The sequence below is a fragment of the Metapseudomonas otitidis genome (genome assembly GCF_900111835.1).
In the GTDB taxonomy this organism is placed as follows: Bacteria; Pseudomonadota; Gammaproteobacteria; order Pseudomonadales; family Pseudomonadaceae; genus Metapseudomonas; species Metapseudomonas otitidis.
Map to the genome: position 1 here is coordinate 1 of NZ_FOJP01000027.1, position 55,076 is coordinate 55,076.

The following is a 55,076-nucleotide window of genomic DNA, read 5'->3' on the forward strand; positions in this document are numbered from 1 at the left end:
CTGATCGCTCCGATCGCCATGGAAGATGGCCTGCGCTTCGCAATCCGCGAAGGCGGTCGTACCGTTGGCGCCGGCGTCGTCGCCAAGATCATCGAGTAATCGACGATCCTGTGTCAGAGAAAAGGGCCCTTCGGGGCCCTTTTCTTTTGGATTGGTTAAAAGTTGACACCCCCTGGGGCCGTCCGTACAATTGCGCCTCCTTTTAACAGGCGTAGTCCGTCTGTTGGGGGCAAGCAGAGATAGAGTCTGAGGTCAAAATGCAAAACCAACAAATCCGTATTCGGTTGAAGGCTTTTGACCATCGCCTGATCGATCAATCCACCCAGGAAATCGTGGAAACCGCGAAACGTACTGGTGCTCAGGTGCGTGGTCCGATTCCTCTGCCTACTCGCAAGGAGCGGTATACCGTTCTGATTTCTCCGCACGTCAACAAAGACGCGCGCGATCAGTACGAAATCCGCACTCATAAGCGTGTTCTGGACATCGTCCAGCCGACGGATAAAACCGTTGACGCGCTGATGAAGCTCGACCTTGCTGCAGGCGTGGAAGTGCAGATCAGCCTCGGCTAATGACCTTCGGGTTCTTAGTCGTGTAACGCTCTGAAATGGGCGGCCATAGCGGGTGAAAGCCCCGTACACTCATGAGGTTTACAACATGACTATTGGTGTAGTCGGTCGTAAGTGCGGCATGACCCGCATTTTCACCGAAGAAGGTGTCTCCATTCCGGTTACGGTCATCGAGATCGAGCCGAATCGTGTGACCCAATTCAAAAGCGAAGAGTCCGATGGCTATCGCGCCGTGCAGGTAACTGTCGGTGAGCGTCGTGCCTCTCGCGTAACCAAGGCCCAGGCCGGTCACTTCGCCAAGGCGAGCGTGGCTGCTGGTCGTGGTGTCTGGGAGTTCCGTCTTGAAGAAGGCGAGTACCAGGCAGGCGATCAGATCACCGCCGAGATCTTCCAGGCTGGTCAGCTGGTTGATGTCACGGGTCAGTCCAAAGGTAAAGGCTTCGCCGGTACCATCAAGCGCTGGAATTTCCGTGGTCAAGACAATACCCACGGCAACTCCGTTTCTCACCGCGTCCCGGGCTCCATTGGCCAGTGCCAGACTCCTGGTCGTGTCTTCAAGGGCAAGAAAATGTCCGGTCACCTCGGTGCCGAGCGCGTAACCGTCCAGTCCCTGGAAGTGGTTCGTGTCGATGCTGAGCGCAACCTGCTGCTGGTCAAGGGTGCTGTTCCTGGCGCCACCGGTGGCGACGTGCTCGTGCGTCCGGCTGCCAAGGCTCGCGGTTAAGAGAGGAAGCTGAGATGCAATTGAATGTAAGTGGCGCTCAGGCTATCGAAGTCAGCGAGCGTACCTTTGGTGGTGAGTTCAACGAGACCCTGGTTCACCAAGCTGTCGTAGCCTACATGGCTGGCGGTCGTCAGGGCACCCGTGCGCAGAAGACCCGCTCCGAAGTTTCCGGTGGTGGCAAGAAGCCGTGGCGTCAGAAGGGCACTGGTCGTGCTCGTGCTGGCACCATTCGCAGCCCCATCTGGCGCTCCGGTGGTACCACCTTTGCTGCCAAGCCCCAGGATCACTCCCAGAAGCTCAACAAGAAGATGTACCGCGCAGCTCTGCGCTCCATCCTCTCCGAGCTGGTTCGTCAGGATCGTCTGGTTGTAGTGCCTGAGTTCGCTGTTGAAGCGCCGAAGACCAAAGCCCTGCTGGGCAAGCTGAATGGTCTGGGTCTGAGCGACGTGCTGATCATCTCCGATGACGTCGACCAGAACCTGTACCTTGCCGCTCGCAACCTGCCTCACGTCGATGTGCGTGATGTCCAGGGTTCCGATCCGGTAAGCCTGATCGCCTATGACAAGGTGCTGGTCACCGTGTCGGCCATCAAGAAATTCGAGGAGCTGCTGGCATGAACCAGGAACGCGTATTCAAAGTGCTGGTTGGCCCGCACATCTCCGAGAAGGCTACCGTTCTGGCAGATGGCAAGAGCCAATTCGTCTTCAAGGTTGCTTCCGATGCAACCAAGCTGGAAATCAAGAAGGCCGTAGAGAGCCTGTTCAGCGTGAAGGTCGCCGCAGTCAACACCCTGAACGTAAAGGGCAAGACCAAGCGCACCGTTCGTGGTCTGGGCAAGCGCAATGACTGGAAGAAAGCGTATATCGCTCTCCAGCCTGGCCAAGATCTCGATTTCGCCAGCAGCGCTGAGTAAAGGGGTGCATCATGGCAATCGTTAAATGCAAACCGACTTCCGCTGGCCGCCGTTTCGTGGTCAAGGTCGTCAACCAGGATCTGCACAAGGGTGCTCCCTATGCTCCGCTGGTTGAGAAGAAGTCCAAGTCCGGTGGTCGTAACAACAACGGCCGCATCACCACTCGCCACATTGGTGGTGGTCACAAGCAGCATTACCGCCTGGTCGACTTCCGTCGCAACAAGGACGGTATCCCTGCCGTTGTAGAGCGTATCGAATACGATCCGAACCGTACTGCGCACATCGCTCTGCTGAAGTACGCCGACGGCGAGCGTCGCTACATCATCGCTCCCAAGGGCGTTGTGGCGGGTGATCAGCTGATCTCCGGTACCCATGCACCGATCAAGGTTGGCAACACCCTGCAGCTGCGCAATATCCCGGTTGGTAGCACCGTTCACGGTGTCGAGCTGAAGCCGGGTAAAGGTGCTCAACTGGTGCGTTCCGCTGGTGCTTCCGCTCAGCTGGTCGCCCGTGAAGGTGCCTATGTAACCCTGCGTCTCCGCTCCGGCGAAATGCGCAAGATTCTGGCCGAGTGCCGTGCGACCCTGGGCGAAGTCTCGAACTCCGAGCACAGCCTGCGTTCGCTGGGCAAGGCTGGTGCCAAGCGCTGGCGTGGCGTTCGTCCGACCGTTCGTGGTGTTGCCATGAACCCGGTCGACCACCCGCATGGTGGTGGTGAAGGTCGTACTTCTGGTGGTCGTCATCCGGTTTCGCCGTGGGGCTTCCCGACCAAGGGTGCGAAGACTCGCGCGAACAAACGCACTGACAACATGATTGTCCGTCGCCGTAAATAATCGAGGATACGACTGTGCCGCGTTCTCTGAAAAAAGGTCCCTTTATCGATCTTCACCTGTTGAAGAAGGTCGAAGTGGCGGTGGAAAAGAACGATCGCAAACCGGTCAAGACCTGGTCGCGTCGTTCCATCGTTCTGCCGCAGATGGTCGGTCTGACCATCGCTGTACACAACGGTCGCCAGCATGTCCCCGTTCTCGTGAACGAAGACATGGTCGGCCACAAACTGGGCGAGTTCGCCGCTACCCGCACCTATCGCGGGCATGCTGCGGACAAAAAGGCCAAGCGTTAAGGGGTAAGGAAAGATGGAAGTAGCCGCTAAGCTGTCGGGCGCTCGAATCTCCGCCCAGAAAGCCCGCTTGGTCGCCGACCAGATCCGCGGGAAGAAGGTGGGCGAGGCGCTCAACCTGCTGTCCTTCAGCAGCAAGAAAGCCGCTGAAATCATGAAGAAAGTGCTGGAGTCGGCCGTTGCCAACGCCGAGCACAACGAAGGCGCTGATGTGGATGACCTCAAGGTCTCCACCGTTTTCGTTAACGAAGGGCGTTCGCTGAAGCGCATCATGCCGCGTGCCAAGGGCCGCGCTGATCGCATCGTCAAGCGGTCTTGCCATATCACTGTCAAGGTTGCGGACAAGTAACGGAGTCGATCAGATGGGTCAGAAAGTACATCCCACTGGCATTCGCCTGGGAATCGTCAAGGAGCACACCTCCGTCTGGTACGCAGATAAGCGCACTTATGCCGACTATCTGTTTGCCGATCTGAAGGTCCGTGAGTACCTCCAAGACAAACTAAAAAGCGCGTCCGTAAGCCGTATCGATATCCATCGTCCGGCTCAAACCGCACGCATCACCATCCACACCGCTCGTCCCGGTATCGTGATCGGCAAGAAGGGTGAGGATGTCGAGAAGCTGCGCCAGGACCTGACCAAGCAAATGGGTGTGCCTGTGCACATCAACATCGAAGAGATCCGCAAGCCGGAACTCGACGGTATGCTGGTTGCTCAGAGCGTTGCTCAGCAGCTCGAGCGTCGCGTTATGTTCCGTCGCGCCATGAAGCGTGCGGTACAGAACGCCATGCGTCTTGGTGCCAAAGGCATCAAGATCCAGGTCAGTGGTCGTCTCGGCGGTGCCGAGATCGCGCGTACCGAGTGGTACCGCGAAGGCCGTGTGCCCCTGCACACCCTGCGCGCCGACATTGATTACGCAACCTACGAGGCTCACACCACTTACGGTGTGATCGGTGTGAAGGTTTGGATCTTCAAGGGCGAGGTCATTGGTGGCCGCCAGGAAGAGCTGAAGCCCGTAGCGCCCGCTCCTCGTAAAAAAGCTGCTAAGTAAGGAGTACGCAAAATGCTGCAACCCAAGCGTACAAAATTCCGCAAGCAGATGACCGGCCACAACCGTGGTCTGGCTCACCGCGGTAGCAAGGTCAGCTTCGGCGAGTTCGCCCTGAAGGCGGTTTCTCGCGGTCGTCTCACCGCTCGCCAGATCGAAGCGGCACGTCGTGCCCTGACCCGTCACGTGAAGCGTGGTGGCAAGATCTGGATCCGTGTATTCCCCGACAAACCTGTCACCAAGAAGCCCCTCGAAGTTCGTATGGGTAAAGGTAAGGGTGGCGTCGAGTACTGGGTAGCCCAGATCCAGCCGGGCAAAGTGCTCTACGAAATCGAGGGTGTTTCCGAAGAGCTGGCGCGTGAGGCCTTCGCCCTGGCTGCTGCAAAGCTGCCGCTCGCCACCTCCTTTGTTAAGCGGACGGTGATGTGATGAAAGCGAATGAACTTCGTGAAAAAACCGCAGAGCAGCTGAACGAGCAACTGCTCGGTCTGCTGCGCGACCAGTTCAACCTGCGTATGCAGAAGGCAACTGGCCAGTTGGGGCAGTCTCACCTGCTCTCGCAAGTGAAGCGCGACATCGCTCGCGTCAAGACTGTGCTGAACCAGCAGGCAGGTAAGTGATCATGGCTGAAGCTCAGAAAACCGTCCGCACGCTGACCGGCCGCGTCGTCAGCGACAAGATGGACAAAACCATCACCGTCCTGATCGAGCGCCGTGTAAAGCACCCGATCTACGGTAAATACGTGAAGCGCTCGACCAAGCTGCACGCTCACGACGAAACCAACCAGTGCCGCATCGGCGACAAGGTCACCATCCGTGAGACCCGTCCGCTGGCCAAGACCAAGTCCTGGGCGCTGGTGGAAATCGTCGAACGTGCCGTGGAAGTCTAAGGACTAAGGGTCGGAGAAAGATATGATTCAGACTCAATCCATGCTCGACGTCGCTGACAACAGCGGTGCTCGTCGCGTTATGTGCATCAAGGTCCTGGGTGGTTCGCACCGTCGTTATGCCGGTATCGGCGATATCATCAAGGTCACCGTCAAGGAAGCGATTCCCCGTGGCAAGGTCAAGAAAGGCCAGGTGATGACTGCTGTCGTGGTCCGCACCAAGCACGGTGTTCGCCGTCCTGATGGCTCCATCATCCGCTTCGACGGCAACGCTGCTGTTCTGCTGAACAACAAGCAAGAGCCGATCGGTACCCGCATCTTCGGGCCTGTGACCCGTGAGCTTCGTTCCGAGAAGTTCATGAAGATCGTCTCGCTCGCCCCTGAAGTGCTGTAAGGAGAAGCCGTCATGCAAAAGATTCGTCGTGACGACGAGATCATCGTCATCGCCGGCAAAGACAAGGGCAAGCGTGGCAAGGTGCTCAAGGTTCTCGCTGACGACCGTCTGGTCGTCGGTGGGATCAACCTGGTGAAGCGCCACACCAAGCCGAACCCGATGTCCGGCATCCAGGGCGGTATCGTCGAGAAGGAGGCGCCCCTGCACGTCTCCAACGTCGCCATCTTCAATAGCGAAACCAACAAGGCTGACCGCGTTGGCTTCAAGATCGAAGACGGCAAAAAAATTCGTGTCTTCAAGTCCACCCAGAAGCCGGTTGGCGCTTGAGAATCATAGGTAGAACACCATGGCACGACTGAAAGAGATTTACCGGAAGCAAATCGCGCCCAAGCTGAAAGAAGAGCTGAAGCTGGCTAACGTGATGGAAGTTCCGCGTGTTACCAAGATCACCCTGAACATGGGTCTCGGCGAAGCTATCGGTGACAAGAAAGTCATCGAGAACGCAGTGGCCGACCTGGAAAAGATCACCGGTCAGAAGGCCGTCGTGACCTACGCCCGCAAGTCCATTGCCGGCTTCAAGGTTCGCGAGGGTTGGCCGATCGGTGTCAAGGTGACGCTGCGCCGCGATCGTATGTACGAGTTCCTGGATCGCCTGCTCTCCATCTCCCTGCCGCGCGTTCGTGACTTCCGCGGCCTGAATGCCAAGTCCTTCGATGGTCGCGGCAACTACAGCATGGGTGTGAAAGAGCAGATCATCTTCCCGGAAATCGATTACGACAAAATCGATGCGCTGCGTGGTCTGGACATCACCCTGACCACCACCGCCCGCAATGATGATGAAGGTCGCGCTCTGCTGCGCGCTTTCAACTTCCCCTTCCGCAACTGATTGGAGCAGGAATATGGCCAAACAGAGCATGAAGAACCGCGAGCTGAAGCGTCAGCTGACGGTCGCCAAGTACGCCAAGAAGCGTGCTGAGCTCAAAGCTATCATTGCCAACCCGAACTCCACTCCGGAAGCGCGTTGGGAAGCCCAGGTAGCCCTGCAGAAGCAGCCGCGTGACGCCAGCGCATCGCGCCTGCGTAACCGCTGCCGCATCACTGGCCGTCCGCACGGCGTCTACCGCAAGTTCGGGCTGTCCCGTAACAAGCTGCGTGAAGCCGCCATGCGTGGTGACGTTCCCGGTCTGGTCAAAGCCAGCTGGTGATGTCGAAGGTCGACGCCAGTCGTCGGCCTTTCATGGATGTGCCGAATCAAGCCCCGCAAGGGGCTTGATTCGTTTCTAGGGTCTCTCTAGAATATTCGGCTCGCCCGATTCAGGCCTTCTTGTGCCTGGAGCTCGCAGGTGACTCTAGCCGCAAGGCTATTCTTTTGTATTTAGGAGCAACTAGCCCATGAGTATGCAGGACCCGTTAGCGGACATGCTAACTCGTATCCGTAATGCCCAGATGGCTGAAAAGTCTGTCGTAAGCATGCCGTCCTCCAAGCTGAAGGTGGCGGTAGCCAACGTTCTGAAGAACGAAGGTTACATCACGGGATACCAGGTCAGCAGCGATGTTAAGCCTCTGCTGTCCATCGAGCTGAAGTACTTCGAAGGCCGTCCGGTCATTGAAGAGCTGAAGCGCGTAAGTCGTCCTGGCCTGCGCCAGTACAAGTCCGTCGATCAGCTGCCGAAGGTTCGTGGCGGTCTGGGCGTTTCGATCGTGTCCACCAACAAAGGTGTGATGACTGATCGTGCTGCTCGCGCCGCTGGCGTTGGTGGCGAAGTGCTTTGCACTGTGTTCTAAGGGGGTTGAAGCATGTCTCGCGTTGCTAAGAACCCCGTCAAGCTGCCCGCTGGCGTTGAAATCAAGCTGGCTGGTCAGCAACTTTCCGTTAAGGGCGCCAAGGGCACTCTTGAGCTGAAAGTACATCCGTCCGTGGAAATCCTGCAGGAAAACGGCGAGCTTCGCTTTGCCGCTCGCAACGGCGACCAGCAGAACAAGGCCATGGCCGGTACCACCCGTGCGCTGGTGAACAACATGGTCGTAGGCGTCAGCCAAGGCTTCGAGCGCAAGCTCCAGCTGGTCGGCGTCGGCTACAAGGCTCAGGCCAAAGGCCAAGTGCTGTCCCTGGCTCTCGGCTTCTCCCATCCGGTTGACTACGAGCTTCCGCAAGGCGTAACCGCTGAAACCCCCAGCCAAACCGACATCCTGATCAAGGGTATCGACAAGCAGCTGGTTGGTCAGGTGGCCGCCGAGATCCGCGACTTCCGTCCGCCGGAGCCTTACAAAGGCAAGGGTGTACGTTACGCCGATGAAGTCGTGCGTCGTAAAGAAGCTAAGAAGAAGTAGGGCATAGCAAATGAGCGTAAAGAAAGAAACTCGTCTGCGTCGCGCTCGCAAGGCACGCCTGAAAATGCGCGAGCTGGAAGCCGTACGCCTCTGCGTATACCGCTCTTCCCAGCACATCTACGCCCAGGTCATTTCGGCCGACGGCGCCAAGGTCCTGGCCAGCGCCTCGACTCTGGACAAAGAACTGCGTAGCGATGCCACCGGCAACGTTGACGCGGCCAAGAAAGTCGGCCAGCTGGTTGCCGAGCGCGCGAAAGCCGCTGGTGTTACCCAGGTAGCGTTCGATCGTTCTGGCTTCAAGTACCACGGTCGCGTCAAGGCGCTGGCCGATGCTGCTCGTGAAGGCGGGCTGGAGTTCTAAGTTATGGCGAACAACGAGCAAAAGCGCGACGAAGGCTACATCGAGAAGCTGGTTCAGGTTAACCGCGTTGCCAAGACCGTAAAGGGTGGTCGTATCTTCACCTTCACCGCGCTGACCGTGGTGGGTGATGGTAAAGGTCGCGTCGGTTTCGGTCGCGGCAAGTCCCGCGAAGTGCCTGCTGCAATCCAGAAGGCCATGGAAGCTGCCCGTCGCAACATGATCCAGGTCGAACTGGATGGCACCACCCTGCAGTACCCCATCAAGTCCGCTCACGGCGCCTCCAAGGTGTTCATGCAGCCGGCTTCCGAAGGTACCGGGATCATCGCCGGCGGCGCCATGCGCGCTGTCCTGGAAGTGGCAGGTGTCCAGAACGTCCTGGCCAAGTGCTACGGCTCTACCAATCCGGTGAACGTGGTTTATGCCACCTTCAAGGGCCTGAAGAACATGCAGTCCCCTGAAGCTGTTGCAGCCAAGCGTGGCAAGAGCGTCGAGGAGATTCTCTGATCATGGCTACTGTAAAAGTTACGCTGGTCAAGAGCGTGAATGGCCGCCTGGCCAACCACAAAGCCTGCGTCAAGGGCCTTGGCCTGCGTCGTATCGGTCACACCGTAGAGGTTCAGGACACTCCTGAGAACCGCGGTATGATCAACAAGGCTTACTACCTTCTGCGTGTCGAGGGTTAATCCATGAAACTGAACGATCTGCGTTCCGCGCCGGGTGCCCGTCGCGAGAAGCACCGTCCGGGCCGTGGCATCGGTAGCGGTCTGGGCAAGACCGGTGGCCGTGGTCACAAAGGTCAGACCTCTCGCTCCGGTGGTACCATCGCTCCCGGCTTCGAGGGTGGTCAACAGCCCCTGCATCGCCGCCTGCCGAAGTTCGGCTTCGTTTCCCTGAAGGCCATGGACCGCGCAGAAGTGCGCACCTCCGAGCTGGCCAAGGTGGAAGGCGATGTCGTCACTCTGCAAGCGCTGAAGGATGCCAACGTGATCAACCAGAACGTGCAGCGTGTAAAAGTCATGCTGTCCGGCGAAGTTGCTCGCGCGGTTACCCTGAAGGGCATCGCCGCCACCAAAGGTGCGCGTGCGGCCATCGAAGCAGCTGGCGGTAAGTTCGAGGACTAAATGGCTAAGCAAGGTGCTCTCTCCGCGCTCAGCAATGGCGGATTGTCCGAGCTCTGGGCTCGACTGCGTTTCCTGTTCCTGGCGATCATCGTCTATCGGATCGGCGCGCACATCCCAGTGCCCGGTATCAACCCGGACCGGCTGGCCGAACTGTTCCGGCAGAACGAGGGGACCATTCTTAGCCTGTTCAACATGTTTTCCGGCGGCGCGCTGGAGCGCATGAGCATTTTTGCACTGGGGATCATGCCGTATATCTCGGCCTCGATCATCATGCAGCTCATGACCGCTATCAGCCCGCAGCTGGAGCAGTTGAAGAAGGAAGGTGAAGCTGGCCGTCGCAAGATCAGCCAGTACACCCGCTATGGCACCGTAGCCCTAGCACTGGTTCAGGCCATCGGCATGGCTGTTGGCCTGGCAAGTCAGGGCGTCGCTTTCTCGACTGATTTCGGCTTCCACTTCGTGGCAGTCACCACCTTCGTGGCGGGTGCGCTGTTCATGATGTGGCTGGGCGAGCAGATCACCGAGCGCGGTGTCGGCAACGGTATCTCGATGCTTATCTTCGCGGGCATCGTTGCCGGTCTGCCGAGAGCGATCGGGCAGTCTTTCGAGTCTGCTCGTCAGGGCGATATCAACATCTTCGCCCTGATCGCCATCGGCCTCCTGGCTGTTGCGATCATCGGTTTTGTGGTGTTCATCGAGCGTGGTCAGCGCCGTATCGCGGTGCACTATGCCAAGCGTCAGCAGGGCCGCAAGGTTTTTGCTGCGCAGAACAGCCACCTGCCGCTGAAGGTGAACATGGCGGGCGTGATCCCGGCCATTTTCGCCAGCAGTATCCTGCTGTTCCCGGCCTCGCTGGGCGCATGGTTCGGTCAGTCCGAGAAAATGGGCTGGCTGCAGGACCTCTCGCAGGCGATCGCTCCTGGTCAGCCGTTGAACATTCTGCTGTTTAGCGCAGGGATCGTTTTCTTCTGCTTCTTCTACACAGCGCTGATGTTCAACCCGAAAGACGTGGCGGAGAACCTGAAGAAGTCCGGTGCCTTTATCCCGGGTATTCGTCCTGGTGAGCAGTCTGCGCGCTACATCGATGGCGTTCTGACTCGTCTGACCATGTTCGGTGCCCTGTACATGACGGCTGTCTGCCTGCTTCCCCAGTTCCTTGTGGTTGCGGCAAACGTTCCGTTCTACCTTGGCGGGACCTCGTTGCTGATCGTGGTCGTGGTTGTGATGGACTTTATGGCCCAAGTACAGTCGCACCTCGTTTCGCACCAGTATGAATCCCTCATGAAGAAAGCCAACCTGAAGGGCTACGGCGGCGGAATGCTCCGCTGACGCAGTGCCGTAAGGTTCTAGGAGTTACTGATGAAAGTTCGTGCATCGGTGAAGAAGCTGTGCCGTAACTGCAAGATCATTCGCCGCGACGGTATCGTTCGCGTGATCTGCAGCGCGGAGCCGCGTCACAAACAGCGCCAAGGCTGAGTGTGATTCACGCGTCGTGAGCCCGGCAGCTAGTGTGCTGCCGGGTTGATTATTCGTTATTACAGCGCTAATATCGCGCGCCCTATTTCTTGGCTTCCGGGGCACCGATAGCTGTCAACTGGAGTTTTCATTGAATGGCCCGTATTGCAGGCGTCAACATTCCAGATAACAAGCACACTGTTATCTCGCTGACCTACATCTACGGTGTTGGTCGCACCACCGCGCAGAACATCTGTGCGGCCACCGGCGTCAACCCGTCGGTGAAAATCAAGGATCTGACCGACGAGCAGCTCGAACAGCTGCGTGGCGAAGTGGCCAAGCTCACCACCGAGGGTGACCTGCGCCGCGAGATCAACATGAACATCAAGCGTCTGATGGACCTGGGTTGCTACCGCGGCCTGCGTCACCGTCGTGGTCTGCCTGTTCATGGCCAACGCACCAAGACCAACGCGCGCACCCGCAAGGGCCCGCGTAAGCCGATCCGCAAGTAATTTTGCGCCCGCGAATCGACAGGAATTAAGTCATGGCTAAGCCTGCTGCTCGTCCCCGTAAGAAAGTCAAGAAGACAGTGGTTGATGGGATCGCCCATATCCACGCTTCTTTCAACAACACCATCGTGACCATCACCGACCGTCAGGGCAACGCTCTGTCTTGGGCGACCTCCGGTGGTTCCGGTTTCCGTGGCTCCCGTAAGAGCACCCCGTTCGCTGCCCAGGTGGCTGCCGAGCGTGCCGGTCAGGCTGCTCTGGAATACGGTCTGAAGAACCTCGACGTCAACGTCAAGGGTCCCGGTCCGGGTCGCGAGTCCGCTGTGCGTGCTCTGAACGCCTGCGGCTACAAGATTGCCAGCATCACCGACGTGACGCCGATCCCGCACAACGGGTGCCGTCCGCCGAAGAAGCGTCGCGTGTAATAGGAGACAGTGAGAAATGGCTCGTTACATTGGTCCCAAATGCAAACTGTCCCGTCGTGAAGGCACTGACCTCTTCCTGAAGAGCGGCGCTCGTGCCCTCGAGTCCAAGTGCAACATTGAATCCGCTCCTGGTCAGCACGGTGCCCGTCGTGGCCGTCTGTCCGACTACGGCACCCAGCTGCGCGAGAAGCAGAAGGTCCGTCGTATCTACGGTGTACTGGAGCGTCAGTTCAGCGGTTACTACAAGGAAGCTGCCCGTCGCAAGGGCGCTACCGGCGAGAACCTGCTGCAACTCCTCGAGTGCCGTCTGGACAACGTCGTCTACCGTATGGGCTTCGGCGCTACCCGTTCCGAGTCCCGTCAGCTGGTTTCCCACAAGGCCATCAGCGTGAACGGCCAGACCGTCAACATCCCCTCCTATCAGGTCAAGGCTGGTGACGTAGTCGCTGTTCGCGAGAAGTCCAAGAACCAGCTTCGCATTGCTCAAGCCCTTGAGCTGTGCGCTCAGCGCGGTCGCGTTGAGTGGGTTGAAGTCGACGCCGACAAGAAGTCGGGCGTGTTCAAAAGCGTTCCGGCTCGTACTGATCTGTCCGCCGACATCAACGAAAACCTGATTGTCGAGCTCTACTCCAAGTAAGGGCTAGAAAATAGGTGCATCCATGCAGAGTTCGGTAAATGAGTTCCTGACCCCTCGCCACATCGATGTGCAAGCGGTCAGCACGACCCGCGCCAAGATCACGCTCGAGCCTCTCGAGCGTGGCTTCGGCCATACCCTGGGCAACGCGCTGCGTCGCATCTTGTTGTCCTCCATGCCTGGCTGTGCAGTAGTCGAGGCCGAAATCGACGGCGTACTCCATGAGTACAGCGCCATCGAAGGTGTTCAGGAAGACGTCATTGAAATCCTGCTCAACCTGAAAGGTCTGGCTGTCAAACTGCACGGCCGTGACGAAGTAACGCTGAACCTGGTCAAGAAAGGCCCGGGCGTTGTCACTGCTGCCGATATTCAGCTGGATCATGATGTCGAGATCGTCAACGGTGACCACGTCATCGCCAACCTGGCGGACAACGGCTCGCTGAACATGAAGCTGAAAGTGGCTCGCGGCCGTGGGTACGAACCCGCTGACGCGCGCCAGAGCGACGAAGACGAGAGCCGTAGCATTGGCCGTCTCCAGCTCGACGCTTCCTTCAGCCCGGTCCGTCGCGTTGCGTACGTCGTGGAAAACGCCCGTGTCGAGCAGCGCACCAACCTGGACAAGCTGGTCATCGACCTGGAAACCAACGGCACCCTGGATCCCGAAGAGGCTATCCGTCGCGCCGCTACCATCCTGCAACAGCAGCTGGCAGCGTTCGTGGACCTCAAAGGTGACAGCGAGCCCGTGGTCGTGGAACAGGAAGACGAGATCGATCCGATCCTCCTGCGCCCCGTCGACGACCTTGAGCTGACCGTGCGTTCGGCCAACTGCCTGAAGGCGGAGAACATCTACTACATCGGCGACCTGATTCAGCGTACCGAAGTAGAGCTGCTCAAGACTCCGAACCTGGGCAAGAAGTCCCTGACCGAGATCAAGGACGTCCTGGCCTCCCGTGGTCTGTCCCTCGGCATGCGCCTCGACAACTGGCCGCCGGCAAGTCTTAAGAAGGACGACAAGGCGACTGCCTGATCGTCGTAATCACCGAACGTCTTAGTTTGGTAAGGAATTGAACCATGCGTCATCGTAAAAGTGGCCGTCACCTCAGCCGCACCAGCGCTCACCGCAAGGCCATGTTCCAGAACATGGCGGTATCGCTGTTCGAGCACGAACTGATCAAAACCACCCTGCCCAAAGCCAAGGAACTGCGTCGCGTTGCCGAGCCGCTGATCACCCTGGCCAAGGAAGACAGCGTTGCCAACCGTCGTCTGGCCTTCGACCGTACTCGTTCGAAAGCCATCGTTGGCAAACTGTTCAACGATCTGGGCAAGCGCTACGCCAACCGTCAGGGCGGCTACCTGCGCATCCTGAAGTGCGGCTTCCGCGCTGGCGACAACGCCCCCATGGCGTACGTTGAACTGGTTGACCGTCCGGTCGCTGGTGAAGTCGAAGCCGCTGCCGAGTAATCGGTCGCTGCGAAGAAACCGGGCCTAGTGCCCGGTTTTTTTTATGCCCGCGATCTTGTAAGAGTTATTTTCTATTGTTTTGTTACGGTTAATAAATTGGCTCTCTTGCTGATGGCATTCTAATCTTTCCTCCATCGCCGGCACGGGCCGGTGACGACCTGATAAGGAGCGATCACAGATGAGCCAGAAGCCCACGACCCCCGCCCAAGCCAAGTGCCCCTTTTCCGGTGGCGGTGCACAGCATTCCGCCGGCGGTGGAACGTCCAACCGCGACTGGTGGCCTAACCAGCTGAACCTGAAGATCCTGCACCAGCACTCCAGCCTGTCCGATCCCCTGGACAGCGGCTTCGATTACGCCGAAGCCTTCAAGAGCCTCGACCTGCAGGCCCTCAAGCGTGACCTCCACGCCCTCATGACCGATTCCCAGGACTGGTGGCCCGCCGACTTCGGCCACTACGGTCCGCTGTTCATCCGCATGGCCTGGCACAGCGCCGGCACCTACCGCACGGCAGACGGCCGCGGCGGTGCGGGTACCGGCAACCAGCGTTTCGCCCCGCTCAACAGCTGGCCGGACAACGTCAACCTCGACAAGGCCCGCCGCCTGCTGTGGCCGATCAAGCAGAAATACGGCCAGAAGATCTCCTGGGCCGACCTGATGATCCTGACCGGCAACGTCGCCCTGGAGTCCATGGGCTTCAAGACCTTCGGTTTCGCCGGCGGTCGCCGCGATATCTGGGAGCCGGAAGAGGACATCTACTGGGGTTCCGAGCGCGAGTGGCTGGCCACCAGCGAGAAACCCAACAGCCGCTACAGCGGTGACCGTGACCTGGAGAACCCGCTGGCTGCCGTGCAGATGGGCCTGATCTACGTGAACCCGGAAGGCCCGGACGGCAACCCCGACCCGATCGCCGCAGCCCGTGACATCCGCGAAACCTTCGCCCGCATGGCCATGGACGACGAGGAGACCGTCGCCCTGATCGCTGGCGGCCACACCTTCGGCAAGACCCACGGTGCCGGCGACGCCGCCCATGTGGGGGCTGACCCGGAAACCGCCAGCATCGAAGCCCAGGGCCTCGGTTGGCACAGCAGTTTCGGCAGCGGCAAGGGCTCGGACACCATCACCAGTGGCCTCGAAGTCACCTGGACCCAGACCCCGGCCCAGTGGAGCCACTACTTCTTCGAGAACCTGTTCAACTACGACTGGGAACTGACCAAGAGCCCCGCCGGTGCCCACCAGTGGGTGGCCAAGGGCGCTGATGCGGTCATCCCGGATGCACACGACCCGTCGAAGATGCACCGCCCGACCATGCTGACCACCGACCTGTCGCTGCGCCTGGACCCGGCCTACGAGAAGATCTCCCGCCGCTTCCTGGCGGATCCGCAGGCCTTCGCCGACGCCTTCGCCCGCGCCTGGTTCAAGCTCACCCACCGCGACATGGGGCCGCGTGCCCGCTACCTCGGTCCGGAGGTCCCGGCTGAAGAGCTGATCTGGCAAGACCCGATCCCGGCCGTCGACCACCCGCTGGTGGACGCACAGGACATCGCCCAGCTCAAGGCACGCATCCAGGCCTCCGGCCTCTCGGTCAGCGAACTGGTGTCCACCGCCTGGGCCTCGGCCTCCACCTACCGCGGTTCCGACATGCGCGGCGGCGCCAACGGTGCCCGCATCCGCCTGGCACCGCAGAAGGACTGGGAAGCCAACCAGCCCGCGCAACTGGCTCGCGTTCTTGGCGTGCTGGAAGGCATCCAGGCCGACTTCAACCGCTCGCAAGCCGGTGGCAAGAGGGTCTCCCTGGCCGACCTGATCGTCCTCGCCGGTGGCGTGGGCATCGAGCAGGCTGCCAAGGCCGCCGGGCAGGCTCTGGAAGTGCCCTTCACCCCGGGCCGCATGGACGCCTCCCAGGAGCAGACCGACGTCGAATCCTTCGCCGTGCTGGAGCCCCTGGCCGACGGCTTCCGCAACTACCAGAAGGCGCGCTTCACCGTGACCGCCGAGGAGATGCTGGTGGACCGTGCCCAGCTGCTGACCCTCACCGCCCCGGAGATGACCGTACTGGTCGGCGGCCTGCGGGTACTGGGTGCCAACGTCGGGCAGACCGCACACGGCGTACTGACCCAGCGCCCCGGCACGCTCAGCAACGACTTTTTCGCCAACCTGCTGGACATGGGGACGGCGTGGAAGCCCACCAGCGAAGCCGCCGAGCTGTTCGAAGGCCGTGACCGCAGCAGCGGCGCCCTGAAGTGGACCGCCACCCGCGTCGACCTGGTGTTCGGTTCCAACTCGCAGCTGCGCGCCATCGCCGAGGTCTACGCCAGCGCCGACGCCCAGGCGAAGTTCACCCAGGACTTCGTTGCCGCCTGGACCAAGGTGATGAACCTCGACCGCTTCGACCTGGCCTGATCCACCGCTCCACGAAAAAGCCCCGCATCTGCGGGGCTTTTTCGTATCAGGCGCGGTCGCGCTCCAGCAACGGCTTGAGGAAGTGCCCCGTGTGGGACTGCGGCATCGCCGCCACCTCCTCCGGCGTACCGGTGGCGATGATCTGGCCGCCCTTGGAGCCGCCTTCCGGGCCCAGGTCCACCAGCCAGTCGGCCGTCTTGATCACGTCCAGGTTGTGCTCGATGACCACCAACGTGTTGCCGTGGTCCCGCAGCCGGTGCAACACGTCCAGCAGTTGCTGGATGTCGGCGAAGTGCAGGCCCGTGGTGGGCTCGTCGAGGATGTACAACGTCTTGCCGGTGTCGCGCTTGGACAGCTCGCGGGACAGCTTCACCCGCTGTGCCTCACCGCCGGAAAGGGTGGTCGCCGACTGCCCCAGGCGGATGTACGAGAGGCCCACGTCCATCAGCGTCTGCAGCTTGCGGGCGATGGCCGGCACGGCATCGAAGAACTGGCGCGCCTCCTCGATGGTCATGTCCAGCACCTCGGTGATGCTGCGGCCCTTGTACTTCACCTCCAGGGTCTCGCGGTTGTAGCGCTTGCCCTTGCACACGTCGCACGGCACGTAGATGTCCGGCAGGAAGTGCATCTCCACCTTGATCACGCCGTCGCCCTGGCAAGCCTCGCAGCGGCCGCCCTTCACGTTGAAGGAGAAGCGGCCCGGCCCGTAGCCCCGCGAGCGGGACTCCGGCACGCCGGCGAACAGCTCGCGGATCGGCGTGAACAGCCCGGTGTAGGTCGCCGGGTTGGAACGCGGCGTACGGCCGATGGGGCTCTGGTCGATGTCCACCACCTTGTCCAGATGCTGCAGCCCGTCGAAGCTGTCGTGGGGGGCTGCCTCCAGGGTGGTCGCACCGTTCAGCGCCGTCGCGGTGATGGGGAACAGGGTGTTGTTGATCAGCGTCGACTTGCCCGAACCGGACACGCCGGTGATGCAGGTCAGCAGGCCGACCGGAATCTCCAGGTCGACGTTGCGCAGGTTGTTGCCGCGCGCGCCCTTGAGCTTCAGCGATTTCTTCTTGTCGCGGGGCGTGCGGGTGGCCGGCACCTCGATCTTCACCCGACCCGACAGGTACTTGCCGGTGAGTGAATCCGGGTGGGCCATCACCTCGTCCGGCGTGCCTTCGGCGACGATCCGGCCGCCATGCACGCCGGCACCCGGGCCGATGTCCACCACATAGTCGGCCAGGCGGATGGCGTCCTCGTCGTGCTCGACCACGATCACCGTGTTGCCCAGGTTGCGCAGGTGGGTGAGGGTGGCCAGCAGGCGCTCGTTGTCACGCTGGTGCAGGCCGATGGACGGCTCGTCGAGGATGTACATCACCCCCACCAGGCCGGCACCGATCTGGCTGGCCAGGCGGATGCGCTGGGCCTCGCCACCGGAGAGGGTGTCGGCGCTGCGGTCCAGGGTCAGGTAGTCCAGGCCGACGTTCACCAGGAACTGCAGGCGCTCGCGGATCTCCTTGAGGATCTTCGCCGCGATCTCGCCCTTGCGCCCCGGCAGCTCCAGCACGCCGAAGTATTCCGAGGCCTCGCCCACCGGCAGGCCGGTCACTGCCGGCAGCGTCTTCTCGCCGACCCACACATGGCGTGCCTCGCGGCGCAGGCGGGTGCCCCGGCAATCCGGGCAGGGCTGGGTACTGAGGAACTTCGCCAGCTCCTCGCGCACGGTGTTGGATTCGGTCTCGCGGTAGCGCCGCTCCAGGTTCGGCACGATGCCCTCGAAGGGGTGGGAGCGCTTGACGATGTCGCCACGGTCGTTGAGGTAGCGGAAGTCCACGTCCTCGCGACCGCTGCCCTGCAGGATCACCCGCTGGTGCTCCGGCGCCAGGTCGTCGAACGGCTCCTCCAGGCTGAAGCCATAGTGCGCGGCCAGGGAGCCGAGCATCTGGAAGTAATAGACGTTGCGCCGGTCCCAGCCGCGGATCGCGCCTTCGGCCAGGGTCAGCTCGCCGTTGACCAGGCGCTTGGCATCGAAGAACTGCTTCACCCCCAGACCGTCGCAGGTGGGGCAGGCACCGGCCGGGTTGTTGAAGGAGAACAGCTTGGGTTCCAGCTCGCTGATGGAGTGGCCGCAATGGGGGCAGGCGAAGCGCGCGGAGAAGATGATCTCCTCGCCCGGCTCGTCGTCCATCGGCGCCACCAGCGCAATGCCGTCGGCGAGGTTGATCGCCGTCTCGAAGGATTCCGCCAGGCGCTGCTGCAGGTCGCCGCGCACCTTGAAGCGGTCCACCACCACATCGATGGAGTGCTTCTTCTGCTTGTCCAGCTTGGGCAGCTCGTCCAGCTCGTAGAGGCGGCCGTTGACCCGGGCTCGGACGAAGCCCTGGGCGCGCAGCTCGTCGAACACCGCCAGGTGCTCGCCCTTGCGCTCGCGGATCACCGGCGCCAGCAGCATCAGCTTGCGGCCCTCGGGCATGGCCAGCACCTGGTCGACCATCTGGCTCACGGTCTGCGCCTCCAGCGGCACATCGTGGTCCGGGCAGCGCGGCGTACCGGCGCGGGCGTAGAGCAGGCGCAGGTAGTCGTAGATCTCGGTGATGGTGCCCACCGTGGAGCGGGGGTTGTGGCTGGTGGATTTCTGCTCGATGGAGATGGCCGGCGACAGCCCCTCGATGGTGTCCACATCGGGCTTTTCCATCATCGACAGGAACTGCCGGGCATAGGCTGACAGCGATTCCACATAGCGCCGCTGGCCCTCGGCGTAGAGCGTGTCGAACGCCAGGGAAGACTTGCCCGAACCGGACAGCCCGGTGATCACGATCAGCTTGTCGCGGGGGAGGGTGAGGTCGACGTTCTTCAGGTTGTGGGTACGTGCCCCACGGATGAGTATCTGGTCCACAGCGGCCTCGCATGGCGAGCGGAAAACGCCCGAGTATACGGGTGCCCCCAGGGGCGCGGCAAAGCGGCACGGCAGTGTCCTGACGGGCCGGGACTGCTAGAATGCGCCGCATTTTTCCGGCGCAGGCAGCAGCCGCGCACCCGGGGACCGGGTGCCAGCGCCCGACGCGGGGCATGACGCATTCCCGCACTTCCTGTCACGAGGCATCTATGCACGATCCCCATTCCGAACGCATGAGCGGTCGCGAGACCCGCGCCGCCGGTGGCCTGGCGCTGGTGTTCGCCTTCCGCATGCTCGGCATGTTCATGGTATTGCCGGTCCTGGCCACCTACGGCCAGGACCTGGCCGGCGCCACCCCGGCCCTGATCGGCCTGGCCATCGGCGCCTATGGCCTGACCCAGGCGGTGCTGCAGATCCCCTTCGGCATCGTCTCCGACCGCATCGGCCGCCTGCCGGTGATCTACATCGGCCTGCTGATCTTCGCCGCCGGTGCCGTGCTGGCGGCCAACGCCGACTCCATCTGGGGTGTCATCGCCGGGCGCGTCCTGCAGGGGGCCGGGGCCATCTCCGCCGCGGTCATGGCGCTGCTCTCCGACCTCACCCGCGAGCAGCACCGCACCAAGGCCATGGCCATGATCGGCATGAGCATCGGCGTCTCCTTCGCCGTCGCCATGGTGGTCGGCCCCCTGGTCACCCGCGCCTTCGGCCTGGCCGGGCTGTTCTGGATCACCGCCGCCATGGCTCTGGTCGGCATCCTGATCATCGCCCTGTTCGTCCCCCGGGCCGCCTCGCCCCTGCAGCACCGCGAGTCCGGCGTGGCCCGCCAGGCGCTGCTGCCGACCCTCAGGCACCCCGACCTGCTGCGTCTGGACTTCGGCATCCTCGCCCTGCACGCCGTGCTCATGGCCAGCTTCGTCGCCCTGCCGCTGGCGCTGGTGGAGAAGGCCGGCCTGCCCAAGGAGCAGCACTGGTGGGTCTACCTCACCGCGCTGCTGGTGGGGTTCTTCGGCATGGTCCCGTTCATCATCTACGCCGAGAAGAAGCGCCAGATGAAGCGCGTGCTGATCGGCGCCGTCAGCGTGCTGGCCGCCTGCGAACTGTTCTTCTGGGCCTTCGGCGACACCCTGAGCGCCCTGGTCATCGGCACCATCGTCTTCTTCACCGCCTTCAACCTGCTGGAGGCCTCGCTGCCCTCGCTGATCAGCAAGGTCGCCCCGGCCGGCGGCAAGGGCACCGCCATGGGCGTCTACTCCACCAGCCAGTTCCTCGGCGCCGCCCTCGGCGGCATCCTCGGCGGCTGGTTGTTCCAGCATGGTGGCCTGTCCGTCGTGTTCATCGGATGTGCGGCGCTCTGTGCGATTTGGGTCGCCATTGCTGTTACTATGCGCGAACCTCCGTACGTGACCAGCCTGCGCCAGCCGCTCGATGCAGCGGCCCTCGGCGACGCGACGCTGGTCCCGCGTTTGCTGGCTTTGCCCGGAGTGGCGGATGCCGTGGTGGTGGTCGAAGAAGCCGCCATCTATATCAAAGTGGATACCGAAAAACTGGACCGCACGTCCCTGGAGCGTCTGATCAAGCCGGCGCCCGAACGTGCTGAAGCCTAGGAGAACGTTATGGCCCGTGGGGTTAACAAAGTCATTCTGGTCGGCAACGTCGGCGGCGACCCTGAAGTCCGCTACATGCCCAACGGCAACGCCGTGACCAACATCACCCTGGCCACCAGCGAGAGCTGGAAGGACAAGCAGACCGGCCAGCAGCAGGAACGCACCGAGTGGCACCGCGTGGTGTTCTTCGGCCGCCTCGCCGAGATCGCCGGCGAGTACCTGCGCAAGGGTTCCCAGGTCTACGTCGAAGGCAGCCTGCGCACCCGCAAGTGGCAGGGTCAGGACGGCCAGGACCGCTACACCACCGAAATCGTTGTGGACATCAACGGCCAGATGCAACTGCTCGGCGGCCGTCCCGGCAGCGATGGCGATTCCGCCCCGCGCGCCCCGCGTCCGCAGCGCGAGCCGCAGCAGTCCGCCCCGCGCGAGTCCCGCCCGGCTCCGCAACCGGCCGCCCAGCCGGCCCCGGACTACGACAGCTTCGACGACGACATCCCGTTCTGAGTCGAGCCGTCCGGCACAGACAAAGGCGCAGCCCCCAGGCTGCGCCTTTTTCGTTTCAGGAGGATGAAAAGCGGCGCCTGCCGAAGCGGTTATCCACAGCCGTTCGTCGTCTTTTGGAGAGGCCTGCAGCCCGCGTGGGACGGGACTTTGTGAATGCAAAATCACATTCAGGCCGGGCTCTGGACGCTGGCAAACCGCCTCTATAGGCTTGCCCACCATTCCATCGATCGCCCTCCCGGAACCCACCATGAAACTCAACGGACTGACCGCCGTTCTGCTTCTGGCCGGCCTGCCCCTGTGCAGCATCGCCAGCCCCTACCAGACCCTCGCCCGTGACGCGGAAAGCAGTGCCCGCTGGGGCCTGCTCGGCAGTGCCGCCGAGCAGTACCGCGCCATCCTCGCCGACCCGAGCCTGAGCGCCAGCCACCCCCGTGCGCGCCTGGCCCTGGCCAAGGTCTATGCCGACGCCCTCGACTACCCGGCCGCCAAGGCCGAGCTGGCGCGGCTCAAGCAGGACGCCCCCGACTCCGCGGAGGCCAAGGAAGGCGCCAAGCTGGCCAAGCGCATCGCCAAGAAGCTCAAGGCCCACACTTTCGGCGGCCGCGTCGCCGTGGCCCGGGTGCATGACACCGACACCGCCAACGCCAGTGCCGGCATGACCCAGGACCCCTCGTTCGATGACGAGGACGACGAGGACATGGACGACATGGCCTTCGAGGACGACGACAGCCTCGACGACCTGCTCGACGACATCGACCTGGACGAGGACGACCTGGCCGACGACGGCGAGGAAGACGACGACACCGCGCCCACCCCGGTCGCCAAGCCCAAGTCCACCGTCCACGACAACCGCTGGCAGGCCGCCGGCAGCCTGCGCTACGGCTACGGCTTCGACGACCGTGGCAGCCGCTGGAACCTCGGCGCCAACGTCGCCCAGGCCCGCCAGGACGACCGCGACGAGCTCAACCGGCAGACCTGGGCGGTCTCCACCGGCCCCACCTTCGTCATCCCGGCCTGGCGCCTGAAGATCAACGCCGCCGTCACCTACCTGCAGCTCTACAAGGACCACCAGTACGACCTCTCCAGCACCATCTGGTCCCTGGGCGCCAGTCACAAGCTGAACCGCGTGCTGGAGCTGTACACCCGCTACAACTACGAGAACCGTGGCCTGGAGAACGACAGCCCGCTGGACATCGAAGTCGACACCTTCAAGGTCGGCACCCGCTTCAAGCCCACCGGCAAGGACAGCTTCGACCTCAGCTACTCGCCCAAGGTGGAAGACAACGACAAGCGCAACAAGGACAAGGAGCAGGAAGGCTGGAAGATCAGCTACGCCCGCAAGCTGCCCTGGGACAGTTTCGCCAGCATCGCCTACAGCCGCCGTCACACCGACTTCAAGCACGACCCCTCCGGCAAGGAAGAGGACGAGACCAAGCACGTCGTCACCCTCGGTCACAAGCTCACCAAGGACCTGGTGATGACCGTCAGCTACGAGCACAAGGACAAGGACTCCAACCTGCCCGGTCGTGACAAGAACAACGAAAGCACCTCACTCGGCCTGAGCTACAAATTCTGACCGAAAGCGGCTCGCCGCCCCTCGCGGGCGCGGGCCGCACTGGCGCGCCGGGCCTGCCGCTTGCGCCACCAGATGACCACGCCGGTGACGCTCAGCCCGGCGATGGCCAGTCCCAGCAGCGCGATCACGATGCGCCCCGGCAACCCCGCGATGCGCCCGCCATGGATCGGCGCCTGCAGCCGGTAGAAGCGTTCACCCGGCGTGCCGCGCCCGGCGACCTCCGCGCCGATCAGGCGGCCGTCGGCCCCATCGAAGAACAGCCATGACTTCTCCAGCGGGTTGGCGTCGTGACCGCCGAACCCCGCCCCGAAGAAGTTGTACTCGACGCTGTAGTACAGCTCGCCGATTCCTCTCTCGATGCCCTGCCGCGCGCCTTCCGCCTGCGCCAGCCGGTACACCTGCTGGTAGTCCAGGCGCGTCTCCCCCAGTGCCTCGCGGGGCATCTGGCTGCGCTGCTGGTAGGTGCTCGGCGGCGCCTCGGAGAACAGCGACACCACCGGCTTGAACACCGGCTCCGGCAGGTTCATCGCCACGCTGCTCACCGCCACCGGCAGGAGCAGCAGCCACAGCCAGAGCCCGCCGGCGCGGTGCTGGTCGAGGGTGCGCCGGTAGCGGCCGGCGCCGCGCTTCAGCGTCCAGGCCGTCCACCATTTCCTCAGGAAGGGCCGGCCACGGGGCAGGGTCAGCCAGGCGCCGGCGAAGCAGTCGATGACCCAGAGGATCGCCACCAGCCCCATCAGGATCAGCCCCCAGTTGCCCGGCAGCGCCAGGGTGTAGTGGAACTCCAGCAGGAAGGGGATGAGGTTCTGCGCCTGCAGGCAGCACGCCCCCCACTGGCGCATGCCCAGCTCGGCGCCGCTCACCGGGTCCAGGTAGATCACCCGGTGGTGCAGGTCGTAGGGCGCGCCGGTGGCCGGGTCGGTACGGGGCACCGCCGCCATCAGCGCCGAGTGGCCGGCTTCGTCCGGCACCTCCATGTACCAGACCTGCAGGCGCGGCTCGGCCTGCTCGATGCGCTGCACCAGCTCGCCCGGCGACAGCAGCGGCCCCCGTGCGGGCGCGTGGTAGAAGGCCGGGTTCAGCCATTCATCGATCTCGTGCTGGAAAGCCAGCAGGCTGCCGGTGAGCCCGGCGAGGGCGAGGAACAGCGCCGTGGCCAGGCCGAGGTAGCGGTGCAGCAGGACGATAAGGGGGCGCATGGGCGCGTTCCTGTGGCAAGTCTGTCACGCACATGGACGAGGCCGCCCCGGCGCCGGGGCGGCCTCGTCCAGGCACCGGTCAGAACTGGTAGCTGAGGGTGGCGGTGACGTTGCGCTGCTCGCCGAAGTAGCAGAAGTCCAGGCTGTAGCACGAGGCCACGTAGTCCTCGTCCAGCAGGTTGTTGGCGTTCAGAGCCAGGTCCATCCCGGGCAGGCCCACCTTGCCCAGGTCGAAGCCGATCAGCGCATCCACCAGCGTGTAGGACGGCACGTGCAGCGTGTTGGCGCGGTCCGCCCAGCTGCGGCCCACGTAACGTGCCCCCAGCCCGGTGCGCAGGCCGTCCAGCGCGCCGGCATCGAAGCGGTACTCACCCCAGATCGAAGCCATGTGCTTCGGCGCCTGGTTCGGCGTGTTGCCCCGGGAACCGTCCAGTGCCTGGGTGTAGGTGATGTCGGTGTAGGTGTAGCTGGCCAGCAGGCGCAGGCGCTCGCTCAGCTGGGCATTGGCCTCCAGCTCCAGGCCCTGGGAGCGCACCTCGCCCACCGACTCGTAGTAGCTGTACTGCGGCAGCTTCGACGCCACGTTCTGCTGGACGATGTGGAACAGCGAGGCGGTGTACAGGCTGTTGCTGCCCGGCGGCTGGAACTTCACCCCGGCCTCCCACTGGGTGCCCTCGGTGGGCTCCAGCGGCTTGCCGCTGGCGTCTGAATAGGCGTTGGGGTTGAACGACTCGGAGTAGCTGACGAAGGGCGCCACGCCGTTGTCGAACAGGTACAGCACCCCCGCGCGGCCGGTGAAGCGGCGCCAGTCGGCCTCGCTCCTGGTCCCGCTGGTGCGGTTCTCGTCGGAGACCGACACCCAGTCCTGGCGCATGCCCAGGGAGAAGCGCCAGCGGTCCAGGTCGATCAGGTCCTGCACGTACAGGCCGGTCTGCTCCAGGCGGCGGGTGTGGTTGTCCGGGTACAGGGTGCCCAGCGTCGCGTTGCCGTAGGCGGGGTTGAACGCATCCAGCGGCGAGACGCTGGCCGAGGTCCAGTCCACGCGCGTCTTGCGATTCTGGTAGTCGAGGCCGGTGAGCAGGGTGTGGCGCGCGCTGCCGGTGTCGAATTCGGCCTGCAGCATGTTGTCGACGATGTAGGCCCGCAGCTTCTCGCTGGCGCCGGAGTAGTAGCGGGTCAGGGTGTTGGCCGTCGGTGCCGTCCACTGGTAGCCGTAGACCTGCGACAGGTCCACGCTGGCGTCCAGCACCCGCAGGTTCTGCCGCGCGCTCCAGACGTCGTTGAAACGGTGCTCCAGCTGGTAGCCGGCCATCCGCTGGGTGCGGTCGAAGTCGTCCAGCCCCGGCTCGCCGTCGAAGAAGTCGCGGTCGATGCGCTGGCCGTTGTGGGGATGCAGCGCCCCGTCGGCCGGCACGCCGCTGTGGTAGCCGCCGTTGGGGTCGTGCTGCAGGTAGCCCAGCAGGGTCAGCGAGGTGTCTTCGTTGAAGTCGATGGAGAGGGACGGCGCGATGGCGTAGCGCTCGTCGCGGGCGTGGTCGAACTGGGTGTCGCTGCCCTTGCCCAGGCCCACCACGCGGTAGGCGATGCGCTGCTCCTCGTCCAGCGGGCCGCTGAAATCGAAGCCCAGGCTCTTCTGGTTCATGTTGCCCACCGAGGCCTGCACCTGGTGGTAGGGCGTGTAGAGCGGCTTCTTGCTGGTCAGCGCCACCAGGCCGCCCGGCAGGCTGCGGCCGTAGAGCACGGACGACGGGCCCTTGAGCACATCGATGCGTTCGAGGAAGTACGGGTCCACCTGCAGCGAGCTGAAGGTGCCGCTGTCGCCCATGGTCTTCAGGCCGTCGAGGAAGACGTTGTCCACGCTGTTGTCGGCGAAGCCGCGCATCACGATGTAGTCGTAGCGGTTCGAGGCGCCCACCTGGCCGGTGAAGATCCCGGGGGTGTAGCGCACCGCCTGCTGCACGGTCTTCGAGCCCTGGTCGTCGATCTGCTCGCGGGTCACCACCGACACGCTCTGCACGGTTTCCAGCAGCGGCTTGCTGGTCTTGGTCGCCACGTGGCTGTGGGTCGCCTGGTAGCCCTCGGCGCTGCCCAGGGCATTGCCCAGCGCGAACACCTGGGTGCTACCCAGTTCCAGCGCCGCGTCCGAGGGCGCCTCGCGCAGCACGAAGCGGCCATCCCCCAGGGGCTCGGCCTGCAGCGGCGTGCCTTGCAGCAGGCGGGCGAGCCCTTCCTCCACCCCGAAGTGGCCCGACAGCCCTGCGCTGTTCAGGCCCTGGGTCTGCTCCGGCGTCGCCGACAGGCTGATGCCCGCCTCGCGGGCGAAGCGGTTGAGCGCCTCGGCCAGCGGGCCGGCGGGAATCGCATAGCCCTGGCTGGCGCTGGCTTGGGCGGTCTGCGCCGAGGCGCTGGCGGGCAGCAGGGATGTGGCGAGGGCGGCGGCGATCAGGGCGCCGCGAACGGCAAGGGCAAGGCGGGAAGGGCAGGAAGCGCGCATGGCAGGGTCCGTGATTGGCAAGGTGAATGGGTGTTATTCCCATTGCCGGGCTTCGCCGGAAAACCCGCCAAAAAATTCGCAGGGATCATCGGGCGGCTGATCCGCTCAGGCCCGCGCCTCCACCGTCACCCACCAGCGGGTTCGGTAGCGCAGCTGCACGGGCAGCGTCTGTGGCAGCAGTGCCAGCAGCCGCTCGGTGTCGTCCAGCCGGTAGACCCCGGACAGCCGCAGGTCGGCCACGGCCTCGCTGCAGGCCAGGCGGCCGGGGCGGTAGCGGGCCACCTCCGCGACGAAATCCCCCAGCCGCACATCGCGGGTGACGATCAGCCCATCCGCCCAGGCTCCCGGCTCCATGGCCGGCGGCGGCAGCTCGCGGACCTCGCCGGCACGGACTTCGACGGTGCGCCCAGCCCCCACCGTGCGGCCCCCGGTGCCGCTGTGCAGCACCTCCACCTCGCCGCCCAGCACGCAGAGGCGCAGCGCCCCTGCGTCCAGCCGGGCGACGAAGCGCGCAGCCCGGGTACGCAGCCAGCCCTGTGCGCTGCGCAGGTGCAACGGTTCGGCCTGGGGCGCTGCCTCCAGCAGGATCTCGCCCCGGCGTAGGTGCACCTGGCGCTGGCCCGCCGTCATGCGCAGGTCCACCGCCGAGTCGGTGTTCAGCAGCAGGCGGCTGCCATCGGCCAGGCGCTGGCCGTGGCGTTCGCCCGTGGCGGTGGCCAAGTCCGCGGTCAGGCGCTCCCAGGGCGCCAGGTCGCGGCTCAGCCAGAGCGCCGCGCCCCCCACGGCCGCCCCGGACAGCAGCTTCAGCGCCTGGCGCCGGCGCAGGCCGGCACGGGCGTCTTCCAGCACCTGGCGCGATTGCGGCAGGGCGCGCAGGCCGACGCCCAGTTCCTGGTCCAGCTGCTGCACCCGCTGCCAGGCCAGTTCGTGGCTGGCGTGCTGGTTGCGCCAGTGCTCGCAGGCCTGCAGCGCGCCAGTGTCGGGCTGGCCGCGCAGGCGCAGCATCCAGGCGATGGCCTGGCGCACCACCTGATCGTCGGGTTGAGCGGGGCGCGGGGTCATTCGGCGAACCGCAGCTGGTAGCAATGGAACAGCGCATCGGCCACGTAGCGCTCCACCGAGCGCAGGGAGATGCCCATGCGCTCGGCCACCTCGCGGTGGCTCAGCCCCTCGCACTGGGCCAGCAGGAAGGCCGTACGGACCTTGGGCTTGAGGCAGTCCAGCAGCGCCGCGACCTGCTCCAGCAGCTCCAGGACCAGCTCGCGGGTCTCGGGGGAGGGCACCTCGGCCTCCGGCACCTGGGCCAGGGCCTCGCGGTAGGCCCGCTCCAGCTCCTCGCGACGCCAGTGGTCGATCACCAGCCCACGGGCCACGGTGCGCAGGAAGGCGCGCGGGGTGTGCAGCTCCAGTGCCTCGCCCTTGCCCAGCAGGCGCAGGAAGGTGTCCTGCGCCAGGTCGGCGGCATCCGCCGCGTTGCCCAGCTTGCTGCGCAGCCAGGCCTTCAGCCAGCCGTGGTGCTCGCTGTACAGCGCCTGGATCGAAAGGGAAGAGGCCATGGGGTCACCGCGAGAAGCAGTATCAAATGAAAATTGATCGCATTTTCTCGGCGGCGAGGGGTTTTGGCAATAACCCGCCCTTGGGGGCGTTGAGGTGCGCCTGGTGGCGTTGGCGCACGGACGAAAAAAAGGGCGGCCCTGCACGCAGGGCCGCCCTAAATCACGGAGTTGCTTACATCGCGTGGCCGCGATGACTTGCGGCCACGGGTATTGGATTACTTCTCCAGGATTGCAGTCACACCCTGACCGCCCGCCGCGCAGATGGAAATCAGCCCGCGGCCCTGGCCCGCCGCGTCCAGCAGCTTGGCGAGGTTGGCGACGATGCGACCACCGGTCGCCGCGAAGGGATGGCCGGCGGCCAGGGAGCTGCCCTTGACGTTCATCTTGCTGCGGTCGATGGCGCCCAGCGGCTGTTCCAGGCCGAGGCGGGTCTTGCAGTACTCGGCATCTTCCCAGGCCTTGAGGGTGCACAGCACCTGGGCGGCGAAGGCCTCGTGGATCTCGTAGTAGTCGAAGTCCTGCAGGGTCAGCCCGTTGCGTGCCAGCAGGCGCGGCACGGCGTAGACCGGCGCCATCAGCAGGCCTTCCTTGCCGCTGACGAAGTCCACCGCGGCGGCTTCGCCGTCCTTGAAGTAGGCGAGGATCGGCAGGCCGCGCGCCTTGGCCCACTCCTCGCTGGCCAGCAGCACCACCGAGGCGCCGTCGGTCAGCGGGGTGGAGTTGGCAGCGGTGAGGGTGCCGCGCGGGCCGCGCTCGAACACCGTCTTCAGGGTGCCGAGCTTCTCCAGGTTGATGTCCGCCCGCAGGTTCTGGTCGCGGGTCAGGCCGAGGAAGGGGGTCATCAGGTCGTTGTGCCAGCCCTCGGCATAGGCCGCCGCCAGCTTCTGATGGCTGGCCACGGCGAGCTTGTCCTGCTCGTCGCGGGGGATGGCCCAGGTCTGCGCCATCAGCTCGCAGGACTCGCCCATGGACAGCCCCGTGCGCGGTTCGCCGTTACGCGGGATGTGCGGCGCCAGGTGGCGCGGGCGCACCTTGAGCAGGGTCTTGATCTTGTCGGCGGTGGTCTTGCCGCGGTTGGCCTCCAGCAGGATCTTGCGCAGCTCCTCGTGCACGCCGATGGGGGCGTCGGAGGTGGTGTCCACGCCACCGGCGATGCCGCTCTCGATCTGCCCCAGGGCGATCTTGTTGGCCACCAGGATGGCCGCTTCCAGGCCGGTGCCGCAGGCCTGCTGGAGGTCGTAGGCGCTGGTTTCCGGCGCCAGGCGCGAGCCGAGCACGCATTCGCGGGCCAGGTTGAAGTCCCGGGAGTGCTTGAGCACCGCCCCGGCGACGAATTCGCCGATGCGCTCGCCGTGCAGGTTGTAGCGCTCCACCAGGCCTTCCAGCGCGCTGGTCAGCATCTGCTGGTTGGTGGCGGTGGCGTACACCGTGTTGGAACGGGCGAACGGAATGCGGTTGCCGCCGACGATGGCGACCCGGCGCAGCTGGGTCATGGGTGACTCCTTGCCTGGGGAAATGGATGCGGGGTGCAGCAGGTGGGCACAAGACTAGCCGCCAGGCCATCCCTCGCATTGGCCGCCTTGCCGGCGCGGCGGGCAACGCGGTCAATTGCGGGCCGGCGCTGTCTGCGTAGAGTGGCCCCACTTCTTATGCGTGCAGGAGCCTGCCCCCATGTCCGACCGTTATCTCGCCTTCGCCAACTCCACCACCGGCCGACGCCTGGTCGGCGCCCTCGGCCTGCCCGCGCCGCTGCGCCTGGAGCGCTGGACCGCAGGGCGCGTGCGGCCGGTGGACGGTGCCCTGCTGCTGGGCGGCGAGGGGGCCCTGGCCGACGCCGCCAGCGCCGTGCTGAACAAGCTCACCGACCAATCCTTCGCCGCCGAGGAAGGCCGCTTCGGCCTGCCGCGCTGGACCGCCGAGCACGGGCCCAAGCTCAAGGCTCTGGTGTTCGACGCCAGCGGGCTGACCCGCTTCGAGCAGCTGATCGAGCTGCGCAACTTCTTCCAGCCCACCTTCAAGGGCCTGGGCAAATGCCCGCGCGTGGTGGTGCTGGGGCGCCCGCCGGAAAGCCTCAAGGACCCGATCGCCGCCAGCGTGCAGCGCTCCCTGGAGGGCTTCACCCGCTCCCTGGGCAAGGAGATCCGCCGGGGCGGCAGTGTGCAGCTGGTGTACGTCGGCAAGGGCGCCGAGGACCAACTCGAAGGCGCGCTGCGCTTCTTCCTCTCGCCCAAGAGCGCCTACGTCTCGGCCCAGGTGCTGCGGCTCGCCGCCAGCAGCGCCCAGGTCAAGGACTGGAGTCGTCCCCTCGGCGGCCAGCGCGCGCTGGTCACCGGGGCCTCGCGGGGCATCGGCGCGGCCATCGCCGAGACCCTCGCCCGGGACGGCGCAGAGGTGGTGCTGCTGGACGTGCCCCAGGCCAAGGACGCCCTCGAAGCCCTGGCCGCCCGTCTTGGCGGCCGCGCGGTGGCCCTGGACATCTGCGCCGAGGACGCCCCCGCGCGCCTGGTGGAGGCGCTGCCCGACGGGCTGGACATCGTCGTGCACAACGCCGGCATCACCCGTGACAAGACCCTGGCGAAGATGAGCGAAGCCTTCTGGGACTCGGTGATCAACGTCAACCTCAAGGCCCCCCAGGTGCTGACCCAGGCCCTGCTGGACGCCGGCAAGCTGCACGACAACGGCCGCGTGGTGCTGATCGCCTCCATCAGCGGCATCGCCGGCAACCTCGGGCAGAGCAACTACGCGGTGAGCAAGGCCGGCGTCATCGGCCTGGCCCAGGCCTGGGCCCCGGCGCTGGCCAAGCGCGGCATCACCATCAACGCCGTGGCGCCCGGCTTCATCGAAACCCAGATGACCGCCGCCATCCCGCTGACCATCCGCGAAGCCGGCCGGCGCATGAACTCCATGAGCCAGGGCGGCCTGCCCCAGGACGTGGCCGAAGCCGTGGCCTGGTTCGCCCAGCCCAGCTCCGGTGGCCTCACCGGCCAGGTGATGCGGGTCTGCGGGCAGAGCCTGCTGGGCGCCTGAGCCGCCGGCGGCCGCTTCAGACCGCCTGTGCCGCCAGCGCCGCGCCCCGTTGGGCGTAGCGCTCGGCCATCACCGAGCAGACGATCAGCTGCATCTGGTGGTACAGCATGATCGGCAGCAGGATCAGCCCCAGCGCGGGGTTGGCGCCGAAGATGATCCCCGCCATCGGCGCACCGGCGGCGAGGGATTTCTTGGTGGCACAGAACACTGCCGCAATCTCGTCCTCATGGCTGAAATCCATCGCCCGCGCCGCGCGGGTGGTGGACCAGAGCATCAGCGCCAGCACCAGCGCACTGCCGATGAAGGCGATGGCCAGGGTCTCCGGCCCTTGCTGCTGCCAGATGCCGGCGGCCACCGAATCGCTGAACGAGGCGAACACCAGCAGCAGGATCACCAGCTTGTCGAACACCGAGGTGTAGCGCTTGTAGCGGGCGAAGAAGCGTCCCCACAGCGGGCGCAGCCCCTGGCCCAGCACCAGCGGCAGGAGCAGCAGCAGGCTCAGGTCCAGCAGCGTCTTGCCCAGGTCCATGCCGCCGTTGGCATCGGCCACCAGGCTCACCAGCCAGGGCGTGATGAACACCCCCAGCAGGCTCGACAGGCTGGCGTTGAGGATCGCCGCCGGCACGTTGCCGCCGGCGCTGCCGGTCAGCGCCACCGACGAGGAAATGGTCGAGGGCAGCGCGCACAGGTAGAAGAAGCCCAGCATCAGCGCCGTTGGCAGGTGGGTGCCCAGCAGGCGGTCCGCCGCCAGCCACAGCAGCGGAAAGGCCGCGAAGGTGAACAGCTGCACCATCAGGTGCAGGCGCCAGTTGCCCAGCCCCTTGCGGATCTGCTCGGTGGAGAGGTTGATGCCGTGCAGGAAGAACACCAGGAACACCCCGGCGTTGATCAGGTTCTCCGCGTGCAGGAGGCCGCCGTGGCGGCCCACGTTGGGGAACAGCCAGGCCAGCGCCACGGCCAGCAGCATGCCGCCGAGGAACCAGTCGGTGACCAGGCGCTTGAGGGGTTTGAGGGCAGACATCGGGGGCCTCCGGGGTAGCGGGGGATTGAGGCGGCAGGGTAGCGGGGGCAGAATCCGACCGTCTAACGACAAAGGATCAATCCATGTCGACAAACGGACAGCAGCGCGGCCCCGCCCGGCTGATCCCCACCCTCGATGCCCTGCCGCGCCCGCTCTACGCCCGTGCCGAGAGCCTGCGCGCCGGGTCCTGGACGCCGCGCCACCGCCACGACTGGGTGCAGTTCTCCTACGCCATCAGCGGCGTGCTCGGCGTGCACACCGCCGACGGCAGCTTCTTCGCCCCGCCGCACTGGGCCGTGTGGGTGCCGGCCGGGTTGGAGCACGAGGTGGTCAGCTCCATGCACGCCGAGATGCGCAGCCTCTACGTGCGCCGCGATGCCTGCGCCTGGGCGCCGGAGCAGTGTCGCGTGCTGGAAGTCACGCCGCTGGCCCGCGAACTGATCAAGGCCTTCTGCCTGCTGCCGGTGGAGTACCCCGAGGGCGACAGCGCCGAGGCGCGCCTGGTGGCGGTGCTGCTGGACCAGCTGCGGGCCCTGCCCGAGGCCGGCTTCTCCCTGCCGATGCCGGCCGACGGCCGCCTGCGGGTGCTCTGCGACGAACTGGCCGCACAGCCCGACCTGGCCCTCGGCCTGGGGGACTGGGCAGCCCGGTTCAACACCTCGGAGAAGACCCTCAGCCGCGCCTTCCTGCGGGAGACCGGCCTGAGCTTCCGCCAGTGGCGCCAGCGCCTGCGCCTGCTCGCCGCGCTGCAGCCGCTGGAAGGCGGCGCCAGCGTCACCGAAGTGGCCCTGGCCAGCGGCTACGAATCCCCCTCGGCGTTCATCGCCGCCTTTCGCGGGCTGTTCGGCGTTACCCCCGGCGAACTGTTCCGCTGAGCCGCCCGGCGCCCGCCGGGTGGCTAAGCTGAAGCGGTCAAGACCGCGATACAGGGACCGAACATGCTGCGACTGCTCGGCCGGCTGGTGCTGTTCCTGCTGCTGGGGAGCAGCACCTGCCAGGCCGCCGAACCGCTGGAGTTCTCCACCGCCGAAGCCCGCTGGCTGCAGGAGCACGGGCGCATCCGCGTGGGCCTGGAGCGCAAGGGCTGGCCACCGTTCGACCTGATGGGCGAGGACGGCAGCTACCAGGGCATCAGCGCCGACTTCCTGCGCCTGCTCGGCGAGCGCCTCGGGCTCGGCGTGGAACCGGTCTACTTCGACGACTGGCCCCAGGCCCGCGAAGCCTTGCGCCGGGGCGAGGTGGACGTGGTGCCGTCGGCGGCCAAGACCCCGGAGCGGGAGCGCTGGATGGCCTTCAGCGACCCCTACCTGACCACCACCAGCCTGATCTACTCCCGCCGCGAAACGCCCTACCGCAGCCTCGACGACCTGGCCGGGCGCCGTGTGGCCGTGGAGCGCGGCTACGCCATGGAAGACCGCCTGCGCCAGCGCAGCCGCGACCTGCAACTGGTGGAGACGAGCGACACCGAGGCCGCCCTGCGGGCACTCTCCTCCGGCCGGGCCGATGCCTACGTCGGCAACATGATGGCGGCCGGCTACCTGATCCACCGGCTCAACCTCAGCAACCTGGAGGTCAGCGGCGATCCCGGCCTGGCCGGCAGCGCCCTGCACTTCGCCGTGCTCCGCGAGCAGGCGATGCTCGCCGAGCTGCTCGACCATGCCCTGGCCAGCGTCACCAACAGCGAGCGCGAGGCCATCCTGGCGCGCTGGCTGCCCCCCGCCGACAGCGTGGACTGGCGCGAGCTGCTGGCCCTGGGCTGGCCCTACGGGCTCGCCGTGCTGGTGCTGGTGACCTTCGTGCTGGTGTGGAACCGCCGCCTGGCGGTGCAGGTGGTGGAACGCCAGCGCGCCGAAGCCGAGGCCCAGCGCCAGCGCAGCACCCTGCAGGCGCTGGTGGACGCCATCCCCGACCCGATCTGGTTCAAGGACACCGGCGGCCGCTACCTCGGCGCCAACCAGGCCTTCGCCGAACTGATCGGCCAGGACCTCGACGGCCTGGTGGGGCACACCGATGCCGAGCTGCTGCCCACCGAACGTGCCCGCCTGCGGCTGATCCAGGACCAGGCCGCGCTGGCCATGAGCCGGCCCATGGAAAGCGAGGACTGGGTGCTCCAGCGCGATGGCCGCAAGCTGCTCTACGCCACCGTGCGCGCCACCTTCGACGATGAAGACGGGCACCTGCTGGGGCTGGTGGGCGTGAGCCGCGACGTCACCGCGCGCAAGCAGAGCGAAGAGGCCCTGGAGCGCGCCAAGGAACTGGCCGAAGAGGCCGCGCGGCTGAAGGCGGACTTCCTCGCCAACATGAGCCACGAGATCCGCACGCCGATGAACGCCATCGTCGGCATGACCCACCTGGCCCTGCGTGCTGGCCCCGAACCGCGCCAGCGCGACTACCTGGAGAAGATCCGCCAGGCCAGCCAGCACCTGATGGGGCTGATCAACGACATTCTCGACTTCTCCCGCATCGAGGCCGGCAAGCTGGAGGTGGAGCAGATCGACTTCGACCTCACCCTGGTGCTGGAAAACCTCGCCGCCCTGGTGGGCGAACGGGCGGCTGACAAAGGGCTGGAACTCATCTTCCGCATCGACCCGCAGGTGCCCCGGCACCTGGTGGGCGACCCGCTGCGCATCGGCCAGATCCTGATCAACTTCGCCAACAACGCGGTCAAGTTCACCGAGCGCGGCGAAGTGGAGGTGGCCGTGCGCGGTGAACCGCGCGACGGCGGCTGGCTGCTGCAACTCTCGGTGCGCGACACCGGCATCGGCCTGGACGCCGCCCAGCAGGCGCGGCTGTTCGAGTCCTTCCAGCAGGCCGACACTTCCACCACGCGGCGCTACGGCGGCTCCGGCCTCGGCCTGGCCATCTGCCGGCGCCTGGCCGAAGCCATGGGCGGTGATGTGGGCGTCGACAGCCAGCCCGGCGAGGGCAGCCTGTTCTGGTGCCGCCTGCTGCTGCCCATCGCCCCCGAACAGCCCCAGCCGGACCTGCTGCGTCCCGACCTGCTCGGCCTGCGTGCCCTGGTGGTGGACGACAACCCCAGCGCCCGGCGGGCCGCCAGCGACCTGCTGGCCAGCCTGGCGTTGCGGGCCGAGCACTGTGGCGATGGCGACACCGCCCTGGTCCGCCTGCAGGAGGCCGACGCCCAGGGCAACCCGTTCAGCCTGGTGATACTCGACCGCCATATGCCTGGGCTCGACGGCCTGGAGACCGCCCGGCGCCTGGCGGCCCTGCCCCTGGGCAAGACGCCGTGGGTGCTGCTCGCCAGTACGACAGGGGAGGGCGAGCCCAGCGGCGACGGCATCGACCAGTACCTGGAAAAGCCCCTCACCCTGCCGCGCCTGCTGCATGCCATCCACGCCTGCCAGCTGCAGCGCCAGGCCGCCGCGCCGCGCAGCGAGGTGACCCACATGCCGCAGTTCGACGGCCAGCGCGTGCTGCTGGTGGAGGACCACCCGCTCAACCGCGAGGTGGCCGGCGAGCTGCTGGAGATGGCCAACCTCCAGGTGGACCTGGCGGAGAACGGCCTCGACGCCCTCGACCGCCTGCGCTGGCAGCCCGACGGCCACTACGCGCTGGTGCTGATGGACATGCAGATGCCGGTGCTCGACGGCCTGGAGGCCACCCGCCGGCTGCGCCAGGAAGGGCGCTTCGCCCGCCTGCCGATCATCGCCATGACCGCCAACGCCCTGGCCGACGACCGCGAGCGCTGCCTGGCGGCCGGCATGAACGACCACATCGCCAAGCCCATCGAGCCCCGCGAACTGTGGGGCACCCTGTCGCGCTGGCTCGGCCCCCGCCCGGCCGCCGCGCCCCCCGTGGCGCCACCGCTGCCGGCCTGGCACCTGCCGGGGGTCGACATCGCCGACGGGATACGCCGCGCCCTCGGCCGCGAGGACGCCTACCGCCGGCTCCTGGTGCGCTTCGCCGAGGGCCAGCGCGACTGGAGCCAGCGTATGCGTGCAGCCCTGGCCAGCGGCCAGCGCAGCCAGGCCGAACGCCAGGCCCACGACCTGCGCGGCCTGGCCGGCAGCCTCGGGGCCCATGGGCTCAAGGCCCAGGCCGCCACCCTCGAACAGGCCCTGGCCGATGCAGCGGAGCCGGAGCGCATCGAACCGCTGCTGACCGAGCTGGAACCGCCACTGCTGGCGCTGGTCGGAGCCATCGAGGCCCTGCAGCGCGAGGCCGCTGCGCCGCCCCCAGCCGCCGCCGACGACAGCGTCGCGCTGGCGCGCACCTGCCGCCAGCTCGCCCGCCTGCTGGAGGAGGACGACCCACGGGCGGCGCGGCTGCTCGACGAGCAGGCCGGAATGCTGCGCAGCGCCTTTAATGAAGGCTACGGGGCCCTGGAATCGGCCGTGCGGGCCTATGACTTCGAGACAGCGCACCAAGCGCTGCGCGCGCTGGCCGACCAGCGCGAAATCACGTTATGACGAGGTGCCGTGATGACCGGGATGCTGGACAGACCGGAGCGTGAAGTGGTGCTGGTGGTGGACGACACGCCCGACAACCTGGAGCTCATGAGCGAGCTGCTGATGGACCGCTACCGGGTCAAGGTCGCCGGCAACGGCGAGAAGGCACTGCGCATCGCCGGCGGCCGGCAGCCGCCGGACCTGATCCTGCTGGACGTGATGATGCCGCAGATGGACGGCTACGAAGTCTGCGCCCGGCTCAAGGCCGACCCGGCCACCCGCGACATCCCGGTGGTGTTCCTCACCGCCCGGGGCGAGGCGGCGGACGAGCAGCGCGGCTTCGACCTCGGCGCGGTGGACTACATCACCAAGCCCATCAGCCCGCCCATCGTCCTCGCGCGCATCCAGGCCCAGCTGCAGCTCAAGGCCAACGCCGACTTCCTGCGGGACAAGAGCGAATACCTGGAGCTGGAGGTGCGCCGCCGCACCCGCGAGATCAGCCACCTGCACGAAGCCACCATCGAGGCCCTGGCGAACCTGGCCGACCTGCGTGACAACCCCGCTGGCAACCACCTGGTGCGCATCGAGCTGTACATGCGCCTGCTGGGCAATGCCCTGGCCCGGCAGCAACCGGCCCTGGCCGACGAGCTGACCCCGGACAAGGTGGCGCTGATGGCCAAGTCGGCGCAGCTGCACGACATCGGCAAGGTGGCCCTGCCGGACCGCGTCCTGCTCAACCCCGGCGCGCTGGAGGGCGACGACCTGCGGCTGATGCAGAGCCACACGCGCCTGGGCCGCGAAGCTCTGGAGCGCGCCGACCGGCGCCTGGCGGGCGGCGAGGGCGAGGGGTTCCTGTGCTACGCGCGGCAGATCATCCAGTCCCACCACGAGCGCTGGGACGGCGACGGTTACCCCGACGGCCTGCGGGGCGAGCAGATCCCCCTGGCGGCGCGGCTGATGGCGGTGGCGGATCACTATGACGAACTCACCGCACCGCACCCGTACCGCCCCCGGGTGGGCGGCGACGAGGCGATCCAGCGGATCAGCGCCGCCAGCGGCAGCCACTTCGACCCGCTGGTGGTGATGGCCTTCCTCGAAGTGGCCGACGGCTTCGCCCGCATCGCCGAGCGCTACGGCGACGACGAGGCGGCCCTGGAAGGCGAGCTGCAGCGCCTGGAAAACTCCCTGGCGGAAACCATCGAGCTGACCTTGCCCGAGGAGCAGACGCCACCGGTGGACGCCTGACTCCGCCGGCCGGCGTCGCTCAGAACAGGAAGTAGCGCTGCGCCATCGGCAGCACCTCGGCCGGTTCGCACCAGAGCAACTGGCCGTCGGCTTTCACCTGGTAGTTCTGCGGGTCCACCTCGATGGTCGGGGTGTAGTCGTTGTGGATCAGGTCCTGCTTCTGCACGCTGCGGCAGCCCTTCACCACGCCGATCTTCTTCTGCAGCCCCAGCTGGGCGGGCACGCCCGCCTCGAAGGCGGCCTGGCTGATGAAGGTGATGCTGGTGGCATGGCGGCTGCCGGCGTAGCTGGCGAACATCGGCCGGTAGTGCACCGGTTGCGGGGTGGGGATGGAGGCGTTGGCGTCGCCCATCAGGCTCGCGGCGATGGCCCCGCCCTTGAGGATCAGGCTCGGCTTGACGCCGAAGAAGGCCGGGCGCCAGAGCACCAGGTCGGCCCATTTGCCCACCTCCACCGAGCCCACCTCGTGGCTGATGCCGTGGGTGATGGCCGGGTTGATGGTGTATTTGGCGATGTAGCGCTTGGCGCGGAAGTTGTCGTTGCCGGGGCCGTCGCCGGGCAGCGCGCCGCGCTGCTTCTTCATCTTGTCGGCGGTCTGCCAGGTGCGCGTGATGACCTCGCCGACGCGGCCCATGGCCTGGCTGTCGGAGCTGATCATGCTGAAGGCGCCGAGGTCGTGGAGGATGTCCTCGGCGGCGATGGTCTCCCGGCGGATGCGGCTTTCGGCGAAGGCCACGTCCTCGGCGATGCTCGGGTCCAGGTGGTGGCAGACCATGAGCATGTCCAGGTGTTCGTCGATGGTGTTGCGGGTGAAGGGCCGGGTCGGGTTGGTGGAGCTGGGCAGCACGTTGGAGAAACCGCAGGCCTTGATGATGTCCGGGGCGTGGCCGCCGCCGGCGCCTTCGGTGTGGTAGGTGTGGATGGTGCGGCCCTTGAAGGCGCCCAGGGTGGTTTCGACGAAGCCCGACTCGTTGAGGGTGTCGGTGTGGATGGCCACCTGCACGTCGTACTGGTCGGCGACGCTCAGGCAGTTGTCGATGGCCGCCGGGGTGGTGCCCCAGTCCTCGTGCAGCTTGAGGCCGATGGCGCCGGCCTTCACCTGTTCGATCAAAGGTTCGGGCAGCGAGGCGTTGCCCTTGCCGGTGAAGCCGATGTTCATCGGGAAGGCGTCGGCGGCCTGGAGCATGCGCGCCATGTGCCAGGGCCCGGAGGTGCAGGTGGTGGCGTTGGTGCCGGTGGCCGGCCCGGTGCCGCCGCCGATCATGGTGGTGACGCCGCTCATGAGCGCCTCTTCGATCTGCTGCGGGCAGATGAAGTGGATGTGGGTGTCGATGCCGCCGGCGGTGAGGATCATGCCCTCGCCGGCGATCACCTCGGTGCTGGCGCCGATGGCGATGGTGACGTCGGGCTGGATGTCCGGGTTGCCGGCCTTGCCGATGGCGGCGATGCGCCCGTCCTTGAGGCCCACGTCGGCCTTGACGATGCCCCAGTGGTCGATGATCAGCGCGTTGGTGATCAGCGTGTCGACCACCTCGGCAGCCAGCAGCTGACCCTGGCCCATGCCGTCGCGGATCACCTTGCCGCCGCCGAACTTCACTTCCTCGCCGTAGGTGGTGAAGTCCTTCTCGACCTCGATCCACAGGTCGGTGTCGGCCAGGCGCACCCTGTCGCCGACCGTGGGGCCGAACATGTCGGCGTAGGCCTGTCTGCTGATCTTCATCTGCGTTCTTCCTGTTGTTTAAAGGTCGCCCATGACGCGCCCGGCGAAGCCGAACACCCGGCGCGCGCCGGCCAGGTCCACCAGCTCCACCTCGCGGCTCTGGCCCGGCTCGAAGCGCACGGCGGTGCCGGCGGGGATGTTCAGGCGCATGCCACGGGCGCTGGCGCGGTCGAAGGCCAGGGCGTCGTTGGTCTCGAAGAAGTGGAAGTGCGAGCCGACCTGGATCGGCCGGTCGCCGGTGTTGGCCACGGAGAGGGTCAGGGTGCGGCGGCCGGCATTGAGTTCGATCTCGCCGTCCTGGATCTGGTATTCGCCGGGAATCATGGTCAGGCCTCGAAGAGCGTCTTGTAGTAGATGGCGTTGGCCCGGTAGGTCCCGTCCGGGCCGCAGGCGTAGTCGGGTAGGCCGCCGATGCAGGTGTAGCCGAGGCGTCGGTAGAGGGCCTCGGCGTCGCTGCCGGCTTCGGTGTCCAGGTACAGCAGGCCGCGCCGGGCCGCCAGGGCCTCGGTCTCCAGGCGCTGCATCAGCGCCTGGGCGATGCCCTGGCGGCGGGCGGTGCTGAGCACCAGCAGCTTCTGCACCTCGGCGCGGTTCAGCCCGTTGGGCTTCTGGCACAGGCCGAGCTGCACGCTGCCGAGCACCTGGCCCTGGCGCTGTGCGATCCATAGCCACTGCGCGCCTTCGGCCAGGGCCTGTTGCACCTGGTCGAAGTAGGCCCCGGCTGCGTCGGCATCCAGGTCGGCGAGGAAGCCCACCGAGGCGCCGTGGCCGACGCTGTCCAGCAGCAGGGCCACCAGCGCCGGGCGGTGCCGGGCCAGGCCGGCGGCGTCGAGCCGGTCGATCTGCAGGGCCGGCGTCACGGGGTTTCGTCCAGCTGGCGCTGCATGAAGGTCAGGTCCAGCCAGCGGCCGAACTTGCGCCCCACCTGGGGCATCTGCCCGGTGACGACGAAGCCGAGGCGCTGGTGCAGGTGGATGGAGGCGCTGTTCTGCGTCTCGATGGCCGCCACCATCATGTGCAGCCCGGCCTCCTGGGCGCGGTGCACCAGGGTTTCCAGCAGGTGCCGGCCGATGCCCTGGCCGCGCAGGCCGTCGCGCACGTAGACCGAGTGCTCCACGGTGTGGCGGAAGCCTTCGATGCTGCGCCAGGTGCCGTAGGTGGCGTAGCCGAGCACCTCGCCGGCAGGGGATACCGCCGCCAGCACCGGGAAGCCGGCGGCACGGCGCTCGGCCAGCCAGGCCTGGCGGTTGGCCAGGTCCACCTGGGTTTCGTTCCAGATCGCCGTGGTGTGGGCCACGGCGTCGTTGTAGATGGCGAGGATGCCGGGCAGGTCGGCGTCCCGCGCGTCATGGATGACGTAGGGCATGGCGACCTCAGGCGATGGGCTGGTGGACGGTCACCAGCTTGGTGCCGTCGGGGAAGGTGGCTTCGATCTGGATCTCCGGGATCATCTCCGGCACGCCTTCCATGACCTGCTCGCGGGTCAGCAGCGTGGTGCCGTAGTGCATCAGCTGGGCCACGGTCTGGCCGTCGCGGGCACCTTCCAGCAGGGCGGCGGAAATGAAGGCCATGGCTTCCGGGTAGTTGAGCTTCAGGCCACGGGCCAGGCGCCGCTCGGCCACCAGGCCGGCGGTGAAGATCAGCAGCTTGTCTTTCTCGCGGGGCGACAGGTCCATCTCAGGTACTCCAGATTCGCGGGGGCTTGGCCTCGCGGCCGAGCAAGGCAGGGCGCAACAGGCGCCAGAGTTCGATGAGCCAGGCGCGGGCCTGCAGGGCCTCGGGGGCCAGGCAGCGGGCCAGCACCAGGCCGGGCAACTGGGTGAGATCGCCGCGCCCGCCGCACGGCTGCTCGCGGCAGCGTTCCAGCAGCTCGGGGGCGATCTCGCCGGTGGCGATCAGGGTGGCGAACACCGGGAAACCGGCGAGCCCGATGGGGGAATCGAGCAGGCCGTCACCGCCTTCCACCCGTTGCCGCTCGTGCCACAGCAGGTGCCCATCGCGGCGGATGTCGAGGGCAGCCTGGTAATGGCCGTCGACGAAGCGCTCGCCCGCCGCGGGGCGGCCGAGGGCCACGATGTCCCAGTAAAGCAGACGGGCATCGCCGTGCAGGTCGATGCGGCTGTGCAGGTCGGCCTGGGCGCCGGCGTAGAGGATGGTCTCCTGGGGCAGCCATTCCAGGGTCGCGCCGGGCTCGACGGTGAGCTGCAGGTCCTGGCGGGCCGGGGCGGTGGCGCGGTACCACTTGGCCGCGCCGGGGCTGGTGAGCTGCACCCAGCTGGCCTCGCCGGCCCGGGCGCGGATGTCCAGCCGGTCGCCCCCGGCGATGCCGCCGGGCGGGTGAACGATGATGTGCTGGCAGACCCCGGGGCCTTCGGCGTGCAGGTGTTTTTGCACCCTCAGGGGGCCGAGGTGGCGGCGCAGCATCGGAATGGTGCGTTCCCCCTGGCGGGCGTAGGCCAGCTCCAGTTCGGCAGGCCAGCTCGGCGTGAACGGGGTGGCAGGCAGGTTCATGGGGCGGTGGCGCTTCTCGGAATAGTTGACCGAGTGGGCAAGCAAGAGGCGTGCCCTGAACTGATTCGGTGCAGGTGGGTGTCCGCGCTGATCGGCGAGCGGGCTTTTCAGATGGCCACCAACCCCCTCACCCCTTCGGCCTCCATGTGTTCCCCGCGCCCCTGCTGGATGACTTCGCCCCGGCTCATCACCAGGTACTGGTCGGCCAGTTCGGCGGCGAAGTCGTAGAACTGCTCCACCAGCAGGATGGCCATGTCGCCGCGTTCGGCCAGCGTGCGGATCACGGCGCCGATCTCCTTGATCACCGAGGGCTGGATGCCTTCGGTGGGCTCGTCGAGGATCAGCAGGCGCGGCTGGCTGGCCAGGGCGCGGCCGATGGCCAGTTGCTGTTGCTGGCCGCCGGAGAGGTCGCCGCCCCGGCGGTGCTTCATTTCCCGCAGGACGGGGAAGAGTTCGTAGATGGATTCGGGCACGGCCCTGGCGTCACGGGCGCTGAAGCGGGAGAGGCCCATCAGCAGGTTTTCCTCCACGCTGAGGCGGCCGAAGATCTCGCGGCCCTGGGGCACGTAGGCGATCCCGGCGTGCACGCGCTGGTGCGGCTTGAGCCCGGTGATGGCGCGGCCCTCCCAGTTCACCGTGCCTTCCTTGGCGGGGATCAGGCCCATGAGGCATTTCAGCAGGGTGGTCTTGCCCACGCCGTTGCGCCCGAGCAGGCAGGTGACTTCGCCGATCCGGGCTTCGAAGGAGAGGCCGCGTAGGATGTGGCTGCCGCCGTAGTACTGGTGGAGCTGGTCGACTTTCAGCATGTCGATGTCCTTGTCTGTGCGCACGGTGGATCGCGCTTCATCGATCCACCGTGCCTTGCCGGGTGGATGGGAAAGGCGTCATCCACCCCTGGGGTTCGTTCCTCAGCGGCCGAGGTACACCTCGATCACCTGTTCGTTGGCCTGGACCTGGGCGAGGGAGCCTTCGGCCAGGACGTGGCCCTGGTGGAGCACGGTGACGTGGTCGGCGATGGTGCCGACGAAGCCCATGTCGTGCTCCACCACCATCAGCGAGTGCTTGCGCGCGAGGCCCTTGAACAGTTCGGCAGTGAACTCGGTCTCGGCGTCGGTCATGCCCGCCACCGGTTCGTCGAGCAGCAGCAGTTGCGGGTCCTGCATCAGCAGCATGCCGATCTCCAGGAACTGCTTCTGGCCGTGGGAGAGCAGGCCGGCGGGGCGCTGGCGCGCGCTGTCCAGGCGGATGGTGGCGAGCACCTCGTCGATGCGGTCCTGCTGCTCGCCGGTGAGGCGGGCGCGCAGGCTGGCCCACACCGACTTGTCGGTCTTCTGCGCCAGCTCCAGGTTCTCGAACACGCTGAGGGCTTCGAACACCGTGGGCTTCTGGAACTTGCGGCCGATGCCGGCCTGGGCGATCTCGACCTCGCTCATGCGGGTGAGGTCGAGGGTTTCGCCGAACCAGGCCTGGCCGGTGTCGGGGCGGGTCTTGCCGGTGATGACGTCCATCAGCGTGGTCTTGCCGGCGCCGTTGGGGCCGATGATGCAGCGCAGCTCGCCGACGCCGATGTACAGGTTGAGGTCGCGCAGGGCCTTGAAGCCGTCGAAGCTGACGCTGATGTCCTCCAGGGTGAGGATGGTGCCGTGGCGGGTGTTCAGGCCCTGCCCGGCGGCCTGGCCGAGGCCCAGGGCATCGCGGCCGCTGCCGGCGTCGCGGTTGGGGTCGAGGATGGGTTCGAGCATGAAGTCCGGGGTGGCGCGCATCACTTGTCCTCCTTCTTCAGCAGGCCGATCACGCCCTTGGGCAGGTACAGGGTGACGAGGATGAACAGTGCGCCGAGGAAGAACAGCCAGTACTCGGGGAAGGCCACGGTGAACCAGCTCTTCATGCCGTTGACCAGCCCGGCCCCCAGCAGCGGGCCGATGAGCGAGCCGCGCCCGCCGAGGGCGACCCAGACGGCGGCCTCGATGGAGTTGGTGGGGGACATTTCGCTGGGGTTGATGATGCCCACCTGGGGCACGTACAGCGCGCCGGCCAGGCCGCAGAGCACGGCCGACAGCACCCAGATGAACAGCTTGTAGCCGCGCGGGTCGTAGCCGCAGAACATCAGCCGGTTCTCGGCGTCGCGCAGGGCGGTGAGCACCCGGCCGAACTTGCTCCGGGCCAGGCGCCAGCCCAGCAGCAGGCTGGCCACCAGCAAGGCGACGGTGGCGAGGAAGAGCACGGCGCGGGTGCCGGGGGCGGTGATGTCGAAGCCGAGGATGCGGGTGAAGCCGGTGAAGCCGTTGTTACCGCCGAAGCCGGTCTCGTTGCGGAAGAACAGCAGCATGCCGGCGAAGGTCAGGGCCTGGGTCATGATCGAGAAGTACACGCCCTTGATCCGCGAGCGGAAGGCGAAGAAGCCGAACACCAGGGCCAGCAGGCCGGGGGCGAGCACCACCAGGCACAGGGCCCAGAGGAAGCTGGAGGTGCCGGCCCAGTACCAGGGCAGCTCGTTCCAGGCGAGGAAGCTCATGAAGGCCGGCAGGCCGTCGCCGGCGCTCTGGCGCATCAGGTACATGCCCATGGCGTAGCCGCCGAGGGCGAAGAACAGCCCGTGGCCGAGGGACAGCAGCCCGGCGTAGCCCCAGACCAGGTCCAGGGCCAGGGCGACGATGGCGTAGCAGAGGATCTTGCCCACCAGGGTCAGGGTGTAGGCCGAGACCTGCAGCGGGCTGTCTGCCGGCAGCAGGTGCAGCAGCGGCAGGGCGATCAGCACGGCGAGCACCAGGGCGCCGACGCCCAGGGTGACTTTCGGGCCGGCCTTTTGCGCGGCGGTGAGGGTCAGGGGCTGGTTCATCAGTCGATCACCCGTCCTTTCAGGGCGAAGAGGCCCTGGGGCCGCTTCTGGATGAAGAGAATGATCAGCGCGAGGATGAGGATCTTGCCCAGCACGGCGCCGATCTGCGGTTCGAGGATCTTGTTCGCCACCCCCAGGCCGAAGGCGGCCATGACGCTGCCGGCCAGTTGGCCGACGCCGCCGAGCACCACCACCAGGAAGGAGTCGATGATGTAGCCCTGGCCCAGCTCCGGGCCGACGTTGCCGACCTGGGACAGGGCCACGCCGCCGAGCCCGGCGATGCCGGAGCCGAGGCCGAAGGCGAGCATGTCCACGCGGCCGGTGGGCACGCCGCAGCAGGCGGCCATGTTGCGGTTCTGGGTGACGGCGCGGACGTTGAGGCCCAGGCGCGTGCGGTTGAGCAGCAGCCAGGTCAGCGCCACCACGAACAGGGCGAAGCCGATGATGACGATGCGGTTGTACGGCAGCACCAGGTTGGGCAGCACCTGGATGCCGCCGGAGAGCCAGGCCGGGTTGGCCACTTCGACGTTCTGCGCACCGAACACCACGCGCACCAGCTGGATGAGGATCAGGCTGATGCCCCAGGTGGCCAGCAGGGTTTCCAGCGGGCGGCCATAGAGATGGCGGATCACCGTGCGCTCCAGGGCCATGCCGATGGCGGCGGTGACGCAGAAGGCCACCGGCAGGGCCACCAGGGGGTAGAGGGCGAGCAGGTCGGGGGCCAGGCGCTGGAAGGCGAGCTGCACCACGTAGGTGGTGTAGGCACCGAGCATGAGCATTTCGCCGTGGGCCATGTTGATCACCCCGAGCAGGCCGAAGGTGATGGCCAGGCCCAGGGCGGCCAGCAGCAGGATGGAGCCCAGGGACAGGCCGCCGAAGGCCTGGCCGAGCACTTCGCCCAGCATCAGCCGGCGCTTGACCTGGGCCAGGCTGGTCTCGGCGGCGGTGCGCACGCTGGCGTCGGTTTCCACCGACGGGTCGAGCAGCGCTTCGAGGCGGGTGCGGGCCAGCGGGTCGCCGGTCTCGCCCAGCAGGCGCACGGCGTTCAGGCGCACCGCCGGGTCGGGGTCGACCAGTTGCAGGTTGGCCAGGGCCAGGGACAGGGCGTCGCGCACGGCGCCGTCCGCTTCGGCCACCACGCGGGCATTGAGCAGGGCGAGTTGCGCGGGCTTGGCGCTCTTCTGCAGTTCGCGGGCGCCGGCCAGGCGCAGGGCCGGGTCGCTGGCGAGCAGTTGGTGGCTGGCCTGGGCGGTGATCAGCAGGCCGCGCAGGCGGTTGTTCAGGCGCAGTTTCTTCGGCGTGCCGGCGGGGGCGGCGTCACCTTCGAGGGCCTGCCAGGCGCCGTCGCGCTCGACGAACGCCTGCTTGGCGTCGATGGCGAAGCGGCCCTGCTGCAGGGCGTCCAGCAGGGGCTGGCGGGCGGCGTCGGGCTCGGCGGCCCAGCGTTCGAGCAGCCGGGCCTGTTGCGTGGGGTTGGCGGCGGCGAAGTCGTTGGCATCGCCGGCCCGCGCGGCCAGGGGCAGCAGCAGGGCCAGGGCGAGCAGGATCCGGTAGAGGGCAGGCATGGAGGCTTCCTTGGTGGCACCGTGAGCCCCCTCTCCCTGGGAAGGGAGAGGGATGGGAAGCGGCGGCGCGCGGCGTCACCGCTCCCTGGCCCCTCTCCGCAGGGGAGAGGGGAGTCGGTCAGTTGCTCTTCACCGCGTAGTCCGGCTTCTTGTCGTTGCCGGGGATGAAGGGGCTCCAGGGCTGGGCGCGCAGGGGGCCTTCGGTCTGCCAGACCACGGAGAACTGACCGTCGTCCTGGATCTCGCCGATCATCACCGGCTTGTGCAGGTGGTGGTTGGTCTTGTCCATGGTCAGGGTGTAGCCGGAGGGGGCGGCGAAGGTCTGCCCGGCGAGGGCCTCGCGGACCTTGTCGACGTCGGTGGTGCCGGCCTTCTCGACGGCCTGGGCCCACATGTGGATGCCGACGTAGGTGGCTTCCATGGGGTCGTTGGTCACGGCGGTCTGGTAGTTGGGCAGGTTCTTGGCCTTGGCGTAGGCCTTCCACTGCTCGACGAACTTGGCGTTGACCGGGTTATCCACCGATTCGAAGTAGTTCCAGGCGGCCAGGTGGCCCACCAGCGGCTTGGTGTCGATGCCGCGCAGTTCTTCCTCGCCCACGGAGAAGGCGACCACCGGCACGTCGGTGGCGGCCAGGCCCTGGTTGGCCAGTTCCTTGTAGAAGGGCACGTTGGAGTCGCCGTTGACGGTGGAGATCACCGCGGTCTTGCCGCCGGCGGAGAACTTCTTGATGTTGGCGACGATGGTCTGGTAGTCGCTGTGGCCGAAGGGGGTGTAGACCTCTTCGATGTCCTTGTCGGCAACGCCCTTGCTGTGCAGGAAGGCGCGCAGGATCTTGTTGGTGGTGCGCGGGTAGACGTAGTCGGTGCCCAGCAGGAAGAAGCGCTTGGCGCTGCCGCCGTCTTCGCTCATCAGGTATTCCACCGCCGGGATGGCCTGCTGGTTGGGCGCGGCGCCGGTGTAGAAGACGTTGGGCGAGAGTTCTTCGCCTTCGTACTGCACCGGGTAGAAGAGCAGGCCGTTGAGCTCTTCGAACACCGGCAGCACGGACTTGCGCGACACCGAGGTCCAGCAGCCGAAGACCACGTCGACCTTGTCCTTGGTCAGCAGCTGGCGGGCCTTCTCGGCGAACAGCGGCCAGTTGGAGGCGGGGTCCACCACCACCGGTTCGAGCTTCTTGCCGTTCACCCCGCCCTTGGCGTTGATCTCGGAGAGGGTCATCAGCGCCATGTCCTTGAGCGAGGTCTCGGAGATGGCCATGGTGCCGGACAGCGAGTGCAGGATGCCGACCTTGATGGTCTCGGCGGCCTGCAGGGTGAAGGGGAACAGGCCGGTGAGCACCAGTGCGCTGGCGGCGAGGGTGGACTTCAGGAACGGACGGCGCTTCATGTAAAGCCTCCTTGGCTGTTCATGGGAACAGGGGATGGGACCGATTTGGGGACATGAGTACGGTCATCTGTACTGCTGTCAGTCCAATGGCAGCATCCGTGCCAAGAGCGGCAAGCGGTTGTTCTGGAAGGGTTTTGTTGGTTTTTAAGGGGATGACCCGGGAGTCGGCGCGCCTCATTGCGGTGCGCGCCGCCAACCTGGGCACTCGGTCAGGTATGGCCCTGCACGGTTTCAGGGCGCGAGGTAGTTCTTCACCCCGGTGAAGATGATCTGGGCGGCGAGGGCGCAGACGAACAGGCCCATCAGGCGGCTGACGATCTGCAGGCCCTGCTCGCCGAGGATGCGTTCGATGCGGTTGGAGAGGTAGAGCACCACGCCGACGGTGACGCTGGCGAGGGCGATGGCGGCGAGGGCGGTGAACTTGTCGTTCCAGTGCACGTGGCCGGCGCCCATCACCAGCATGGCGCCGATGGTGCCGGGGCCGACGGTGAGGGGGATGGTCAGCGGCACGATGGTGACGTCCTGCTGGACGTTGTCGGCTTGCACCGCCGGTTTGCCCTGGGCCATGCCGAGGGCGGAGATGAACAGCACGGCGCCGGCACCGATGCGGAAGGCGTCGATGGTGATGCCGAAGACGTTGAAGATGGCCTGGCCGAACAGGTAGAGCAGGGCGCTGGCCACCAGGGTGCCGAGGGCGACCTTCCAGGCGAGCTTCTTGCGCTCCTTCACCGTGTAGCCCCGGGTGAGGCCGATGAAGCAGGAGAGGACGAAGAAGGGGCTGTAGAGCACCAGCATCTTCAGGTACAGGCTGAACATCGTGGAGAGCATCGGACGGGCTCGCGAGGAAACGGTGGTGTGAGTGTAGGAGCCGCCGGGGGCCGCACCCGTTGATCCGGGTCGCCCTGGCGAGGGGCAATCATACGCCGGCACGCCGCCGGATGTGGGGTGCGCGTCGTGTCAGCGCGGTGTGGGTACCGGGCGTGGCGCGGAGCGGGCACCGGGTGGGCGTAGGGTGGGCTTCAGCCCACCGTTTCCCCAAACTCATCGGCATGCCAGGCCCGACCCCGCCTGGTGGATGAAAAGGGCGTCATCCACCCTGCGCAGTGGTCATGTTCGTGCGGGCGGGCGATTTCATTCGTGATCGGAATCCCGGGCTGAAGCCCGGGCTACGGGAGCGTCAGGAGTGCAGGGCGCTGCCCGGTTCGCGCAGGCGGCGCAGTTCCTTCTCGGCGGCCCAGTGCTCGATGAGTTCGCGCAGCTGGGACAGCTCCACCGGCTTGGCCATGTGGCCGTCCATGCCGGCCTGGCGCGCGCGCTCCTTGTGCTCGTTGAGGATGTGCGCGGTGAGGGCGACCACCGGGGTGCGCGGGCGCTGGGCGTCGCGCTCCCAGTCACGGAGCATTTCGGTGGCGGAGAAGCCGTCGAGCACCGGCATCTCGCAGTCCATCAGCACCAGGTCGTACTGGCGCTCCTTCATGGCGCTGAGGGCTTCCTCGCCATTGCTGGCGGTGTCCGGCTGCAGGTTGAGCTTGCTCAGCATGCCGCGGATGACCTTGGTGGAGATGCTGTTGTCCTCGGCGACGAGGATGCGGAAGTCGCCGGGGACGTTGAGCGGCGAGCTGACCTGGGAGCCGGGGAGGGTGGCGGCGCCGCCGGCGGCGCGCTGGACCAGCTCGTCGGCCAGGGTGGTCTTGAGGGTATAGCCGGCCACCGGCTTGGCGAGGATGCGCTTGATGCCGGCGTTGCGGGCGATGATCTTGCTCGGCGCGTTGCTGATGCCGGTGAGCATGATGATCAGGATGTCGTGGTTGAGGCTCGGGTCTTCCTTGATCTTGGCGGCCAGCTGCATGCCGGTCATGCCGGGCATGTCCTGGTCCAGCAGCACCACGTCGAAGTACTCGCGCAGGTGGGCCTTGGTGCGCAGCAGGGCCAGGGCTTCCTTGCCGGACGGCACGGCGCTGACCTGCAGGCCCCAGGCGCTGCATTGCTGCACGAGCACCTTGCGGCAGGTGTCGTTGTCGTCCACCACCAGCAGCCGCGCGCCCTGCAGCGGGCTGTCGAGGTCGGAGGCGGGCTGCTCCAGGCGCTGGGCGTCCAGGGGCAGGGTCAGCCACAGGGTACTGCCCTGGTTGCCGCCGCTCTGGATGCCGAAGTCGCCGTGCATCAGGCGTACCAGTTGCCGGGCGATGATCAGGCCGAGGCGGCCGCCGAGCTTGGTGGCGGAGAGGAAGTCCTTGCTGTGCAGCTCGGCGTTGAGCAGGGCGTCGCGCTCGCCGGCTTCCAGGGGGCGGCCACTGTCCTGCACGGCGATGCGCAGGCGCGGTTCGGCGCCGCTGGTGTCCAGGGCCACCACCAGCAGGATCTCGCCTTCGTCGGTCTGCTTGAAGGCGTTGTCCAGCAGGCTCAGCAGCACCTGGCGCAGACGCGTCGGGTCGCCGCCGACCACGCGCGGCACCTGGGGCTGCATGAAGCTGATGAGCTCGACCTTCTGCTGTTCGGCCTTGGCGCGGAAGATGTCCAGGCAGTCGTCGATCAGGGCATTCAGGTCGAACTGCACGTCGTCCAGCTCGATCTGCCCGGACTCCAGCTTGGAGATGTCGAGGATCTCGTTGATCAGGGTGAGCAGCTCGTTGCCGGAGCTGTGGATGGTCTGCACGTAGTCGCGCTGCTTGGCCGACAGCGGGGTGCCCAGCAGCAGCTCGGTCATGCCCAGCACGCCGTTCATGGGGGTGCGGATCTCGTGGCTGATCTTGGCCAGGAACTCGCCCTTGGCCTTGAGTTCGGCGGAGCTGGCGGCGAGTTCGCGGCTGACCACGAAGTCGTCGAGGAGGATGCGCCGCTGGCGCTCGCTCATGGCCATGCTCATCAGCACGCCGCTGACGCTGGTGACGCTGAGCAGGCCGAAGGCCAGCCACTCCGACCGCACGGCCCAGTAGCCGAACAGCGCCGGCAGCGAGCCGAGGAACGCCACGCAGAACACCAGCAGCGCCAGGGTGAACAGGCGCGCCGGGCGGTAGCCGGACCGCCAGTGGTGCACCGCCACGCCGAAGATGCTGAGCCCGGTGACGGCGCCCATGCCGTAGACCAGCTGGTTGAACTGCAGGTCGGTGGCCACCAGCAGGAGCAGGCCGGTGATGCCGATCACCACGGCTTCGCTGAGCAGCAGGCCGTTGAGCGGTGTGTCGGGGCAGACGCGGCGGAAGAAGCTGCCGGCGAAGGCCAGGGCGCAGACCATGGCGGCCAGCATGGAGAGGTTGGCCAGCTGCGACTGGGCGCCGGGCCAGAAGTCCAGCCAGGGGCTGCTGATGCCCAGCAGCGCCAGGGCAGTGGCGATGATGCACAGCTGGGTGGCGGCCAGCCACAGGCTGCAGGCGGCGCGGGCGTAGGCGAAGCGCAGGACGTTGTGCAGCACCAGCATCACCAGGCTGCCCAGCAGCAGGCCGAAGAGCAGCGGGCGGCTGTCGTCGGCGGCCATCAGCGCGGCGCTCTGCAGGCTGATGGTGGGGCGCAGGGCGTGCTCGGAGGAGAGCCGCAGGTAGAGGTCCAGGGGCTCGCTGCGCTGGGGCAGCGGCAGCAGGAAGTCGCGGCTGGGCAGCGGTCGCTCGGCGTAGGGCAGGCGGCTGCCGGTGCGGATGTGGTCGATCACCTCGCCGTCCTGCACCACGTACAGGTCGAGGTAGGAGAGGTAGGGGGCGAAGACCCTCAGCAGCCGTTCGTGCTGGCCGGCCGGCAGCGGGTAGTGCAGCCAGAGGGCGCTCTCGCCGCCGGGGGTGTAGAGGCGGTCGAGGTCGACGGGGGTGAACTGGGCGATGGATTGCTGGGCGCGGACGTCGTCCAGCTGGAGGCTGGCGGCGGGGTCGAGCAGGGCGCTCCAGCGCGGCGCCTCTGCGGCGTGCAGGGGATGCAGGCACAGCAGGGTCAGCAGCAGGCTGACGCAAAGTCCTATGGCATTCCTGAGCCGGCGCACGGCGAGGTCCCTTCATGAATGAGTGGCCGGATTATAGCCAAGGCCCAGCCGGCGGAATATGACAAAGGCGGCCACTTGGGCCGCCTTTGCGAGGTTTTACCGGAACTTTACCTACCTTCAGCCTTCGCCGCGTTCGCGGGCGATGGCGCGGTAGCCGATGTCCTTGCGGTAGAAACAGCCGTTCCAGCGGATCTTCTCCGCCAGGCGGTAGGCCTGCTGCTGGGCGTCGGACACGCTGGCGCCGATGGCGGTGGCGCAGAGCACGCGGCCGCCGGCGGTGACCACCTGGCCGTCCTTGAGGGCGGTGCCGGCGTGGAACACCTTGCCGTCGAGGGCGGCGGCATCGGCCAGGCCTTCGATGACGTCACCCTTGGCGTAGTCGCCCGGGTAGCCGCCGGCGGCGAGGACCACGCCCACGGTGGAGCGCGGGTCCCAGGTGGCTTCCACCTTGTCCAGGGCCTTGGCCAGGGCGGCCTCGACCAGCAGGACCAGGGAGCTTTCCAGGCGCACCATGATGGGCTGGGTTTCCGGGTCGCCGAAGCGGCAGTTGAACTCGATGACCTTGGGCGCGCCGCTCTTGTCGATCATCAGGCCGGCGTAGAGGAAGCCGGTGTAGACGTTGCCTTCCTCGGCCATGCCGCGAACGGTGGGGTAGATCACCTCGTCCATCACGCGCTGGTGCACGGCGGGGGTGACCACCGGGGCGGGGGAATAGGCACCCATGCCGCCGGTGTTGGGGCCGGTGTCGGCGTCGCCGACGCGCTTGTGGTCCTGGCTGGTGGCCATGGGCAGCACGTTCTGGCCGTCGACCATGACGATGAAGCTGGCTTCCTCGCCGTCGAGGAACTCCTCGATTACCACGCGGGCACCGGCGTCGCCGAAGGCGTTGCCGGAGAGCATGTCACGCACGGCGTCCTCGGCTTCGGCCAGGGTCATGGCGACGATCACGCCCTTGCCGGCGGCCAGGCCGTCGGCCTTGACCACTATGGGAGCACCCTTCTCGCGCAGGTAGGCCAGGGCCGGCTCGACTTCGGTGAAGTTCTGGTAGTCGGCGGTGGGGATCTTGTGGCGGGCGAGGAAATCCTTGGTGAAGGCCTTGGAGCCTTCCAGCTGGGCGGCACCGGCGGTGGGGCCGAAGATGGCCAGGCCACGGGCGCGGAACAGGTCGACCACGCCTTTCACCAGCGGGGCCTCGGGGCCGACGATGGTCAGTTGCACGTTGGCAGCGGCGAAGTCGGCCAGTTGCTCGATGGCCAGCACGTCGATGGCGACGTTCTCGCACTTGGCTTCAGTGGCGGTGCCGGCGTTGCCCGGGGCGACGAAGACCTTGGCGACGCGCGGGTCCTGGGCCACTTTCCAGGCCAGGGCGTGTTCACGACCGCCGCTGCCGATGATCAATACGTTCATTGCGTTTTCCTCGAGGAGGCGGGCCAGAGGCCCCGATGGTGGATGAGAAGAGCGTCATCCACCCTACAAAAGCTTATTCCTGCAGACCTTAGGGGACGCGATGGAGCGGGTAGATGCAAGGCGTCCGGGCCCTCACCAAGCGGAGTTGCCTTCTGGCAATGAGCATTGGGGAGGGGCCGGACAACGCAGCAGATGCCTGCTTCAGTGCGTCCCTGTCACTCAGTGTCGGAAGTGGCGCATGCCGGTGAATACCATCGCAATGCCGGCCTCGTCGGCGGCGGCGATGACTTCGTTGTCACGCATGGAGCCGCCCGGCTGGATCACGGCGGTGATGCCGGCCTTGGCGGCGTTGTCGATGCCGTCGCGGAAGGGGAAGAAGGCGTCGGAGGCCATGACCGCGCCCTTGACCTCGAGACCGGCATGCTCGGCCTTGATGGCGGCGATGCGGGCGGAGTTGACGCGGCTCATCTGGCCGGCGCCGACGCCGACGGTCTGGCGGTTCTTGGCGTAGACGATGGCGTTGGATTTGACGAACTTGGCCACTTTCCAGGCGAAGATCAGGTCGTGGATCTCCTGCTCGCTCGGGGCGCGCTGGGTGACGATCTTCAGGTCTTCCGCCTTGATCATGCCGATGTCACGGCTCTGCACCAGCAGGCCGCCGTTGACGCGCTTGAAGTCCCAGCCCGGGGCGCGCTCGGCCGGCCACTCGCCGCATTCCAGCAGGCGTACGTTGGCCTTGGCGGTCACCACTTCACGGGCGGCGGCGGAGATTTTCGGGGCGATGATCACTTCGACGAACTGGCGCTCGACGATGGCCTTGGCGGTTTCGCCGTCCAGCTCGCGGTTGAAGGCGATGATGCCGCCGAAGGCGGATTCGGTGTCGGTGGCGTAGGCCAGGTCGTAGGCCTTGCGGATGCCGCCTTCGTCTTCCGGAACCACGGCGACGCCGCAGGGGTTGGCGTGCTTGACGATGACGCAGGCCGGCTTGACGAAGCTCTTCACGCATTCCAGGGCGGCGTCGGTGTCGGCCACGTTGTTGAAGGACAGTTCCTTGCCCTGCAGCTGGACGGCGGTGGAGACGCTGGCCTCGCCCTTCTTCGCTTCCACGTAGAACGCCGCGCTCTGGTGCGGGTTCTCGCCGTAGCGCATTTCCTGGGCCTTGACGAACTGGCTGTTGAAGGTGCGCGGGAAGGCGCTGCGGTCTTCGGTGGACAGGGTGTCGCGGGCCTGGTCGATGGTGCCCAGGTAGTTGGCGATCATGCCGTCGTAAGCGCTGGTGTGCTCGAAGGCCTTGAGGGCCAGGTCGAAGCGCTGGGCGTAGGTCAGGCCGCCGGCCTTGAGGGATTCGACGATGCCGGCGTAGTCGCTGGCGTTGACCACGATGGCGACGTCCTTGTGGTTCTTCGCGGCGCTGCGGACCATGGTCGGGCCGCCGATGTCGATGTTCTCGATGGCGGTGGGCAGGTCGCAGTCAGCCTTGGCGACGGTGGCCTCGAAGGGGTAGAGGTTGACCGCCACCAGGTCGATCGGCTTGATGCCGTGCTGCTCCATGACCGCGCCGTCCAGGTTGCGGCGACCGAGGATGCCGCCGTGGATCTTCGGGTGCAGGGTCTTCACGCGGCCGTCCATCATTTCCGGGAAGCCGGTGTAGTCGGCGACTTCCACGGCGGCGACGCCGTTGTCCTTGAGCAGCTTGTAGGTGCCGCCGGTGGAGAGGATCTCCACGCCCAGGGCAGCCAGTTCACGGGCGAACTCGAGGATGCCGGTCTTGTCGGAAACGCTGATCAGGGCGCGGCGAACGGGGAGGCGGGTGGTCT

The 55,076-nt window shown here is 66.3% G+C and carries 59 protein-coding genes (1 of these 59 running past the window's edge); 37 read left to right on the forward strand and 22 right to left on the reverse strand.

The annotated features are described in order from the left end of the window. The 30 genes from BM198_RS26720 to katG form a co-directional block, all read left to right on the forward strand. On the forward strand, positions 1-99 hold a 99-nt coding region (locus BM198_RS26720; RefSeq protein ID WP_018149684.1), incomplete at its 5' end, for an EF-Tu C-terminal domain-related protein. Positions 100-257: 158 nt separating this feature from the next. Next, entirely contained in the window at positions 258-569 is a 312-nt protein-coding gene (gene rpsJ / locus BM198_RS26725) for a 30S ribosomal protein S10 (protein WP_003243886.1), read from the forward strand. Between the two features lie 85 nt (positions 570-654). Then, a complete protein-coding gene (rplC, locus tag BM198_RS26730) occupies positions 655-1,290 on the forward strand; it encodes a 50S ribosomal protein L3 (protein ID WP_044410965.1) in 636 nt (211 codons plus the stop codon). Between the two features lie 14 nt (positions 1,291-1,304). Beyond that, positions 1,305-1,907, forward strand: coding sequence for a 50S ribosomal protein L4 (gene rplD, locus BM198_RS26735; RefSeq protein ID WP_044410967.1), 603 nt, complete (start codon positions 1,305-1,307; stop codon positions 1,905-1,907). Further along, positions 1,904-2,203 carry a 50S ribosomal protein L23 gene (rplW, locus tag BM198_RS26740; protein WP_044410970.1) on the forward strand — a complete coding sequence of 100 codons (300 nt, stop codon included), beginning with the start codon at positions 1,904-1,906 and terminating at the stop codon, positions 2,201-2,203. The genes rplD and rplW overlap by 4 nt, the downstream gene beginning before the upstream one ends. 11 nt (positions 2,204-2,214) lie before the next feature. Continuing rightward, positions 2,215-3,036, forward strand: a complete 822-nt coding sequence (gene rplB, locus BM198_RS26745; protein ID WP_074973761.1) for a 50S ribosomal protein L2 — start codon at positions 2,215-2,217, stop codon at positions 3,034-3,036. A 14-nt stretch (positions 3,037-3,050) separates the two neighbouring features. After that, positions 3,051-3,326 carry a 30S ribosomal protein S19 gene (gene rpsS, locus BM198_RS26750; RefSeq protein ID WP_027590504.1) on the forward strand — a complete coding sequence of 92 codons (276 nt, stop codon included), beginning with the start codon at positions 3,051-3,053 and terminating at the stop codon, positions 3,324-3,326. 13 nt (positions 3,327-3,339) lie between these two features. Further along, positions 3,340-3,672, forward strand: coding sequence for a 50S ribosomal protein L22 (gene rplV, locus BM198_RS26755; RefSeq protein ID WP_044410997.1), 333 nt, complete (start codon positions 3,340-3,342; stop codon positions 3,670-3,672). 13 nt (positions 3,673-3,685) lie between these two features. Further along, the gene (gene rpsC / locus BM198_RS26760; RefSeq protein WP_044411000.1) at positions 3,686-4,372 is read left to right on the forward strand and encodes a 30S ribosomal protein S3; all 687 of its coding nucleotides are present in this window, start codon (positions 3,686-3,688) and stop codon (positions 4,370-4,372) included. A gap of 12 nt (positions 4,373-4,384) precedes the next feature. Next, a complete protein-coding gene (gene rplP / locus BM198_RS26765) occupies positions 4,385-4,798 on the forward strand; it encodes a 50S ribosomal protein L16 (RefSeq protein ID WP_044411003.1) in 414 nt (137 codons plus the stop codon). Continuing rightward, positions 4,798-4,989, forward strand: coding sequence for a 50S ribosomal protein L29 (gene rpmC, locus BM198_RS26770; protein ID WP_044411006.1), 192 nt, complete (start codon positions 4,798-4,800; stop codon positions 4,987-4,989). The genes rplP and rpmC overlap by 1 nt, the downstream gene beginning before the upstream one ends. A gap of 2 nt (positions 4,990-4,991) precedes the next feature. After that, entirely contained in the window at positions 4,992-5,258 is a 267-nt protein-coding gene (rpsQ, locus tag BM198_RS26775) for a 30S ribosomal protein S17 (protein WP_044411009.1), read from the forward strand. 22 nt (positions 5,259-5,280) lie between these two features. After that, positions 5,281-5,649: a 50S ribosomal protein L14 gene (gene rplN / locus BM198_RS26780; RefSeq protein WP_003448734.1), complete on the forward strand. Its 369-nt coding sequence runs from the start codon at positions 5,281-5,283 to the stop codon at positions 5,647-5,649. Positions 5,650-5,661: 12 nt separating this feature from the next. After that, a complete protein-coding gene (rplX, locus tag BM198_RS26785) occupies positions 5,662-5,976 on the forward strand; it encodes a 50S ribosomal protein L24 (protein ID WP_069562478.1) in 315 nt (104 codons plus the stop codon). 19 nt (positions 5,977-5,995) lie between these two features. Then, positions 5,996-6,535, forward strand: coding sequence for a 50S ribosomal protein L5 (gene rplE / locus BM198_RS26790; RefSeq protein WP_044411014.1), 540 nt, complete (start codon positions 5,996-5,998; stop codon positions 6,533-6,535). 13 nt (positions 6,536-6,548) lie between these two features. Then, on the forward strand, positions 6,549-6,854 hold the full coding sequence (gene rpsN, locus BM198_RS26795) for a 30S ribosomal protein S14 (protein WP_044411017.1): 306 nt from the start codon (positions 6,549-6,551) through the stop codon (positions 6,852-6,854). Between the two features lie 187 nt (positions 6,855-7,041). After that, positions 7,042-7,434, forward strand: coding sequence for a 30S ribosomal protein S8 (rpsH, locus tag BM198_RS26800; RefSeq protein ID WP_069565396.1), 393 nt, complete (start codon positions 7,042-7,044; stop codon positions 7,432-7,434). 12 nt (positions 7,435-7,446) lie between these two features. Next, on the forward strand, positions 7,447-7,980 hold the full coding sequence (gene rplF / locus BM198_RS26805; protein WP_044411021.1) for a 50S ribosomal protein L6: 534 nt from the start codon (positions 7,447-7,449) through the stop codon (positions 7,978-7,980). A 10-nt stretch (positions 7,981-7,990) separates the two neighbouring features. Further along, positions 7,991-8,341, forward strand: coding sequence for a 50S ribosomal protein L18 (gene rplR, locus BM198_RS26810; protein ID WP_074973763.1), 351 nt, complete (start codon positions 7,991-7,993; stop codon positions 8,339-8,341). Positions 8,342-8,344: 3 nt separating this feature from the next. Then, on the forward strand, positions 8,345-8,845 hold the full coding sequence (gene rpsE / locus BM198_RS26815; RefSeq protein WP_044411025.1) for a 30S ribosomal protein S5: 501 nt from the start codon (positions 8,345-8,347) through the stop codon (positions 8,843-8,845). Between the two features lie 2 nt (positions 8,846-8,847). Next, a complete protein-coding gene (gene rpmD, locus BM198_RS26820) occupies positions 8,848-9,024 on the forward strand; it encodes a 50S ribosomal protein L30 (protein WP_036991154.1) in 177 nt (58 codons plus the stop codon). Between the two features lie 3 nt (positions 9,025-9,027). Beyond that, positions 9,028-9,462 carry a 50S ribosomal protein L15 gene (rplO, locus tag BM198_RS26825; RefSeq protein WP_069562476.1) on the forward strand — a complete coding sequence of 145 codons (435 nt, stop codon included), beginning with the start codon at positions 9,028-9,030 and terminating at the stop codon, positions 9,460-9,462. Next, entirely contained in the window at positions 9,463-10,791 is a 1,329-nt protein-coding gene (gene secY, locus BM198_RS26830; RefSeq protein WP_044411046.1) for a preprotein translocase subunit SecY, read from the forward strand. Positions 10,792-10,821: 30 nt separating this feature from the next. Next, positions 10,822-10,938 carry a 50S ribosomal protein L36 gene (gene rpmJ / locus BM198_RS26835; protein WP_003093693.1) on the forward strand — a complete coding sequence of 39 codons (117 nt, stop codon included), beginning with the start codon at positions 10,822-10,824 and terminating at the stop codon, positions 10,936-10,938. A gap of 134 nt (positions 10,939-11,072) precedes the next feature. Continuing rightward, the gene (gene rpsM / locus BM198_RS26840; protein WP_044411054.1) at positions 11,073-11,429 is read left to right on the forward strand and encodes a 30S ribosomal protein S13; all 357 of its coding nucleotides are present in this window, start codon (positions 11,073-11,075) and stop codon (positions 11,427-11,429) included. 32 nt (positions 11,430-11,461) lie between these two features. Next, positions 11,462-11,851: a 30S ribosomal protein S11 gene (gene rpsK / locus BM198_RS26845; RefSeq protein WP_003093689.1), complete on the forward strand. Its 390-nt coding sequence runs from the start codon at positions 11,462-11,464 to the stop codon at positions 11,849-11,851. A gap of 16 nt (positions 11,852-11,867) precedes the next feature. Next, positions 11,868-12,488: a 30S ribosomal protein S4 gene (rpsD, locus tag BM198_RS26850; RefSeq protein ID WP_044411057.1), complete on the forward strand. Its 621-nt coding sequence runs from the start codon at positions 11,868-11,870 to the stop codon at positions 12,486-12,488. 22 nt (positions 12,489-12,510) lie between these two features. Then, positions 12,511-13,512 (forward strand): DNA-directed RNA polymerase subunit alpha, encoded by a 1,002-nt coding sequence (locus tag BM198_RS26855; RefSeq protein ID WP_044411060.1) that lies wholly within the window; start codon positions 12,511-12,513, stop codon positions 13,510-13,512. Positions 13,513-13,556: 44 nt separating this feature from the next. Beyond that, a complete protein-coding gene (rplQ, locus tag BM198_RS26860) occupies positions 13,557-13,946 on the forward strand; it encodes a 50S ribosomal protein L17 (RefSeq protein WP_016490551.1) in 390 nt (129 codons plus the stop codon). A gap of 178 nt (positions 13,947-14,124) precedes the next feature. Continuing rightward, positions 14,125-16,347, forward strand: coding sequence for a catalase/peroxidase HPI (gene katG, locus BM198_RS26865; RefSeq protein ID WP_074973765.1), 2,223 nt, complete (start codon positions 14,125-14,127; stop codon positions 16,345-16,347). 46 nt (positions 16,348-16,393) lie between these two features. On the opposite strand, the gene uvrA is transcribed toward katG, so the two are convergent. After that, positions 16,394-19,228 (reverse strand): excinuclease ABC subunit UvrA, encoded by a 2,835-nt coding sequence (gene uvrA, locus BM198_RS26870; RefSeq protein ID WP_074973767.1) that lies wholly within the window; start codon positions 19,226-19,228, stop codon positions 16,394-16,396. A 209-nt stretch (positions 19,229-19,437) separates the two neighbouring features. Between uvrA and BM198_RS26875 the strand changes: the two genes are divergently transcribed. The 3 genes from BM198_RS26875 to BM198_RS26885 all read left to right on the forward strand — a co-directional run bounded on the left by BM198_RS26875 (position 19,438) and on the right by BM198_RS26885 (position 22,912). Beyond that, complete coding sequence (locus BM198_RS26875; protein ID WP_044411068.1) at positions 19,438-20,832, forward strand: MFS transporter; 1,395 nt, start codon at positions 19,438-19,440, stop codon at positions 20,830-20,832. 9 nt (positions 20,833-20,841) lie between these two features. Beyond that, positions 20,842-21,336, forward strand: coding sequence for a single-stranded DNA-binding protein (locus BM198_RS26880; RefSeq protein WP_044411072.1), 495 nt, complete (start codon positions 20,842-20,844; stop codon positions 21,334-21,336). Positions 21,337-21,583: 247 nt separating this feature from the next. After that, the gene (locus BM198_RS26885) at positions 21,584-22,912 is read left to right on the forward strand and encodes a hypothetical protein (RefSeq protein ID WP_074973768.1); all 1,329 of its coding nucleotides are present in this window, start codon (positions 21,584-21,586) and stop codon (positions 22,910-22,912) included. On the opposite strand, the gene BM198_RS26890 is transcribed toward BM198_RS26885, so the two are convergent. The 5 genes from BM198_RS26890 to BM198_RS26910 form a co-directional block, all read right to left on the reverse strand. Beyond that, positions 22,900-24,111 carry a PepSY-associated TM helix domain-containing protein gene (locus BM198_RS26890; RefSeq protein ID WP_074973771.1) on the reverse strand — a complete coding sequence of 404 codons (1,212 nt, stop codon included), beginning with the start codon at positions 24,109-24,111 and terminating at the stop codon, positions 22,900-22,902. The two genes, BM198_RS26885 and BM198_RS26890, sit on opposite strands and share 13 nt — an antisense overlap. 79 nt (positions 24,112-24,190) lie before the next feature. Further along, complete coding sequence (locus tag BM198_RS26895; RefSeq protein WP_074973773.1) at positions 24,191-26,605, reverse strand: TonB-dependent siderophore receptor; 2,415 nt, start codon at positions 26,603-26,605, stop codon at positions 24,191-24,193. Between the two features lie 105 nt (positions 26,606-26,710). Then, positions 26,711-27,667, reverse strand: a complete 957-nt coding sequence (locus BM198_RS26900; RefSeq protein WP_074973775.1) for a FecR domain-containing protein — start codon at positions 27,665-27,667, stop codon at positions 26,711-26,713. Then, the gene (locus BM198_RS26905; RefSeq protein ID WP_074973777.1) at positions 27,664-28,161 is read right to left on the reverse strand and encodes a sigma-70 family RNA polymerase sigma factor; all 498 of its coding nucleotides are present in this window, start codon (positions 28,159-28,161) and stop codon (positions 27,664-27,666) included. The genes BM198_RS26900 and BM198_RS26905 overlap by 4 nt, the downstream gene beginning before the upstream one ends. Before the next feature lie 215 nt (positions 28,162-28,376). Then, on the reverse strand, positions 28,377-29,654 hold the full coding sequence (locus BM198_RS26910) for an acetyl-CoA C-acetyltransferase (protein WP_044411084.1): 1,278 nt from the start codon (positions 29,652-29,654) through the stop codon (positions 28,377-28,379). Between the two features lie 178 nt (positions 29,655-29,832). On the opposite strand from BM198_RS26910, the gene BM198_RS26915 reads away from it, so the two are divergent. Further along, positions 29,833-31,188 carry a 3-oxoacyl-ACP reductase gene (locus BM198_RS26915; RefSeq protein WP_044411092.1) on the forward strand — a complete coding sequence of 452 codons (1,356 nt, stop codon included), beginning with the start codon at positions 29,833-29,835 and terminating at the stop codon, positions 31,186-31,188. 16 nt (positions 31,189-31,204) lie between these two features. Here BM198_RS26915 and BM198_RS26920 read toward each other — a convergent pair whose 3' ends face one another. Further along, a complete protein-coding gene (locus BM198_RS26920) occupies positions 31,205-32,209 on the reverse strand; it encodes a bile acid:sodium symporter family protein (protein WP_074973779.1) in 1,005 nt (334 codons plus the stop codon). A gap of 83 nt (positions 32,210-32,292) precedes the next feature. Here BM198_RS26920 and BM198_RS26925 point away from each other — a divergent pair, with 83 nt between their 5' ends. From BM198_RS26925 to BM198_RS26935, 3 genes are all read left to right on the forward strand, one after another. After that, a complete protein-coding gene (locus tag BM198_RS26925; protein ID WP_074973781.1) occupies positions 32,293-33,084 on the forward strand; it encodes an AraC family transcriptional regulator in 792 nt (263 codons plus the stop codon). Between the two features lie 63 nt (positions 33,085-33,147). Beyond that, positions 33,148-36,639 (forward strand): response regulator, encoded by a 3,492-nt coding sequence (locus tag BM198_RS26930; RefSeq protein ID WP_074973783.1) that lies wholly within the window; start codon positions 33,148-33,150, stop codon positions 36,637-36,639. A gap of 12 nt (positions 36,640-36,651) precedes the next feature. Continuing rightward, a complete protein-coding gene (locus BM198_RS26935) occupies positions 36,652-37,863 on the forward strand; it encodes a response regulator (protein WP_074973785.1) in 1,212 nt (403 codons plus the stop codon). A gap of 19 nt (positions 37,864-37,882) precedes the next feature. Here the strand turns inward: BM198_RS26935 and ureC are convergent, their stop codons facing one another. From ureC to purH, 15 genes are all read right to left on the reverse strand, one after another. After that, the gene (gene ureC / locus BM198_RS26940) at positions 37,883-39,583 is read right to left on the reverse strand and encodes an urease subunit alpha (RefSeq protein ID WP_074973787.1); all 1,701 of its coding nucleotides are present in this window, start codon (positions 39,581-39,583) and stop codon (positions 37,883-37,885) included. A gap of 18 nt (positions 39,584-39,601) precedes the next feature. Continuing rightward, positions 39,602-39,907: an urease subunit beta gene (locus BM198_RS26945; protein ID WP_044411111.1), complete on the reverse strand. Its 306-nt coding sequence runs from the start codon at positions 39,905-39,907 to the stop codon at positions 39,602-39,604. 2 nt (positions 39,908-39,909) lie between these two features. Further along, positions 39,910-40,443 (reverse strand): GNAT family N-acetyltransferase, encoded by a 534-nt coding sequence (locus tag BM198_RS26950; protein WP_074973789.1) that lies wholly within the window; start codon positions 40,441-40,443, stop codon positions 39,910-39,912. Then, positions 40,440-40,949: a GNAT family N-acetyltransferase gene (locus BM198_RS26955; protein ID WP_074973791.1), complete on the reverse strand. Its 510-nt coding sequence runs from the start codon at positions 40,947-40,949 to the stop codon at positions 40,440-40,442. The genes BM198_RS26950 and BM198_RS26955 overlap by 4 nt, the downstream gene beginning before the upstream one ends. Before the next feature lie 7 nt (positions 40,950-40,956). Beyond that, positions 40,957-41,259 (reverse strand): urease subunit gamma, encoded by a 303-nt coding sequence (locus BM198_RS26960; RefSeq protein ID WP_044411119.1) that lies wholly within the window; start codon positions 41,257-41,259, stop codon positions 40,957-40,959. A 1-nt stretch (position 41,260) separates the two neighbouring features. Then, positions 41,261-42,094, reverse strand: coding sequence for an urease accessory protein UreD (locus BM198_RS26965; RefSeq protein WP_074973793.1), 834 nt, complete (start codon positions 42,092-42,094; stop codon positions 41,261-41,263). Between the two features lie 107 nt (positions 42,095-42,201). Continuing rightward, positions 42,202-42,900: an urea ABC transporter ATP-binding subunit UrtE gene (gene urtE / locus BM198_RS26970; RefSeq protein WP_074973796.1), complete on the reverse strand. Its 699-nt coding sequence runs from the start codon at positions 42,898-42,900 to the stop codon at positions 42,202-42,204. Positions 42,901-43,002: 102 nt separating this feature from the next. Further along, on the reverse strand, positions 43,003-43,857 hold the full coding sequence (gene urtD, locus BM198_RS26975; RefSeq protein WP_074973797.1) for an urea ABC transporter ATP-binding protein UrtD: 855 nt from the start codon (positions 43,855-43,857) through the stop codon (positions 43,003-43,005). Next, positions 43,857-44,933, reverse strand: a complete 1,077-nt coding sequence (gene urtC, locus BM198_RS26980) for an urea ABC transporter permease subunit UrtC (RefSeq protein ID WP_044411128.1) — start codon at positions 44,931-44,933, stop codon at positions 43,857-43,859. The genes urtD and urtC overlap by 1 nt, the downstream gene beginning before the upstream one ends. Beyond that, positions 44,933-46,498 carry an urea ABC transporter permease subunit UrtB gene (urtB, locus tag BM198_RS26985; protein WP_074973799.1) on the reverse strand — a complete coding sequence of 522 codons (1,566 nt, stop codon included), beginning with the start codon at positions 46,496-46,498 and terminating at the stop codon, positions 44,933-44,935. The genes urtC and urtB overlap by 1 nt, the downstream gene beginning before the upstream one ends. A 118-nt stretch (positions 46,499-46,616) precedes the next feature. Further along, positions 46,617-47,885 carry an urea ABC transporter substrate-binding protein gene (gene urtA, locus BM198_RS26990; protein WP_074973801.1) on the reverse strand — a complete coding sequence of 423 codons (1,269 nt, stop codon included), beginning with the start codon at positions 47,883-47,885 and terminating at the stop codon, positions 46,617-46,619. Between the two features lie 231 nt (positions 47,886-48,116). After that, entirely contained in the window at positions 48,117-48,713 is a 597-nt protein-coding gene (locus BM198_RS26995; protein WP_044411137.1) for a MarC family protein, read from the reverse strand. 349 nt (positions 48,714-49,062) lie between these two features. Then, positions 49,063-51,852 carry a hybrid sensor histidine kinase/response regulator gene (locus BM198_RS27000; RefSeq protein ID WP_074973802.1) on the reverse strand — a complete coding sequence of 930 codons (2,790 nt, stop codon included), beginning with the start codon at positions 51,850-51,852 and terminating at the stop codon, positions 49,063-49,065. Between the two features lie 117 nt (positions 51,853-51,969). After that, positions 51,970-53,259, reverse strand: a complete 1,290-nt coding sequence (purD, locus tag BM198_RS27005) for a phosphoribosylamine--glycine ligase (RefSeq protein ID WP_074973804.1) — start codon at positions 53,257-53,259, stop codon at positions 51,970-51,972. Positions 53,260-53,478: 219 nt separating this feature from the next. Continuing rightward, positions 53,479-55,076, reverse strand: the 3' portion of a protein-coding gene (gene purH, locus BM198_RS27010) for a bifunctional phosphoribosylaminoimidazolecarboxamide formyltransferase/IMP cyclohydrolase (RefSeq protein WP_074973821.1). It continues 10 nt past the right edge of the window; the window shows 1,598 of its 1,608 coding nt (coding positions 11-1,608); the start codon falls outside the window, past its right edge; the stop codon is at positions 53,479-53,481.

Coding starts and splice junctions, on each gene's coding strand:
- rpsJ (WP_003243886.1), top strand. CDS start 258: ATGCAAAACCAACAAATCCGTATTCGGTTGAAGGCTTTTGACCATCGC.
- rplC (WP_044410965.1), top strand. CDS start 655: ATGACTATTGGTGTAGTCGGTCGTAAGTGCGGCATGACCCGCATTTTC.
- rplD (WP_044410967.1), top strand. CDS start 1,305: ATGCAATTGAATGTAAGTGGCGCTCAGGCTATCGAAGTCAGCGAGCGT.
- rplW (WP_044410970.1), top strand. CDS start 1,904: ATGAACCAGGAACGCGTATTCAAAGTGCTGGTTGGCCCGCACATCTCC.
- rplB (WP_074973761.1), top strand. CDS start 2,215: ATGGCAATCGTTAAATGCAAACCGACTTCCGCTGGCCGCCGTTTCGTG.
- rplV (WP_044410997.1), top strand. CDS start 3,340: ATGGAAGTAGCCGCTAAGCTGTCGGGCGCTCGAATCTCCGCCCAGAAA.
- rpsC (WP_044411000.1), top strand. CDS start 3,686: ATGGGTCAGAAAGTACATCCCACTGGCATTCGCCTGGGAATCGTCAAG.
- rplP (WP_044411003.1), top strand. CDS start 4,385: ATGCTGCAACCCAAGCGTACAAAATTCCGCAAGCAGATGACCGGCCAC.
- rpmC (WP_044411006.1), top strand. CDS start 4,798: ATGAAAGCGAATGAACTTCGTGAAAAAACCGCAGAGCAGCTGAACGAG.
- rpsQ (WP_044411009.1), top strand. CDS start 4,992: ATGGCTGAAGCTCAGAAAACCGTCCGCACGCTGACCGGCCGCGTCGTC.
- rplN (WP_003448734.1), top strand. CDS start 5,281: ATGATTCAGACTCAATCCATGCTCGACGTCGCTGACAACAGCGGTGCT.
- rplX (WP_069562478.1), top strand. CDS start 5,662: ATGCAAAAGATTCGTCGTGACGACGAGATCATCGTCATCGCCGGCAAA.
- rplE (WP_044411014.1), top strand. CDS start 5,996: ATGGCACGACTGAAAGAGATTTACCGGAAGCAAATCGCGCCCAAGCTG.
- rpsN (WP_044411017.1), top strand. CDS start 6,549: ATGGCCAAACAGAGCATGAAGAACCGCGAGCTGAAGCGTCAGCTGACG.
- rpsH (WP_069565396.1), top strand. CDS start 7,042: ATGAGTATGCAGGACCCGTTAGCGGACATGCTAACTCGTATCCGTAAT.
- rplF (WP_044411021.1), top strand. CDS start 7,447: ATGTCTCGCGTTGCTAAGAACCCCGTCAAGCTGCCCGCTGGCGTTGAA.
- rplR (WP_074973763.1), top strand. CDS start 7,991: ATGAGCGTAAAGAAAGAAACTCGTCTGCGTCGCGCTCGCAAGGCACGC.
- rpsE (WP_044411025.1), top strand. CDS start 8,345: ATGGCGAACAACGAGCAAAAGCGCGACGAAGGCTACATCGAGAAGCTG.
- rpmD (WP_036991154.1), top strand. CDS start 8,848: ATGGCTACTGTAAAAGTTACGCTGGTCAAGAGCGTGAATGGCCGCCTG.
- rplO (WP_069562476.1), top strand. CDS start 9,028: ATGAAACTGAACGATCTGCGTTCCGCGCCGGGTGCCCGTCGCGAGAAG.
- secY (WP_044411046.1), top strand. CDS start 9,463: ATGGCTAAGCAAGGTGCTCTCTCCGCGCTCAGCAATGGCGGATTGTCC.
- rpmJ (WP_003093693.1), top strand. CDS start 10,822: ATGAAAGTTCGTGCATCGGTGAAGAAGCTGTGCCGTAACTGCAAGATC.
- rpsM (WP_044411054.1), top strand. CDS start 11,073: ATGGCCCGTATTGCAGGCGTCAACATTCCAGATAACAAGCACACTGTT.
- rpsK (WP_003093689.1), top strand. CDS start 11,462: ATGGCTAAGCCTGCTGCTCGTCCCCGTAAGAAAGTCAAGAAGACAGTG.
- rpsD (WP_044411057.1), top strand. CDS start 11,868: ATGGCTCGTTACATTGGTCCCAAATGCAAACTGTCCCGTCGTGAAGGC.
- BM198_RS26855 (WP_044411060.1), top strand. CDS start 12,511: ATGCAGAGTTCGGTAAATGAGTTCCTGACCCCTCGCCACATCGATGTG.
- rplQ (WP_016490551.1), top strand. CDS start 13,557: ATGCGTCATCGTAAAAGTGGCCGTCACCTCAGCCGCACCAGCGCTCAC.
- katG (WP_074973765.1), top strand. CDS start 14,125: ATGAGCCAGAAGCCCACGACCCCCGCCCAAGCCAAGTGCCCCTTTTCC.
- BM198_RS26875 (WP_044411068.1), top strand. CDS start 19,438: ATGCACGATCCCCATTCCGAACGCATGAGCGGTCGCGAGACCCGCGCC.
- BM198_RS26880 (WP_044411072.1), top strand. CDS start 20,842: ATGGCCCGTGGGGTTAACAAAGTCATTCTGGTCGGCAACGTCGGCGGC.
- BM198_RS26885 (WP_074973768.1), top strand. CDS start 21,584: ATGAAACTCAACGGACTGACCGCCGTTCTGCTTCTGGCCGGCCTGCCC.
- BM198_RS26890 (WP_074973771.1), bottom strand. CDS start 24,111: ATGCGCCCCCTTATCGTCCTGCTGCACCGCTACCTCGGCCTGGCCACG.
- BM198_RS26895 (WP_074973773.1), bottom strand. CDS start 26,605: ATGCGCGCTTCCTGCCCTTCCCGCCTTGCCCTTGCCGTTCGCGGCGCC.
- BM198_RS26900 (WP_074973775.1), bottom strand. CDS start 27,667: ATGACCCCGCGCCCCGCTCAACCCGACGATCAGGTGGTGCGCCAGGCC.
- BM198_RS26905 (WP_074973777.1), bottom strand. CDS start 28,161: ATGGCCTCTTCCCTTTCGATCCAGGCGCTGTACAGCGAGCACCACGGC.
- BM198_RS26910 (WP_044411084.1), bottom strand. CDS start 29,654: ATGACCCAGCTGCGCCGGGTCGCCATCGTCGGCGGCAACCGCATTCCG.
- BM198_RS26915 (WP_044411092.1), top strand. CDS start 29,833: ATGTCCGACCGTTATCTCGCCTTCGCCAACTCCACCACCGGCCGACGC.
- BM198_RS26920 (WP_074973779.1), bottom strand. CDS start 32,209: ATGTCTGCCCTCAAACCCCTCAAGCGCCTGGTCACCGACTGGTTCCTC.
- BM198_RS26925 (WP_074973781.1), top strand. CDS start 32,293: ATGTCGACAAACGGACAGCAGCGCGGCCCCGCCCGGCTGATCCCCACC.
- BM198_RS26930 (WP_074973783.1), top strand. CDS start 33,148: ATGCTGCGACTGCTCGGCCGGCTGGTGCTGTTCCTGCTGCTGGGGAGC.
- BM198_RS26935 (WP_074973785.1), top strand. CDS start 36,652: ATGACCGGGATGCTGGACAGACCGGAGCGTGAAGTGGTGCTGGTGGTG.
- ureC (WP_074973787.1), bottom strand. CDS start 39,583: ATGAAGATCAGCAGACAGGCCTACGCCGACATGTTCGGCCCCACGGTC.
- BM198_RS26945 (WP_044411111.1), bottom strand. CDS start 39,907: ATGATTCCCGGCGAATACCAGATCCAGGACGGCGAGATCGAACTCAAT.
- BM198_RS26955 (WP_074973791.1), bottom strand. CDS start 40,949: ATGCCCTACGTCATCCATGACGCGCGGGACGCCGACCTGCCCGGCATC.
- BM198_RS26960 (WP_044411119.1), bottom strand. CDS start 41,259: ATGGACCTGTCGCCCCGCGAGAAAGACAAGCTGCTGATCTTCACCGCC.
- BM198_RS26965 (WP_074973793.1), bottom strand. CDS start 42,094: ATGAACCTGCCTGCCACCCCGTTCACGCCGAGCTGGCCTGCCGAACTG.
- urtE (WP_074973796.1), bottom strand. CDS start 42,900: ATGCTGAAAGTCGACCAGCTCCACCAGTACTACGGCGGCAGCCACATC.
- urtD (WP_074973797.1), bottom strand. CDS start 43,857: ATGCGCGCCACCCCGGACTTCATGCTCGAACCCATCCTCGACCCCAAC.
- urtC (WP_044411128.1), bottom strand. CDS start 44,933: ATGAACCAGCCCCTGACCCTCACCGCCGCGCAAAAGGCCGGCCCGAAA.
- urtB (WP_074973799.1), bottom strand. CDS start 46,498: ATGCCTGCCCTCTACCGGATCCTGCTCGCCCTGGCCCTGCTGCTGCCC.
- urtA (WP_074973801.1), bottom strand. CDS start 47,885: ATGAAGCGCCGTCCGTTCCTGAAGTCCACCCTCGCCGCCAGCGCACTG.
- BM198_RS26995 (WP_044411137.1), bottom strand. CDS start 48,713: ATGCTCTCCACGATGTTCAGCCTGTACCTGAAGATGCTGGTGCTCTAC.
- purD (WP_074973804.1), bottom strand. CDS start 53,259: ATGAACGTATTGATCATCGGCAGCGGCGGTCGTGAACACGCCCTGGCC.